We start from the raw sequence: 46,670 nt of genomic DNA, 5'->3' as shown, positions 1-46,670 counted from the left end.
TGAAGAATGAGTTCAAGCCGGCAATGTCCGGACGCAGCAACTTGCCCCGAAATGGGGTTTTTCTACAGCGTCGTTAGTCATACCGGGCCCTTGTGTGTGATGAACGCCTCCGCGCAGGCGCGCGGTGAGCTGCAGACAGGCCAGCATCAACATCATCGCAGCGGATTCTTGCGCCGTGATGGCAGACGATCCTCGTTCGGCAGGATCCCGTGAACGTCTGTTCCCGGGCGTTCTGTCCGACCAGCGGTGTTTTCTCCAACTGTCTCCTGCAGGCACGGAGCGGACGGCACGGCGTGATCTGCCGCGCCGGCACCAGTAGAATCCCTACTTCGCACTGTTCCCGTCTGGCTCTTCGTCCGCGGATCAGCGCCATCGCAACGATCCTGCTCACAACCTCCAAGACTGAAATCATGGCAACACGCGGCCTGCTTTTCATCGTCAGTGCGCCTTCGGGTGCCGGCAAGACCACCCTGGTGCGCGGTCTGCTTGAACGCGACCCCGGGATACAGCTGTCGATCTCGCACACGACGCGCGCCGCGCGCCCGGGAGAGGTCGACGGCGTGGCCTATCATTTCGTGTCGGCCGCTGTTTTCGACGCCATGCGCACGGCGGGCGACTTTCTCGAGTGGGCCCAGGTTCACGGCAATGGCTATGGAACGTCGCGCCGCTGGCTCGACGAACAGCTGTCGGCAGGCCGTGACGTACTGCTGGAAATCGACTGGCAGGGCGCGCAGCAGGTGCGCACGCTGTTTCCCGACGCGGTCGGCATCTTCATCCTGCCGCCTTCCCTTGACGCGCTGTCCGCGCGGCTGAACGGGCGTGGACAGGACGCCTCCGACGTCATCGAGCGGCGGCTGGCCGCGGCGCGCGACGAGATACGTCATCTTCACGAATTCGATTTCGTTATAATCAATGACATACTGAGTCAAGCTCAAGCTGAGTTGGTGCTTGTCGTGCAGGCCGCGCGCCTGCTGACGACCAGCCAGATGGCGCGGCATCCTGAAACATTCAAATCACTGGGCATCGACTGAACATGGCACGCATCACTGTTGAAGACTGTCTCAAGCGCATCCCCAACCGTTTCCAGCTGACGCTGGCGGCCACCGTACGTGCGCGTCAGCTTGCTGCCGGCAGCACGCCGCAGGTCGAAGCCGAGAACGACAAGCCCACCGTCGTTGCGCTGCGCGAGATCGCCGCCGGCAAGTTCGGCGTCGAAATCCTGAACCGGGGTCAGGTCTGATGCGACCGGGCCTCAGGCACTGAACTGAACCATGCGGCCGGTGGACGACATACTCATGCCCACCCCGGTCATACAGCCTTCGCCTGAAGCACCCGTTGTCGCCCTCGGTCTGGCCGACAACGATCCCCATGCGGGCAATCCCGCCGGTCCCCACGGCGGCGACTTCGATCGCCTGATCGGATCCATTTCCGCCTATCTGCGGGACGAGGACGTGCACCGCGTGCGCGATGCCTACGCGCTGTCCGCCAGTGCCCACGCAGGCCAGTTCCGGATGAGCGGCGAGCCTTACGTGTCGCATCCGGTCGCGGTGGCGGAAATCCTCGCCGGCTGGCAACTCGACAGCCAGGCGCTGTGCGCCGCGCTGCTGCACGACGTGATGGAAGATACCGACATCACGAAGGAGGAGATCGCCGAACGTTTCGGCAAGGTGGTCGCCGAACTGGTCGATGGCGTGTCGAAACTCGACAAGATCGAGTTCCAGTCGAAGGAAGACGCGCAGGCGGAAAACTTCCGCAAGATGTTGATGGCGATGGCGCGCGACGTGCGCGTCATCCTGATCAAGCTGGCGGACCGAACGCACAACATGCGCACGCTCGGCAGCGTGCGGCAGGACAAGCAGCGGCGCATTGCGCGCGAAACGCTCGAAATTCATGCACCGATCGCCAACCGCCTCGGCCTGCATGCGGTGTACCGCGAACTTCAGGATCTGGCCTTCCAGGCCATGTACCCGCTGCGCTACCGGGTGCTCGACCGCGCGATGAAGGCGGCGCGCGGCAACCGGCGCGAGGTGGTCGGCAAGATCACCGACGCCATCCGGACCCGCCTGCCCGAGCGCGGGCTGGAAGCCGACGTGTTCGGTCGCGAGAAGAGCCTGTATTCGATCTTCCGCAAGATGCGCGACAAGCACCTGACGTTTTCGCAGGTGCTCGACATCTACGGCTTTCGCGTGGTCGTGCCGGACGTGGCCGCCTGCTACCTGACGCTGGGTGCGCTGCACGCGCTGTACAAGCCGGTGCCGGGCAAGTTCAAGGATTACATCGCGATCCCCAAGGCCAACGGCTACCAGTCGCTGCACACGACGCTGATCGGCCCGTTCGGCACGCCGGTCGAAGTGCAGATCCGCACCTCCGAAATGCACCAGATCGCGCAGAACGGCGTCGCGTCGCACTGGCTGTACAAGGACAGCGAACAGTCGCTGGATGATCTGCAGGCCAATACGCACCGCTGGCTGCAGTCACTGCTCGAACTGCAGAGTTCGGCGCCGGATTCGGCCGAATTCCTCGAACACGTCAAGATCGACCTGTTTCCGGGCGAGGTCTACGTGTTCACGCCCAAGGGCAAGATCATGTCGCTGCCGCGCGGTGCGACGGCGGTCGACTTCGCGTACGCGGTGCACACCGATGTCGGCCACTGTTGCGTGGCCTGTCGCATCAATCACGAGCTGATGCCGCTGCGCAGCGAACTGAACAGCGGCGATCAGGTGGACATCATCACGGCAACGCACCCCAATCCGAATCCGGCCTGGCTGGGCTACGTGAAGACTGGCAAAGCGCGTGCGCAGATCCGCCACTTCCTGAAGAACATGCAGGTCGAGGAATCGGCCCAACTCGGCGAGCGGCTGCTGACCCAGGCGCTGCGCCAGTTCGGCGTCACGCCGGACGAAATCAGCGATGTGTCGTGGACACACTGGCTCGAAACGGCCGATATCCGCAACCGCAAGGACGCACTCGCCGACATCGGCCAGGGCAAGAGCTCGGCCACCTTCGTCGCCCGCAGCCTGCTCGAGCTGCAGACGGCGCGCGAGGCCGGCAGCGGGATCGAGGTACCGGAAAGCGCGCTGCTGATCCGCGGTTCGGAAGGCATGGCGGTGCAGATTGCGCGCTGCTGCCAGCCGATACCGGGCGACCCCATCGTCGGCCAGATGCGCAAGGGATCCGGCCTGATGATCCATGCGCACGACTGCCCGACGCTGCGACGCAACCGCAAGGAAGGCGACCAGTGGGTCGATGTCGAGTGGGAGCGCGACACCAGTCGGGTGTTCGAAGTCGGCATCCGCGTCGTGTCGGCGAATCGACCGGGCGTGCTGGCCAAGGTGGCGTTCGAGATCGCGGAATGCGGCGCCAACATCCAGAATGTCGGCATGGAAGAAGACGGCAGCCTGTACACGCAGATTCATTTCACGCTGCAGGTGAGTGATCGCGTGCATCTCGCGCGCATCATGAAGGGCTTGCGTCGCGTACCGGAAGTGGTACGCATCAACAGGGTGCGTGCCGGCAGCGAAAAGGCCGAAGAAGGCCGCAGGGGCACGCAGCAGTAGTCATCGAATTTTCTGTATGGAGTCTGAAGTGGCTGAATACGAATCGGATCACACGCGTTTCATGCGTGAGTACCTGGAAAAGAATCCGGAGCAGGTTGAAGAGCAGCGCAAGGGGCGCGCGCTGTGGTGGGACAAGCCGCAGGACCTCGAAAGCCAGCGCCGCTTCAACGAAGCCAAGGTGCCGCAGAAGGCCTACCCGTATCAGGCTGACCTGACGCCGGGCGAATCACACTGAATCCGCCGCCGGACCCGTCACTGCGCACGTTCGTGGTCGGCCGATGAGCCTGCTCGACACGCCGCTGGCCGTTGTCGATCTGGAAACGACCGGCGGCGACCCGGCGCTCGATCGCATCACCGAGGTCGGCATCGTGCTGGTGGATGGCGACCAGCGTGTCGAATGGTCCAGCCTGGTCAATCCGGGCATCCCGATTCCCGGCAACATCCAGCGTTTCACCGGCATCACCGACGAGATGGTGCGCCGGGCGCCAGGCTTTGCCGACATTGCGCAGCAGGTGTCCACGCTGCTGCATGACCGTCTGTTCGTCGCCCACAACGCGCGCTTCGACCACGGCTTCCTGCGCAACGAGTTCGCCCGTCTGTCGCTGTCCTTCGCGCCACGCGTGCTGTGTTCGGTCAAGTTGTCGCGCGCGCTCTACCCCGGGCATCCGCGCCACGGGCTGGATGCCGTGATGGAACGGCTGGGCCTGAACTGCGATGCGCGTCACCGCGCGCTGGGTGATGCTCGAGTGGTGTGCGATGTGCTCGACATCGTGAAGCGCGATTTTCCGGTCGCGCAGATCGATGCGGCCATCCGCAAGTCCGGGCTTACCGCGTCGCCGGTGCCCGGCTTCGCACCGGGCGCCGTGGGAGATCCGCCGGAGGCGCCCGGTGTCTATCTGTTCTACGGCGCACCTGCTGCGCCCGGCGTCGGCGCAGACCTGTTGCCGGCGCCGGTCGAAACCCCGCTTTTCGTCGGGCGCAGCCGCAATCTGCGTTCGCGTGTGCTGTCCCACTTCAACGGTCCGCAGAAGGCGGGTCAGGCGGCGCGTCTGGCGCGCGAAACGCGGCGCGTCGAATGGACCGAAACGGCCGGCGAACTCGGCGCCCTGCTGCTCGAAGCGAAGCTCGTGAAACAGTTGCAGCCGCCGTACAACAAGCCGGCACGCGCCCCCGGTCCGGCCGTGGCGCTGCACGTGCGCGGCGGGCCGGGCAATGAGGTTGCGGCTGGAGAAGCCGCATTGACGCTGGTCGAGGTGGATCGCGTCGCACCGCGCATGCTCAACGGTCTGTACGGGCCTTTCCGTTCGCGACGGGAGTGTCTTGCTGCCTTGCGCGAACTGGCCACTGCCTGGCAGCTGTGCCCGAAGCGCATCGGTCTGCAGGGCTACGAGCGGCGCACGGCCGCGTGCTGCAATGTTCAGATCAAGCGCTGTCGTGGCGTGTGCTGTGGCCGCGAAGAGGTGCGTCAGCACGATCTGCGGATGATGAGCGCGCTGGACGGCTTGCGCATGCCCGACTGGCCATGGCCGTCAAGCATTGCGGTGCGCGAGCGGCGACTGGATGCATCGCTGGGTGAACGGCACTGGTTGTCCCACTGGTGCTATCTGGGGAGCGAACCGGACGACGCGCCGACCGGTACCCTCGTCGGCCGCGAACTGCGCTTCGACTACGATCACTACCGCATCCTGCGTCGCCACCTGGACGGTCTGCCGCTGGACGCGGTCGAGGTCGCATAAAAAAGGCGACCGTCGGTCGCCTTTCTTTCGACTTGCTGCCCGAACGTTCAGGCGTCCGGGTCGTACATGCAGTGCTTGATCTTGTGGCGGTTGGCAATCAGCTCTTCCATCGTCGGCTTGCCGGTCATCGCGCGCTGGATGGCCAGCTTCATCGCTTCGTAGTTGGTGCGGTACAGGTCCTTCATGTCGAGATTGGTGTCCTTGACCGCATTCGGATCCAGCCACACCAGATCGATGATGACCAGTTCATCCACCAGCTCCTTCGGGATGACGCCTTCTGCAACGCTGTCGACGACGGCATCGGCCGTGGCCGACTGCACGACACCGCCCAGCAGTTCGACCGTGCGCGAATTCTTGATCGTCACCTTGGGCACCATCATGGTCGCCGGTTTGGCCATCTGGTTGCAGTCGCGCACGGCCAGCATGCGGGTGTGACCGGCGGTCTGGCCCATCATCTGGGCGAAGGCCTGTCCAACCGGGCCATCGATGGAACCGATGACGATTTCCGGCATGGCGTCAGTGAATTGGCCTTCCTTCGCGAAGACGGTGGCTTCACCGATCTTCATCACGATGCGTTCGGACATTTCGTTTCCCTTTCAACAGATTAAAAATTCGGTCGCTGCAAAGCCGGCGTCGGGCTGCAGCTCATTCGCCACGAATTCTAGCGCGCAGCCGGTCGATCTCGCGGCGCTGCGTCTTGGTCGGCCGGCCGTGCAGGCCGACCGAAGGCTCGGGCTGCAACCGGCGCTGCTCGCGGGCGGCCTCACGTGCGGCCATGCTTTCGGGCGTCTCTTCGTACAGCGTCCGTGCAACCTCGGCAGGGCCGCGCTTGCCCGACAGTGCCTGCACGATCACCGTGTAACGCACCTCGCCGGTCTGGATGTCCAGACGGTCGCCGATACGCACCTCACGTGACGGTTTGGCGCGCGCCTCATTGAGCTGGATGCGGCCGGCGTCGATCGCGTCGGCCGCCAGCGTGCGTGTCTTGAAGAAACGGGCCGCCCACAGCCACTTGTCCAGCCGCAGCCGCTCGCGCGTGTCGTCGTTCGGCCCGCTCATTGAATCAAGGCAGCAGGCGCTCGCCCGCGTACAGATCTTCGATGCGCTCGCGGGCGCGGATCAGGTGGCAGGTGTCGCCATCCACCATGACCTCGGCGGCGCGGGCGCGCGTGTTGTAGTTCGAGCTCATGGTCATGCCATAGGCGCCGGCGGAAAAGATCGCCACCAGGTCTTCCGGCTCGACCGCCAGTTGGCGCGCGCGGCCGAGGAAGTCACCGCTTTCGCACACCGGGCCCACCACGTCGTAGGTGTCGGGTATCCCGTGTGGCCTCACTGCGGCGATGCGGTGGAACGCGTCGTACAGCGCCGGGCGGGCGAGGTCATTCATCGCTGCGTCGATGATGGCGAAGTTGCGGTCCTCCCCGCGCTTCAGGTACTCGACCTTCGACAGCAGCACGCCGGCGTTGCCGACCAGCGAACGACCGGGTTCGAGCAGCAGCCTTTCCTTGCGACCGGCCAGCACGGACAGCAGGGGCGCGAGATAGTCGCGTGTCGCGGGAACCGCCTCGTCGTCGTAGCGGATGCCGAGACCGCCGCCCAGATCGAGATGACGCAGTTCGATGCCGTCGCGGTTCAGTGCTTCGGCCAGCGCGACCACCTTGGCGGCCGCTTCGGCGACCGGCGCCGGATCGAGCAACTGCGAGCCGATGTGACAGGCGATGCCGCGGATGTCCAGCTGCGGCAGCTTCGCCGCAGCCAGATAGAGCGCGTGCGCATCGGTGATCGGCACGCCGAACTTGTTGCACTTCAGGCCGGTGGAAATGTAGGGATGCGTCTTCGGATCGACGTCCGGATTCACGCGCAAGGCAATCGGGGCGCGCTTGCCGAGACTGCCGGCGACTTCGGCGAGTCGGTGCAGCTCGGGTTCGGATTCGACGTTGAAACAGTAGATGCCGTGTTCGAGCGCCGCGCGCATTTCGTCGCGCGTTTTGCCGACGCCGGAAAAGACGACCTTCGCCGGATCGCCGCCTGCCGCGACGACGCGTGCCAGTTCGCCGCCGGACACGATGTCGAAGCCGGTGCCAAGACGCGCAAACAGATTCAGGATGGCGAGGTTCGAATTCGACTTCACCGCATAGCACAGCATGGCGTCGCGCCCGGTCAGCGCCTCGGCGTAGGCCGCATGCGCATCGGTCAGCGCGGCGCGCGAGTACACGAAGGTCGGTGTGCCGAATTCGGCGGCGACGCGTTCGAGCGGAACACCTTCGGCGAACAGGGTGCCATTGCGGGTTTCGAAGTGCTTCATTGCGCAGGCACCTTGCTATCATCCTTCGATGGCGTTGCCGGTGCGGGCGCCGGCGTGGCAGGGACTGCGGCCGCAGGTGGCCGGATCTTGTCCTTCGGCGGCAGGGTCAGGGGCCCCTTGGTGCCGCAGCCTGCGAGTATCAGGGTCAGTGCGGCAATGCGCACGAGCGTGCTGGAAAACATGTCAGGTAGCCGGTAATGAACGAGAACGAATTTAACAAATTGGCCGATGCGACGCTGGCCGCGATCGAGCAGGCCGTCGAACGCAGCGGCGCCGACATCGACTATGAACTGCAGGCCGGTGGCGTACTTGAACTCGAATTCGCCAACGGCTCGAAAATGGTGATCAACCGGCACGGCGTCGCCCAGGAAATCTGGGTGGCAGCGCGTTCCGGCGGCTTTCACTTCCGGCCGGAAGACGGTCGCTGGATCGGTACGCGCGACGGCGCCGAGTTGATGCAGGCACTGGAAGCCCTGCTCAGCCAGCAGGCCGGCGAACCGGTACGCCTGATGCCCTGAAATCCGTGGCGCCCCCGAGCCCGGCAGACCCTGGAACGATGTGACCCGAGGGCGATGGGCCGGACGGCGGCGCCGCTGGCGGTGGCACATCCGGCAGTATCTCGCCTTCGGACGCCGGCCCCTCGGGCTCGTCCGGAATCGATTCCGGCTCGGGGGGCATGTGTTCCTCATACATCAGGTCTGTGCGCGGATTGCCCCGCGCGTCCTCGCCGGCATTGATGCTGATCAGACCGTCGGGCAGCGGCAGGCGCTCCTCCGGAACATCCTTCAGCGCGTGGCGCATGTAGTCCACCCACATCGGCAGCGCGGCAGAACCGCCCGTTTCGCCGCGGCCGAGCGATCGTGGCGTGTCGAAACCGATCCAGGCAACCGTGACATGCGATGGCTGGTAGCCGCAGAACCACGCGTCGAGGTATTCGTTCGTGGTGCCCGTCTTGCCGGCGAGGTCGCTGCGCTTGAGCTGCAACGCGCGCGTTGCGGTACCGCGGCGCACCACGTCCTGCATCAGGCTGTCCATCAGGTACGCGTTGCGTGCGTCGATCACGCGCTGTGATTCGTCGCGCGGCGCAGTCGGTGTGAAACGCGCGAGCACCTTGCCGCTGCCGTCCTGTATTTCGCGCACCACGTAGGGTTCCACCCGGAAGCCGCCGTTGGCGAACACCGCGTAGCCGGACGCCATCTGCCACGGCGTCACCGATCCGGCACCGAGCGCCATCGTCAGATACGGCGGATGGCGTGCCGCCTCGAAGCCGAAGCGGGTGATGTAGTCCTGCGCGTAGCGCGGCCCGATCGAACGCAGCACACGGATCGACACCATGTTCTTCGACTTGGCGAGCGCGGTGCGCAGCGAAATCGGTCCGTCGTACTTGCCGTCGTAGTTCTTGGGCTGCCAGCTCTGGCTGCCGGTTTCGCCTGCCGACACGACGAGCGGCGTGTCTTCTTCGACCGTCGAAGGCGAGTAGCCTTTTTCGAGGGCGGCCGAATAGATGAAAGGCTTGAAGCTCGACCCCGGCTGACGCCAGCCCTGGGTCACATGGTTGAACTTGCTGCGGTTGAAGTCGAAGCCGCCGACCAGCGCACGCACGGCGCCATCCGCACTGTCGATCGACACGAGCGCCGCCTCGACCTCCGGCATCTGGGCGATCACCCAGCCCAGCTTGTTATCAGGCATCACGCGCACCAGCGCGCCGCGACGCAGCCGCCGTGCCGGCGGCGCCTTGTCGTCGAGCATCGGGCGAGCGAACCGGATGGCGTCGGCGCCGAGCTTGAGCACCTCGCCGCCGCGTTTGTAGACCTTGATCGCCGTCGGGCTGGCTTCAAGCACGACGGCCGCGTGCAGGCCGGCGGCGTCCGGCACGTCCTGCAGCAGGTCATCGAGCATTTCATCGTCGTCGGCGACGATGTCCTTCAGGTCGATGAAGGCTTCGGCGCCGCGGTAGCCATGCCGGCGGTCGTAATCGAGCACGCCCTTGCGCACAGCCTCGATCGCCGCCGCCTGATCAGCGCGGCGTATGGTCGTGACGACACGCAGTCCGAGTCCATAGGCATTCTCGCCAAATTTCTCCACCGCGATCTGGCGCGCCATCTCGGCCACGAAGTCCGCGCGCTGTTCGGACTGGGCGCCGTCCCGGCGCACCGGCAACTGCTGTTCGACCGCCGCCGTCCGCGTTGCGTCGTCGATGTACCCGAGATCCTTCATGCGGCGCAGCACGTAGGCCTGGCGCAGCGCGGCGCGCTTCGGATTGACGACCGGGTTGTATTTCGAAGGCGCCTTCGGCAGCCCGGCCAGCATCGCCGATTCCGCCACGCTAAGGTCTGCGAGGTTTTTGCCGAAATAGGCTCTGGACGCGGCAGCGAAGCCATAGGCGCGTTGCCCCAGATAGATCTGATTGATGTAGAGCTCGAGTATCTGGTCTTTTGTCAGGCTGTTCTCGATTTTGAATGCGAGCAGGGCTTCATAGACTTTGCGGCGCAGGGTGCGTTCGCTGGACAGGAAGAAGTTGCGCGCCACCTGCATGGTGATGGTGCTCGCACCCTGGCTCCGTCCGGAGGTGGTCAGGTTGGACAGGGCCGCACGGGCGATGCCCACGTAGTCGATGCCGTAGTGCTGATAGAAGCGTTCGTCCTCGGCGGCGATGATGGCCTGCTTGAGCGACTCGGGAACCTGGTCGATCGGAACGACCGATCGACGCTCTTCGCCGAACTCGCCGATCAGATGCCCGTCGGCGCTATAGACGCGCAGCGGGATCTTGGGCCGGTAGTCGGTGAGGATGTCGAGCGACGGCAGTTGCGGGTAGGCAAGCAGCACGACGATCAACGCAAGCGCGGCGCCAATGAGCAGCAAGCCCGCAAGAGCAGCCAACGGGTAGATGAACCAGCGAAGGACGGGGGGCAAGAGGACGGATTTCCGGGCGAGCAACAAGCGCGAATTATAGCTGGCGGACCCGAAGAACCCCCGCCTCGCGCTTACCCAAAATTTGTTTACTTGTCGATACCTTGCTGCTAGCATCTTAATGTAAATTGTGAGTATTGGGTCTAATTCACTGTCTTAAAAGGAAAAAGCTTGGCCTTCGACCTGTCGATTTTTAACCCGGGAGCGCGCCCTTTACTGGGGTTGGACGTGTCGTCCTCGGCGGTCAAGCTGGTCGAGCTGTCGCGGACAGCGAAAGGCGAGCACCGCATCGAGCGCTATGCCACGGAAAACCTGCCGCGCGATTCGGTGGTGGATGGCAACATCGCCAAGCTCGATGACGTGGCCGACGCGGTCCGCCGCGCCTGGAAGCGCATGGGGACGTCGACGCGCAACGTCGCGCTGGCGCTGCCCGCAGCGGCGGTCATCACCAAGAAGATCATCGTTCCGGCCAATCAGCGCGAGCAGGAGCTCGAAGTGCTGGTCGAGTCGGAAGCCAATCAGTACATCCCTTTTCAGCTCGATGAAGTGAATCTCGACTTCCAGGTGGTCGGCCCGGCGCCGGGCAGCCCGGATGAGGTCGAAGTGCTGATCGCCGCGTCGCGCAAGGAAAAGGTGGAAGACCGCGTGGCCATCGCCGAAGCGGCCGGCCTGCGTGCCGTGGTCGTCGATGTCGAGTCCTACGCCGCACAGGCGGCATTCGAACTGGTCGAGAAGCAGCTGCCCGACGGCGGCAAGGACACCAACATCGTGCTGGTCGATGTCGGTGCCAACGTGATGAATGTGATCATCCTGCGCAACGACCAGCCGGTGTATTCCCGCGAACAGGCGTTCGGCGGTTATCAGCTGACGCAGGACATCATGCGCAACTACGGCATGAGCCCGGAAGAGGCCGAAGCAGCGAAACGCACCAACACGCTGCCGGAAAATTTCGAGAACGACCTGCTGCGCCCCTTCATGGACAACCTTGCGCTCGAAGTGTCGCGCGCGCTGCAGTTCTTCTTCACGTCGACGCAGTACAACAGTGTCGACCACATCGTGCTTGCGGGCGGCTGCGCCGTCATTCCGGGGCTCGATGAAGTCGTTGCCAACCGCACGCAGGTGGAAACCCGGATCGCCAATCCGTTTGTCGACATGCAGCTGTCGTCTGCGGTCACCGCAAAGCGGCTCAGTCAGGACGCCCCGTCGCTGCTCGTGGCCTGCGGCCTCGCCTTGAGGAGGTTCGACGCATGATACGGATCAACCTGCTTCCTCACCGCGAGGAAAAGCGCAAGGCGAGGCGCCAGCAATTCGTGGCGTTTTCCGGCGCGACACTGCTGTTCGGCGCACTCATCGTCGGTCTGGTGAATGGCGTGATCAGTGGCTACGTGTCGGCGCAGGACGAAAAGAATGCCTTCCTCAAGACCGAAATCGCGGTGCTCGACAAGTCGATCGACGAAATCAAGCGCCTGCGCGAACAGACCGATGCGCTGATCCAGCGCAAGCAGGTCATCGAATCGCTGCAGGGCAACCGGTCCGAGGCGGTGGGCCTGTTCAACGAGCTCGCCAAGAATGTGCCGGAAGGCGTGTACATCAGGAAGGTGTCGCAGCAGGGCGGAAAGATCAATCTGGTCGGTTACGCGCAATCGAACGCGCGCGTGTCCAGCCTGATGCGCAACCTCGAATCGTCGCCCCTGCTCGAGCGGCCGACGCTGGTGGAAATCAAGGGGTCGAACGTCGACAAGCGTCGCATGAACGAATTCAACCTCGATCTGTACATCACGCGGGCGGCGGAAGATCCCGCCGCCAAAGGCAGGAAGACATGAAGGACATCCAGCTTCCGAAGATCGATTTTTCGCGCATCGGGGATGATTTCCGGAACCTCGATCCGAAGGATGTCGGCAATTGGGCGATCCTGCCGAAACTGGCGGTGCTGCTCGGCCTGCTGATCGCCGCCGTCGCTGCCGGCTGGTGGTTCCTGTGGGAACCGCTGATGGTCGAACTCGAGCAGAAGCGCGCAGAAGAGGAAACGCTCAAGGCGCAATGGCTGCAGAAGAAGGGTGAAGCGGTCAATCTCGAACAGTATCAGCAGCAGTTGAGCGATATCGATCGCTCCTTCGGCGCCTTGCTGAAGCAGCTGCCGAACAAGGCGGAAATGGAATCGCTGCTGGTGGATATCAGTCAGGCCGGACTGAGTCGCGGCCTGCAGTTCGAAATCTGGCGTCCGGGCAGCGAGGCAGTCAAGGATTTCTACGCCGAACTTCCGATCACGCTGCGGGTGACCGGCGGCTATCACGATCTCGGCAGTTTCGCGGGCGACGTGGCCAAGCTGTCGCGGATCGTGACCATCGGCTCGATCGGCATCGAATCAGGCAAGGACGGCTTGCTGAAGATGGATGCGGTGGCGACCACTTACCGCTACCTCGACGAGGAAGAACTGGCCCGCGTGAAACGCGAAAAGGCAGAGCGCGAAAAGGGGAACAAGAAGTGAAGCGCGCATTGACCCTCGCCATGCTGTGCAGTGGGCTGGTGGCCTGCGGTTCGGAGGATCACCAGGACGTGCGGGCGTGGATGGAACAGAGCACCCAGGGGCTGAAGGGACAGGTCAAGCCCCTGCCTGAAATCAAGCCTTCGATCATCGTGGCCTACGAAACCGAGTCGCTGATCGATCCGTTCAGCGCGGCCAAGATCGAACCCGAGCGCAAGAAGGGCGGTGGCGGTGGCGGTGTGGGTCCGGATCTGGATCGCCGCAAGGAGCCGCTCGAACAGTACCCGCTGGATTCGCTCGCCATGGTGGGCGTGCTGCAGCAAGGCAAAGTCGCGTATGCGCTGATCAAGGCCGACACGACATTGCACCGGGTCAGGTCAGGGAACTACATGGGTCAGAATTTCGGTGTCATCACGGCGATTGCGGATGATGGCATCACCCTCAAGGAAATCGTTCAGGACGCGGACGGCGAATGGGTCGAACGTACCAGTACGCTCCAGTTGCTGGAGCAGGAGACAAACAAATGAATTTCGTCCGCAAGATCGCATGCCTGATCGTGGCCCTTGGCGCAGGCCTGATACCCCTCGCGGCGTCTGCTCAGAGCCAGCCCAACAGCATCGAATCCATTCTGGTGTCGCAGCAGGGCGGCGAGGTGCTGATCAAGGTCACCACCAAAACCGAACTGCCTGCGGTGCCGGCCAATTTCAGCGTCGCATCGCCCGCGCGCGTGGCGTTCGATTTCCCCGCCACAGGCAATGCCGTGGGTCGCAACTCGCAGACCGTCAATGAGGCACATCTGCGCAGCTACAACATCGTCGAAGTCGGCGATCGCACGCGTCTGGTGCTGAATCTGAACAAGCTGTCGCCGTTCAATACGCGCATCTCCGGGCGTGACCTCTACATCAGCCTCGCGATGCCGGCCAGTTCCGAGGCGGTTGCCCAGTCCGACAATGTGTCGCGCTTTGCCGAGCCGGGTGTGTCGCAGGACGCGCAGATGCTGCGCAATGTCGGCTTCCGTCGCGGCAAGGATGGCGAGGGCCGCGTGGTGGTCGAACTGTCCGATCCGAACACCGGTATCGACATCCGCCAGCAAGGCACCAAGTTGGTGGTCGAGTTCCTGCGCGCGTCGGTGGCGGACGAATTCCTGAAGCGCTATGACGTGACCGACTTCGGCACGCCGATCACGCAGATGGAAGTCGTGCGATCCGGTGCCAACACGCGCCTCACGGTGACGCCGACCGGCCTGTGGGAGCACAACGCCTACCAGAGCGAGAATCAGTTCATCCTCGAAGTGAAGCGTCTGGTCGAAGATCCGAACAAGCTGGTTCAGGGCAGCAAGCCGGGCTACCAGGGCGAGAAGCTGTCGCTGAACTTCCAGAACATCGACGTCCGTTCGGTGCTTCAGGTCATCGCCGACTTCACCGACAACAACATCATCACGTCCGACACGGTCGGCGGTTCGCTCACGCTGCGGCTGAAGGACGTGCCGTGGGACCAGGCGCTCGACATCATTCTCGACGCCAAGGGCCTGGACAAGCGCAAGACCGGCAACGTGATCTGGATCGCGCCGCGCGATGAACTGTCGGCCAAGGAAAAGCTTGCCCTGGAGAGCCAGCAGCAGGTCAGCGAACTCGAGCCGCTGCGCACCGAAACCTTCCAGCTGAACTATCACAAGGCCGATGTGCTGCACAAGGCGATCACCGACGACAAGGACAAGCGTTTCCTGTCCAAGCGCGGTTCGATCGTGATGGACGTGCGCACCAACAAGCTGATCGTGACCGACATTCCGGCCCGCCTCGAAGATATTCGCCGCATCCTCGGCGAACTCGACGTGGCGACGCGTCAGGTGCTCATCGAAGCACGCATCGTCGAAGCGAACGAAGACTTCGCCAAGAACCTGGGTGCGCGTCTGGGTCTGAACCAGTCGCAGTCGGGCTCGGTACAACTCGGCCGGGCGGGTTTGAACATCGGCGGTTCTTCACTGGCCACCGGCTTCCAGACAGGTCAGGTACAGACGCAACCCAACTTCGCCACGGATTCGCTCGGCGTCAATCTGCGCGCGTCGAACATCAGCGGCCGCTCGCCGGGTCAGCTGTCGTTCGTGCTGTTCAATTCGGCAGCAACCCGCTTCCTGAACCTCGAACTGTCCGCTCTTGAGCAGGACGGCAAGGGCAAGGTGATTTCAAGCCCGCGTGTCATGACCTCCGACCAGAACGAAGCGCTGATCGAGCAGGGCGTCGAGATTCCGTACCAGCAGGCCACCAGCTCCGGTGCGACCAGCATTTCCTTCCGCAAGGCCAACCTGATGTTGAAGGTGAAGCCGCAGATCACGCCGGACGGCCGCGTACAGATGGCGCTCGACATCAACAAGGACACGCCCAACACCCAGCTGGCCACCGGTGCCGGTGTGGCCATCGACACCAAGCACGTCAAGACCGATGTGCTGGTCGAGAACGGCGGCACGGTGGTGATCGGCGGTATCTACACGCAGGAAGAACGCCGCACCCAGTCGCGCGTGCCGTTCCTCGGCGACCTGCCGTATGTCGGTTTCCTGTTCCGCAACACGGAAACCCGCGACAACCGCGCCGAGCTGCTCATCTTCGTGACGCCGCGCATCGTCAGCGACAACCTCACGCTGCGCTGATCTCGAATCCACCGGACGGGCGGCCCTGAACTCGAGGCCGTCTGCCGGGGCGGGCGGGCACTGCTAGAATCCGGCCCGTGGAACACAGCGACAACATCATTCTCGTCGGCCTGATGGGCGCCGGCAAAACCACGGTCGGCCGGCAGCTTGCGCGACGCCTGCGCAAACGCTTCGTCGACTGCGATCACGAAATCGAAGCGCGCACCGGCGTCAGCATCCCGACCATCTTCGAAATCGAGGGCGAGGCGGGTTTCCGCCGGCGCGAAAGTGCAGTGATCGAATCACTCGCCCAGGACTCCGGCCTGGTGCTCGCGACCGGTGGCGGCGCAGTGCTCGACCCGATGAACCGCAAGCACCTGAAGGCCGGCGGCTGGGTCGTCTATCTGGATGTCCCCCCCGACGTGCTCTGGCACCGCACCCGCGGCGACCGAAACCGTCCGTTGCTGCAGGTCGATGACCCGCGCGCGCGGGTACGCGAACTGCACGGCATCCGCGATCCGCTGTACCGTGAAGTGGCGGATTTCATCGCCGAAAGCGGGCACGGCAGCCCGCTGACCATCGTCCGTCAACTTGAACGGGAATACCTGAGCCGATGCGCAGCCTGAACGTCGCCCTTGATGAACGCGCCTACGACATCCACATCGGTCGCGGCCTGATCGATCGCGGCGACCTGCTGGCGTCGGTGCTCAAACGCAAGCGCGCGGTCGTCATCAGCAATGAGGTGGTCGCACCGCTGTACGCCGCACGTGTGCTCGCCGCGCTCGATTCGGTCGATGTCGCCCACCAGCTGGTGGTGCTGCCTGACGGCGAGGCGCACAAGGACTGGCCGACGTTGAACCTCATTTTCGACGCGCTGCTCGGCGCCCGGGTCGAACGTTCGACGACGCTGATCGCGCTGGGCGGTGGCGTCATCGGCGACATGGTCGGCTTTGCCGCCGCCACCTATCAGCGCGGCGTGCCCTTAATCCAGGTGCCGACCACGCTGCTGTCGCAGGTGGATTCCAGCGTCGGCGGCAAGACCGCCATCAATCACCCGCTCGGCAAGAACATGATCGGCGCCTTCCATCAGCCGAAGCTGGTGCTGGCCGACATCGATACGCTCGATACCCTGCCGGCGCGCGAATTGAAGGCCGGCCTGGCCGAAGTGATCAAGTACGGCCTGATCCGTGACCGCGAATTCTTCGACTGGCTCGAAATCAACATGCCGCGCCTGCTCGCGCGCGACGCCGACGCGCTGGCGTTTGCCATCGAACGCTCCTGCCGCAACAAGGCCGAGGTGGTGATCGAGGACGAAACCGAAACCGGTGTCCGGGCGCTGCTCAATCTCGGCCATACCTTCGGCCACGCGATCGAAACCGGTCTGGGCTACGGCGAATGGCTGCACGGCGAAGCCGTCGCCGCCGGCACGCTGATGGCGGCTGAACTGTCGCGCCGGCTGGGCTGGCTGGGCGACGCCGACATCGCGCGCATCCGCGCCATTCACGAAGCGGCCGGCCTGGCGCTGCGCGGCCCGCGCCTGGGTGTCGACCGTTATCTCGAACTGATGTCGCACGACAAGAAGGTCGAAGCCGGCAAGCTGCGGCTGGTGCTGCTGCGCGCCATCGGCGACGCCGTGGTGTGGGGCGAGGCGACGCGGCCTGACGTCGCATCGGCGATTGAACAGTGTTGCGCCGATGTCTGAACTGGCCGCGTACGCCGCACGTGAAGACAACTCGCTGGGCCGTGTGCACGCCGAAGAGGCGCCGTCGGAGCGCAGCCAGTTCCAGCGCGACCGCGACCGCATCATCCACAGCACCGCGTTCCGCCGCCTCGAATACAAGACGCAGGTATTCGTCAATCACGAGGGCGACCTCTTTCGCACGCGGCTGACCCACAGCATCGAAGTGGCGCAGATCGCCCGCTCGATCGCGCGCGCGCTGCGGGTGAATGAGGATCTGGTCGAGGCGATTTCGCTGTCGCACGACCTTGGCCATACGCCGTTCGGGCATGCCGGCCAGGACGCACTGAACGAGTGCATGCGTGAACACGGCGGCTTCGAGCACAACCTGCAGAGCCTGCGCACGGTGGATCTGCTGGAAGAGCGCTACGGCGCCTTCGATGGACTGAACCTCACGTTCGAGACGCGCGAAGGCATTCTGAAGCACTGTTCGCCGGCCCGCGCGCGCGACCTCGGCGACCTGGGCCGGCGCTTCATCGAGCGCACCCAGCCGACCATCGAGGCGCAGATCTGCAATCTGGCGGACGAAATCGCCTATAACAATCACGACGTCGACGACGGTCTGCGCTCCGGCCTGATCACGCTTGAACAGCTGGAAGAGGTGCCGGTGTTCGCGCGCTACCGGCGCGAAGTGCTCGAACGTTACCCGCAGATCACCGGCCGGCGCCTGATCCACGAAACGATCCGGCGCATGATCAACGCGCAAGTCGTTGATCTGGTGGCCGAAACCCGTTCGCGCATCGCGGCGGCCGCGCCGAAGTCGATCGAAGACGTGCGCGGCGGGCCGGAGCTCGTCGCCTACAGTGACGCCATGCGGGCGGAGCAGCGCGCCCTGAAGCAATTCCTGCGCGACGAGCTGTACCGCCATTATCAGGTGCTGCGCATGACGGCCAAGGCGCGGCGCATCGTGGCCGAGCTGTTCGGCGCCTTCCACGGCGATCCGAAGTTGCTGCCGCCGCAGTACCAGTCCATGGCGAAGGACGACCGCGCACGCGCCATCGCCGATTACATCGCCGGCATGACCGACCGTTACGCCATGCGCGAACACCGCCGGCTGTTTGCCGTGGGCGACATCTGAAGCGACCGCCGCACGCCGCGCCTTACGCCATATTCCGTCACGTTTTGATGCACCGCGGAACGAGTATTGTCTGCGGCCGTGCATGTCCGTATACTCCTTCGTCCACCCCAAAAGTGCCCGGAGCGGCTTCAGCGTTGAAGCGGCCAGGCCACCCGAGCCGGTGCCCACATCGTCCCGCCGTCAGGCGATGATCGTGGAAGCCGGCTTTTTCACGGGCTTGGAGGTGCGAATTCCCGCAGTGCGACAGGCCGCAGGGCCGGTTCCGTGCGCGGTTGGCAAACGAGTTCCGAGGACGAATGCAATGGGTCTTCCCCATACTCAAGGTCTGTACGACCCCGAAAACGAGCACGATGCATGTGGTGTGGGTTTCGTTGCGAACATCAAGAATCGCACGTCGCACGACATCATCGAAAAGGGTCTGCTGATCCTGAAGAATCTCGACCATCGGGGTGCCACCGGTTACGACCCGATGCTCGGCGACGGTGCCGGCATCCTGATCCAGCTTCCCGACGCGCTGCTGCGCGACGAGGCCGGCAAACTCGGCATCACGCTGCCCGCCGCCGGCGACTACGCTTGCGGAACCGTTTTCCTGCCGCAATCCGCCAATGGCGCCGCCGCCTGTGAATCGGTTGTCGCGCGCATCATCCACGAAGAAGGCCTGACCTTCCTCGGCTGGCGCGATCTGCCGCGCGACAGCAGCGTGCTGGCCGAAGCCGCCCGCGCCATGGAGCCGCAGATGCGCCAGGTGCTGATCGGCCGCCCGGACACCGTGGTTGACCAGACCGCCTTCGAGCGCAAGCTGTTCGTCGTGCGCAAGCGCGTCGAACATGCGGTGCGCGCGCTCAAGCTGTCCGACGTCGGTCAGTTCTATATTCCGTCGCTGTCGTCGCGCACCCTTGTTTACAAGGGCATGCTGCTGGCCAACCAGGTGGGCGAGTACTTCCTCGACCTGCAGGACAGCCGCGCGATGTCGGCGCTGGCCCTGGTGCATCAGCGCTTCTCGACCAACACCTTCCCGACCTGGGATCTGGCCCACCCCTTCCGCATGATTGCCCACAACGGTGAAATCAACACCGTGCGCGGCAACATCAACTGGATGAAGGCGCGCCAGAAGTCGATGAAGTCGGCTGCGCTCGGCCAGGATCTCGACAAGCTGTGGCCGCTGATCGTCGAAGGCGGCTCCGATTCCGCATCGTTCGACAACGCGCTCGAACTGCTGGTGATGGGCGGCTACTCGCTCGCTCACGCCATGATGATGCTGATCCCGGAAGCCTGGGCCGGCAATCCGCTGATGGACGAAGAGCGCCGTGCGTTCTACGAATTCCACGCCGCAATCATGGAGCCGTGGGACGGCCCGGCCGCCGTGGCCTTCACCGACGGTCGCCAGATCGGTGCCACGCTCGACCGCAACGGCCTGCGCCCGGCACGTTTCCTGGTGACCGATGACGACATGGTCGTCATGGCGTCCGAGATGGGCGTGCTGCCGATTCCGGACGAACGCATCATCCAGAAATGGCGCCTGCAGCCGGGCAAGATGTTCATGATCGACCTCGAAAAGGGCGCGATCATCGAAGACGGCGCGCTCAAGCACGAGCTGTCGACCGAATACCCGTACGACAAGTGGATCACCGATTCGCGCTTCTTCCTGACCGAACTGGAAGAGGTCGGGTACGCGAACAGCCGCACGGAAACCCTGCTCGACACGCAGCAGGCCTTCGGCTACACCCAGGAAGACATCAAGTTCATCCTCGCGCCGATGGCCTCGGCCGGCGAAGAAGCCGTCGGTTCGATGGGCAATGATTCGACGCTGCCGGTGCTGTCCGACCGCAACAAGCCGCTGTACAGCTATTTCAAGCAGCTGTTCGCGCAGGTGACCAATCCGCCGATCGACCCGATCCGCGAAGAGATCGTCATGTCGCTCGCGTCCTTCATCGGCCCGCGTCCGAACCTGATGGGCGTGGCCGACAACGAAGACGGCCTGACACCGCGCCTCGAACTGACCCAGCCGGTGCTGACCAACCAGGATCTGATGCGCCTGCGCGACATCGAGCGCCTGACCGGCGGCAAGTACCGTTCGCTGGTGCTCGACATGACCTATCCGGCCGCCGATGGCGCAGCCGGTTGCGAAGCCACCCTCCAGCGTCTGCAGAACGCAGCCGAAAAGTCGGTCGCCGACGGCTTCAACATCGTGCTGCTGTCGGACCGCGCCGTGTCGCGCGAGCGCGTCGCCGTCCCCGCGCTGCTCGCCACGTCGGCCGTGCATCACCATCTGGTGCGCAAGGGCCTGCGCACGCTGACCGGTCTGGTGATCGACACCGGTTCGGCACGAGAAACGCATCACTTCGCACTGCTCGCCGGTTACGGCGCCGAGGCGATCTGTCCGTGGCTGGCCTTCGACACCATCGCCGAGATTTCCAACGAGCTGCCGTCCGGGCTGTCGACCAAGGAAGCGTCCAAGCGCTTCATCAAGGCGGTCGGCAAGGGTCTGAACAAGGTCATGTCCAAGATGGGCATTTCGACCTATCAGTCGTACAGCGGCGCGCAGATCTTCGAAGCGATCGGCCTCAACTCGGCCTTCGTGAAGCGCTACTTCACCGGCACGGCCACCCAGGTCGAAGGCATCGGCCTGGCGGAAGTCGCCGAAGAAGCGCTGCGCACGCACACCCAGGCCTTCGGCAACGACCCGGTGCTGGCCAATGCGCTGGATGCCGGCGGCGAGTACGCCTTCCGCATCCGCGGCGAAGAGCACATGTGGACGCCGGACGCGATCGCCAAGCTGCAGCACTCGACGCGTGCCAACAAGTACGACACGTACAAGGAATACGCGAAGATCATCAACGACCAGACGAAGCGTCACATGACGCTGCGCGGCCTGTTCGACATCAAGCCGGCCGGCCCGCCGGTGCCGCTGTCCGAAGTCGAACCGGCGGCGGAAATCGTCCGTCGTTTCGCCACCGGCGCCATGTCGCTCGGTTCGATTTCGACCGAAGCGCACACCACGCTGGCCATCGCGATGAACCGCATCGGCGGCAAGTCGAACACCGGTGAGGGCGGCGAAGATCCGATCCGTTTCAAGCCGGTGACCGAAGACACCACGCTCGACAAGCTGATCGGTTCGTCGCGCGTCGAAGTGAGCCTGCCGCTGAAGAAGGGCGATTCGCTGCGCTCGAAGATCAAGCAGGTCGCCTCCGGCCGTTTCGGCGTCACCGCCGAATACCTGGCCAGCGCCGACCAGCTGCAGATCAAGATGGCACAGGGTGCCAAGCCGGGCGAGGGTGGTCAGCTGCCCGGTCACAAGGTGTCGGAGTACATCGGCTTCCTGCGTCACTCGGTGCCGGGTGTCGGCCTGATTTCGCCGCCGCCGCACCATGACATCTACTCGATCGAAGATCTGGCGCAGCTGATCCACGATCTGAAGAACTCGAATCCGCAGGCGTCGGTGTCGGTCAAGCTGGTGTCCGAAATCGGTGTCGGCACCGTGGCGGCCGGCGTGTCCAAGGCCAAGGCGGACCACGTCGTGATCGCCGGTCACGACGGCGGCACCGGTGCCAGCCCGATTTCGTCGATCAAGCACTGCGGTACGCCGTGGGAACTCGGTCTCGCCGAAACCCAGCAGACGCTGGTGCTGAATCGCCTGCGCGGACGTATCCGCGTACAGGCCGACGGCCAGATGAAGACCGGTCGGGATGTGCTGATCGGTGCGCTGCTCGGCGCCGACGAATTCGGCTTCGCCACCGCGCCGCTGGTGGTCGAAGGCTGCATCATGATGCGCAAGTGCCACCTCAACACCTGTCCGGTCGGCGTCGCGACCCAGGATCCGGTGCTGCGCAAGAAATTCACCGGCCAGCCTGAACACGTCGTCAATTTCTTCTTCTTCGTCGCCGAAGAAGTGCGCGAATTGATGGCGTCGATGGGCATCCGCAGGTTCGAAGACCTGATCGGCCGCGCCGACCTGCTCGACACGCGTGCCGGCATCGAACACTGGAAGGCGCGCGGGCTCGACTTTTCGCGCATCTTCTTCATGCCGCCGGTACCGGCCGAGGTGTCGCGCTGCCATTCGGAAACGCAGGACCACGGCATCGACCGCGCGCTCGACCATGCGCTGATCGCCAAGGCGAAGGACGCCATCGAAACCGGCCAGCCGGTGGTCATCCAATCGCCGATCACCAATGTGAACCGCACCGCCGGCACCATGCTGTCGCACGCCGTGGCCAGCCGGTACGGCCACGCCGGCCTGCCCGACGGCACCATCACGGTGAAGCTGTCCGGTACCGCCGGGCAGAGCTTCGGCGCCTTCATCGCGCGCGGCATCACGCTGGAACTGACCGGTCAGGGCAATGACTACGTCGCCAAGGGCCTGTCGGGCGGTCGCATCATCATCAAGCCGAGCGATGCGTTCCGCGGCAAGGCCGAACAGAACATCATCGTCGGCAACACCGTGCTGTACGGCGCGATCGAAGGCGAGTGCTACTTCCGCGGCGTGGCCGGCGAGCGCTTCGCGGTGCGCAATTCGGGCGCCATCGCGGTGGTCGAAGGCACCGGTGACCACGGCTGCGAATACATGACCGGCGGTACCGTGGTCGTGCTCGGCCAGACCGGTCGCAACTTCGCCGCCGGCATGTCGGGCGGCGTGGCCTACGTGCTCGACGAGGACGGCAGCTTCGCCAAACGCTGCAACATGTCCATGGTCGAAATCGACGCCCTCAGCGGTGATTTGGCGGACGACGCCGACATCGACGTGATCGGTCGCGCGGTGGTAAACCATGTCGACATGTGCGACGAAGAGATCATCCGTCGCCTGGTCACCCGTCACCTGCACTTCACCGGGTCGGCGCGCGCGCGCGACGTGCTCGACAACTGGGCGCAGTGGCGCGCGAAGTTCGTCAAGGTGATGCCGATCGAATACCGTCGCGCGCTGCGCGAAATGGCTGCCAAGGCGGAAGCGCCGAGCGCAGCCCTGGCCAAGTAACAGGAACACGAGTCATGGGAAAGTCCACCGGTTTTCTTGAATTCCAGCGTCTGTCCGAGGCGTCGCTGCCGGTCGCCGAGCGCGTCCACAACTACCGTGAGTTCGTGCTGCACCTGAGCGACGAAGAAGCCAAGGTTCAGGGGGCACGTTGCATGGATTGCGGCATCCCGTTCTGCAACAGCGGCTGCCCGGTCAACAACATCATTCCCGACTTCAACGACCTGGTGTATCGCCAGGACTGGAAGCAGGCGATCGATGTGCTGCATTCGACCAACAACTTCCCGGAATTCACCGGCCGCATCTGCCCGGCGCCGTGCGAAGCCGCCTGTACGCTGACCATCAACAGCGACGCGGTGGGCATCAAGTCGATCGAGCACGCCATCATCGACAAAGCCTGGGAAATGGGCTGGGTCGTGCCGCAGCCGCCGGCCGTCAAGACCGGCAAGAAGGTGGCTGTCGTCGGCTCCGGCCCGGCGGGTCTGGCGGTGGCGCAGCAACTGGCCCGCGTCGGCCACGATGTCACCGTGTTCGAGAAGAACAACCGCGTCGGCGGCCTGCTGCGTTACGGCATCCCCGACTTCAAGATGGAAAAGTCGCACATCGACCGTCGCGTCGCGCAGATGGAAGCCGAAGGCGTCACCTTCCGCACCGGCGTGCGCATCGGTGATCTGCCGGAAGGTTCGCCGGTGCACAGCGACGCCGCAACCGTCATCAGCCCGGCGCAGTTGAACGCCGACTTCGACGCCGTCGTGCTGGCCGGTGGCGCCGAACAGCCGCGCGATCTGCCGGTGCCCGGCCGCGACCTCGATGGCGTGCATTTCGCGATGGACTTTCTGCCGCTGCAGAATCGCGTGGTCGCCGGCGATACCGTGCCGAACCAGATCATGGCAACCGGCAAGCACGTCGTCGTGATCGGCGGCGGCGACACCGGTTCGGACTGCGTCGGCACGTCGAACCGCCACGGTGCAGCCAGCGTGAGCCAGTTCGAGCTGCTGCCGCAGCCGCCGGAAGCCGAGAACAAGCCGCTGGTGTGGCCGTACTGGCCGGTCAAGCTGCGCACCTCGTCCAGCCACGAAGAAGGCTGCGAGCGTGACTGGGCGGTCGCGACCAAGGAATTCATCGGTGAGAACGGCAAGGTCAAGCAGCTCAAGGCCGTGCGCGTCGAGTGGAAAGACGGCCGCATGCAGGAAGTGCCCGGCTCGGAAACCCTGATGGACGCCGACCTCGTGCTGCTCGCCATGGGTTTCGTCAGCCCGGCCGCCAGCATCCTCGACAGCTTCGGCGTCGAGAAGGACACCCGCGGCAACGCCCGGGCCACGACCGACGGTGACGGCTGCTACGCCACCAGCGTGCCCAAGGTATTCGCCGCCGGCGACATGCGCCGCGGTCAGTCGCTCGTCGTGTGGGCGATCCGTGAAGGTCGTCAGTGCGCCCGCGAAGTTGATCAGTTCCTGATGGGTTCATCGACCCTGCCGCGCTGATCGCCCGCCCCTTTCTGATCGCCCTGCGGGCGAAAAGGGGAACTGAAGCGGCCCTTGTGGGAGCGGCGCCCCTCCGGTGACCACGGCGCGGCTTGAAGCGCAGGGACTTGTGGGAGCGGCGTCCCCGCCGCGATCCGTCTCGTGACCATCACGGCGCGAAGTGCGCATCGCGGCGAGGGCGCCGCTCCCACAGGGGCGGCGCGCCTCCGGTGACCACGGCGAGACTCAAACGTAGGGACTTGTGGGAGCGGCGTCCCCGCCGCGATCGGCGCATTGATCAACGGTCATCGCTGTACGATCGCGGCGAGGGCGCTGCTCCTATACAAATGTCGCTCCCAAACGAGCGTCGCTCCCAAACGTACGCCGTGCTCCCTCAGCTGCTGTTGTCTGCGGGAATCCCGCAGACACCGCCGCCCACGAAGAGCCGGTAGCCCGGGCATTCAGCCTTGGCAGACGCCTGCAAATGGCCGAACGACGTGTGTCGCTACGGCAACTTCCGCATCAACATGGGCCGCTCGGCCGGCTGTGCGGGGGGGCGGATCGGCGGGTACAGCGGCTGGGACGGGAAATGCCGCCGCACGATGCGCGGCGGCACACCATACAGGCTGTCGTCGAGCACGGCCGGGTCGTCGCAATCCACCCGGCGCTGCGCCTCACATCGCTTTCTCGCCGCGAGCCGGGCGTTTTCTTCCTGCTCGCGGGCTTCCGCGGCCTGATTGGCCGACTGCTGGCGCAGCGCCTGCTCGACTTCATCGCGCACGGCATTGCGATCCAGATTCGCCGGTGCGCCTGGCGCAGCCTGTGCATCGGCCGTCGCGCCCGGCGGCCGCGTCACCTTCAGCGGATCCACCGTCGGTACCGGCGTCGAGCGCACGCCGGCCGGCGGCGTGTGACCGTAGTTGATCACCCCGTTCTCGTCCTTCCAGCGATGCACCGTGTCGGCAGTCGCGATCGTGCTGAAAGAAATCAGTGCGGCGATGTAAAGCGATCCGTATCTCATGTCGTAAGTACTCGAAGCCATAGCCTTCATTGGTCCGCATGCGCGGGCGCAGGTTGCATTGCCGAAGCACTTTCCCGGCTGTGCGAGAACTGCTGCGCAGCAGGCCAATGTCCCCCAATGCTAGAGTTGATGCGGTTTTCCGCTACAGGGTGTCCGATGCAGATTGTTATCCTCGCCGCCGGTCAGGGCAAGCGCATGCGTTCCGCGCTGCCCAAGGTGTTGCAACCGCTTTCCGACCGCCCGCTGCTCGGGCATGTGCTGCGAACCGCGGCCTCGTTGCAGCCCTCGCGCACCTGTGTGGTGTATGGCCACGGCGGTGACGCCGTGCGGGCCGCCTTCTCCGATCTGCAGGTCGACTGGGCGCTGCAGGCCGAACAACTGGGTACCGGCCATGCGGTGATGCAGGCGCTGCCGGCGCTGTCGCGCGAAGAACCGGTACTCATTCTTTATGGCGACGTGCCATTGCTGCGCGCCGACACGCTGGTCAAGCTGGCCGAAGCGGCCGGCGACGACAAACTGGGCATCCTGACCGTCACGCTCGACGACCCCACCGGCTATGGTCGCATCGTGCGCGACGCCGCCGGGCGTATCGTGCGCATCGTCGAACAGAAGGACGCGACCGAGGGCGAGCGCAAGATCCATGAAGTGAACACCGGCATCATGGTGGTGCCCGGCGCACGGCTGGCAGGATGGCTGACGCACCTGTCGAACGACAACGCGCAGCGCGAGTACTACCTGACCGACGTGGTCGCCGCCGCCGTGCGCGACGGCGTGCCGGTGGTGAGCACGCAACCGGCGCGCATTTCGGAGACGCTGGGCGTGAACGACAAGGCGCAACTGGCCGACCTTGAACGCACTCATCAACGCGAAAACGCCGAGCGCCTGCTGAATGAGGGCGTCACGCTGCGCGACCCGGCACGCATCGATGTGCGCGGCGAGCTCATCTGCGGGCGCGACGTCGAGATCGACATCGGCTGCATCTTCGAAGGCCGCGTCGAGCTGGGTGACGGCGTCGTCGTCGGCGCCCACTCGGTGCTGCGCAACGTCACCATCGCCGCCGGCACGCGCATCGCGCCGTTCTGCCACTTCGACGACGCCACCGTCGGCGCCGGCTGCCAGCTCGGCCCGTACGCCCGCCTGCGCCCCGGCGCCAGACTGGCCGAAGACGTGCACATCGGCAATTTCGTCGAGGTGAAAAACAGCGACATCGCCGCCCACAGCAAGGCCAACCACCTGGCCTACGTCGGCGACGCCACCGTCGGCAGCCGCGTGAACATCGGTGCCGGCACCATCTGCTGCAATTACGATGGCGCGAACAAATTCCGTACCGTGATCGAAGACGATGTGTTCATCGGCTCCGACACCCAGCTCGTGGCGCCGGTCACCGTCGGCCGCGGTGCCACGCTGGGCGCAGGGACCACGCTGACCCAGGACGCGCCGCCAGGTCAGCTCACGATGGCCCGCGCCCGCCAGATCACGATCACCGGCTGGACCCGGCCGGTGAAGAAGAAGTAAGGCTTTTCCCTACCCGAATCTTGCGCAGCTCTGCTTAAAGGATTGACCCATGTGCGGCATCGTCGCGGCCATTTCCGGCCAGAATATCGTCCCCGTCCTGCTCGAAGGACTGCGCAAACTCGAATACCGCGGCTATGACTCGGCCGGGCTGGCCGTGCTCAACGGCGCCCAGGGCACCGCGCTGCGCCGCCTGCGCTCGGTCGGCCGCGTCGCCGAACTGGCCGCCCAGGCCGACGAACAGAAGCTCGAAGCATCGATCGGCATCGCCCACACGCGTTGGGCCACGCATGGCGTGCCGTCGGAGCGCAACGCCCACCCGCACATCAGTGAGGGTCTGGCCGTGGTGCACAACGGCATCATCGAAAACTTCGAGCCGCTGCGCGCCCGCCTGACTGGGCTGGGTTACACCTTCACGTCGGAAACCGATACCGAAGTGATCGCCCACCTGGTGCGCCACCACCTGAAAACCACGCCTGATCTGATCGACGCCGTGCGCGCCACCTGCAACGAGCTGATCGGCGCCTACGCCATCGCCATCGTCACCGAGGGCGAAGATTCGCGCATCGTCGTGTCGCGCCACGGCTCGCCGCTGGTGCTCGGCCTGTCGGACAACGGCAACTACGCTGCGTCCGACACCTCGGCGCTGCTGCAGGTGACGCGCAACATGGTCTATCTGGAAGACGGCGACATGGCCGAACTCACGCGCACCTCGATGCGCGTGTTCCGGCTCGACGGCACACCGGTCGAGCGCGCGGTGCAGGTGAGCCAGCTGTCGGCCGACGCGGTCGAACTGGGCACCTACCGCCACTACATGCAGAAAGAGATCTTCGAGCAGCCGGCTGCGCTGTCGAACACGCTGGAAATGCTCGCCCAGGCGCGCTCGATCACCCCCAATCTGTTCGGCGCCGAAGCCGACAACGTGTTCCGCTCGGTGCGCCGCGTGCTCGTGCTCGCCTGCGGCACCAGCTACCACGCCGGTCTGGTCGCCCGCTACTGGCTCGAAGACGTCGCCGGCATCGAATGCAGCGTCGAAATCGCCAGCGAATACCGCTACCGCAAGCCGGTCGCCGACCCGGATACGCTGGTCGTCACCATTTCGCAGTCCGGCGAAACGGCCGACACGCTGGCCGCGCTGAAGTACGCCAAGTCGCTCGGCATGATGCACACGCTGTCGATCTGCAACGTGCCCGAATCGGCCATCGTGCGCGAGTCGTCGCTCCGCTTCATCACCCGCGCCGGCCCGGAAATCGGCGTCGCCTCAACCAAGGCCTACACCACCCAGCTCGCCGCCCTGGCGCTGCTCACGCTCGCCGTCGCCAAGACGCGCGGCACGCTCAGCAACGCGCAGGAAGAGAAATACCTGAAGGCGCTGCGCCATCTGCCCAGCGCCGTCACCCGCGTGCTCGAGCTCGAGCCGCAGATCCAGGCCTGGGCCGAACGCTTCGCGATGAAGCAGCACGCGCTGTTCCTCGGTCGCGGCCAGCACTACCCGATCGCACTCGAAGGCGCGCTCAAGCTGAAGGAAATTTCCTACATCCACGCCGAGGCCTATCCGGCCGGCGAACTCAAGCACGGCCCGCTGGCGCTGGTCGACCGCGACATGCCGGTCATCGCCATCGCCCCGAACGACGCGCTGATCGAGAAACTCAAAAGCAATATCCAGGAAGTGCGCGCGCGCGGCGGCGAGCTGTACGTCATCGCCGACGCCGGCACCGAAATGGTCGAAGGCGAAGGCCTGCACATCCTGAACATGCCGGAGAACTACGGCCTGCTGTCACCCGTGCTGCACGTCATCCCGCTGCAGCTGCTGGCGTACCACGCGGCGCTGGTGAAGGGAACGGATGTGGACAAGCCGCGCAATCTGGCGAAGAGCGTGACGGTGGAGTGAAGCCGTACTGCCGCACCCGCCACGCCATGTGTCGGGTGCGGTCGGATGATCAGGCTGCCTGCCAGCCGCCAGCCCTCAGCCGACCTCCCGGGCTGAACATTCGACCCCTTCAGTCATCGACGTCCGGCCGCGCCGGCAGGCCTGGTGTGTGTAGTCCCCTGCTGTTCATGCCAAGCCGATTTCCCTGTGCTAGTTTTGACGAGATGAAATCGTCTCGCGCGCATCCGCTTCCAGGGCGCACGCCGCGGCTTCATATCACTCGCACCTGACTCTGCAGGGGAATGCCATGGCACACCGGTTCGTCGCGTTGCGCAAGGACGGCAAGAAGACCTTTCTCCATGACGAGGCCGGGCGCCGGGTGCGCGAAGTCATCTGGGGCGACTACCTGACGGTGAAGCGCGCGCTGGATGACGGCCGGCTCGAGATCGACTGGGCGGCACGCTCGCCCGACAAGCGCCGCACGCTGTACATCGCGGCCGAAGACACCGTCGAGCGGCGCCCGCTCGAAATCGTCTTCGTCGACGTGGGGCAGGGCGACGGCGCGGTGCTCATTTCGCCCGAAACCGGCAAGGACGAACGCATCATCGTCATCGACGCCGGCAAGGAGGGCAATATGCGCGCCTTCCTGAACGCACGGTTCAAGAGCTACCGCGGCTTCAACTTCCACGCGGCGGTCGTGACGCATCCCGACAACGACCACTACCTCGGCTTCCAGGCGCTGTTCAGCGACCACAAGATCGGCTTCAAGACGGTCTATCACAACGGTCTGGTCGAACGTGCCGTCACCGGCACCTGGGCCAAGCTCGGCGGCGAGCCAGTGTCCGATCCTGCAAGCGGCCTGTCGTACGTGACCGCGCTGGCAGTCGACAAGGCCGACCTGACGCGCCTGTTCGGCGCGCTGCCGGCCAACACCCGCTACGAATTTCCGAAGCTGATGCGGGCGGCGCTGCAGAACCCGAAAATCAAAACCCTGCGCATGCTGTCGACCGAACACGCAAAACTGGAAGGCGGTGTGGCGTGGATGCCCGACTTCGCGCCGTCGAACCGGCGCGGCTACACCATCCGAGTGCTCGGGCCGGTGGTCGAAAAAGGGCCCGGCGGCAAGCCCGCCCTGCGCCGGCTGAAGAGCTACGGCGAAACGAAGAATGGTCATTCGGTGCTGCTCAGGCTGCAGTACGGACAGTTTTCCGTGCTGTTCGGCGGCGACCTGAACGAGCCGGCCGAGAAGTTCCTGCTGCAGCACTACACCGGCCGCGCAACCTTCCCGAAGCCGGGCACGCCCGACTACGACGCCATGGTGGCCGAGGCGCAGAAAACCTTCCGCGCCGAAGTGATGAAATCCTGTCACCACGGCTCCGAAAAAGTGACCGACGCCTTTCTCGCCGCCGTCAATCCGGCCGCCTTCATCATTTCATCGGGCGATCAGGAAGGGCACGTCCACCCCCGCCCCGACCTGCTGGGCCGCCTCGGCCGCTACGGTCGCGGCGACGCGCCGGTCATCCTGTCCACCGAACTGCAGCGCTCGTCGCGCCCGCTCGAAGACGGCGCGCAGGTGCAGAAGCTGCTCGACCGCATCGACGCCCTGGCGACCGCACTGTCACCCGAAGCGCTCGACGCCATCAAGCTGGACGTGAAGGAACTGGCGCGCAGCAATGTGGAGGTGTACGGCGCGATCTACCTGAAGACCGACGGCGAGCGGCTGATGACGGCCTTCCGCATCGAAACCGGATCGGAGCTGGAAAAGTGGTTTTCGTTTCGGTATGCGTTCAATGCGAAGGGGGAACTGGTGCGGACGGATTGAACGCGCGTCCCGTTGCCGGTCGCGGGACGCGACACCTACGGCACCGCCAGCAGCACTTGTCAGGTCACGCGCCGTGGAAGCGCGCAGTTCGACCTCACCGCGGTGATGAATGTCCCGCCTCGCAGCATCCGACCTGGTGAGATAGGCTGCACAGAATTCTGTCACCTACCGACCCTCCCGGGAGCGAGCCATGGGGTTTTCTGCCAGTGACGTAGTGCCCTTCACCCAGGCACGCGCCAATCTTTCCGAACTCGCCGACCAGGCCAAGGCCGGCGCCGAAAAGATCATCACCAAGAACGGTGAAAGCTACGTGGCCCTGATCGGCGCCGACCGGCTGGCCTATTACCACCGGCCGGAACGCGAGCGCATCCACTTGTTGCTGATCGACGACGCCAAGCGCGGTCTGGCCGACATCGTGGCCGGGCGTACCCAGCTCGCCGATGCCGCAATCGCCGGGCTCCAGCAGCGTCGGGCGGAGGGTGCCGTGGCAGACGCCGGCGAAGCCGTTCCGCCCTCCGGCAAAGCCCGAAAGCCATGTGGCTGAGACTCTTTATCGGGTTGAGCTGACTGACAGCTTCCTGGCGCGCCTCTAAGCCATCGAAGCCTTTCTGATCGAGGCCGATGCAGGCGCGGCCTTCGACGATCCGCTCGATCAGTTGCACAGCACGGTCATCACGAATCTGGCCCGCTTTCGGCGCATCGGTCGGCGCTACCTCGACCACCCGCCCCAATCCGCCGAGGCACTCAGCCGGCTTTCCGCCATGCCGACAGGGGCCGCCGATTCCCTACGCGAGTATCTGCACGGCGACTACCTCACGCTCTACACCGCGTCGGATGACGTGGCGACGGTCTACATGCTGACCATCCGCCACCATCGGCCGTTGTCGTTCGATTTCGCGGGACTGTGGCCGGTAGGGAACTGAGCGAATAGTGCTGTTGCTGTCCGGTTGCGGCATTGATAGTGCAGAAGCTCGTCCTCATGCGCCGCTTACCAGATGGGGCAATTCCGTACGCGCACAAAAGAGATGATCGTGTGGAGGGAACACCAAGCGCGAACTTCAAAGCTTGCTCAGTTCTGCCTCCAGTCTCGTGGCTTCAGGTACGCCGAGTGCAACCAAAGTCGCGACGGTCGTGTCGATGGCTGACCGGAGCGGCACGCTGCTGCTGAGGCTAGAAGGGCTGCTTGCCCGAATAGTCTCCACCAACAAGCACCATCTGCGGCCCACACCGTGGTCGATCCATAGCTGTCGGAAGTCTGGATAGGCCTTGAGCAATGCGCTTCCGGCCCCGACGAGTAGTTCTAATTGCTCGGCTCGCGGCGCAACCTCCAGCAGATTGAGCAGTACTAGGGCGACGAAGGGTGACGGCCCTTGACCAACCAGTTTGCGCAGAATAGGGAGGAACGGACCGACTCGCTCCACACCCTTCCCAAACAGATAGCACTTCGATCCCTGCCCGAACATGTGGTCGTTGAAGAACAAGACGGCGATTGCCGGGCCAATGTGCATTTCGATGGATAAGTCCCTGCTTCGGCTGAGACGTTCCCATCCACGCGTGGTCAGCATGTGGTCGGCGAGTGCGCTCCGAATGTCTACGGCCACCTGCGTCGGAATGTTGTCGTCCTCGAAGTACACCGCGTCGATGTTGCGCAAGAAGTCGACGAGCACGTCGTAGAAATTCCGGTCTGGAAGCGCAACGATGTACCGCACGGCTAGTTCAGTCGCCTCAGGCGTTGACAGACCGACAACGCAGCGGGCAACCGCCTCAAAGAACGTATTGTTCCATTCAGATGGCGGATGGTCCGTTTCGTCTCCGTCGTCTAGGTTCGCTCCATTCGCGAGGGCCGTCCAAGGCATGTAGGCTTTCACGATCTCGCTGAGCCAAGGGCGCGTGTCATCGCGGGAAAGAGCGCGCAGTTGGCGCAACCAGAGAGCCGCAGCCTGATGATTTAAATGCTCAGTTGGCGAAGGCGCCGGCGCTTCTGTTGGTTCTGGTGTAGCAATTCCGGGTTCCAGGTAAGCGGAGTCGCCTTCTCGGCCGAGCTTGTTTACCGGAAATGTCGGCCACGTTGGCTCCGGGGCTTCGCCGCCAAGCCATGCCATCTCAACGGCAACGGCTGCCCGTGACCGTTCATGACAACGCGCTTTGCGAGCGTCGACTTCCTCCTGTGACGCATCCCAAGCTCGGTTCTCCACCACACACCCGCTGAATGCACATCGGAGCACAGCTCTCGGTAGGCGACTATCGACGTCCGCTAGGACTTCGGCGGAAGTCCCGAAGCCGTGCGCGACAGCGTGCTTTCCTGTCGCCGCTGCCTCAAGTAGCGACCGCACATCTTCCGGCGTTGACCGATGTCGCAAGGCGTGGATCAACCCGGCATAGGCGATTGCGGTCGGATTGAAGCGCAGGCCCCCTCGCATCCGACGCGCAGGATCGTCGTCGAGAGCTGCAAGCGTCTTCTCGAGTTGAGATCGCGCCCATGCTCCGTGCTCGGCGCGCAAGGCGTCATCACCGTCCCGCATGACGATCATCGCGGCCGTCACAACCGCTTCCTCTTGCATGCGCCGCTCCCCGCTGTCGTCGTCGGATTCGACTTCTGCCGTAGCTGTCGCAGAACGCCGCGCCCAAGCCACCGCTGCCGACCGACCTTCTGGTAGCAACCGGGCGGGATCATCGACCGCAAGGGTCAGCGCAGACTGCGTGGCGAAGTCTGACTCTCGCTCAGTCGCGGCGTCTCGCAAAGCTTGTAGATGATTCTGCTCCGCCGTTGGCGATAGATACTTGCGCGCAGTCGCGGATGATCCGTCCTTGAGCGTCACTTCCACTTCTGGCCAATTTGCGGCATCCGAAAGGTTCAGTGCGTACCGAACCATGAATTCCGGGTTGCCTAGATGCGCGCTCGCGGAAGGTTCGCCCAGGCGTGCTGCCGCGGTTGCCAACAGCGTCCTAAGTGCCGCAAGTTGATCCGGGGATGCCAGGAACGTGAAGTTGCCAATCAGTTCGTCAAGCGTTGTCCGGCGGGATGGCCGGCGCTTCAGGTCAGCGGCGGTTACGCTGCCGCGCGGTTCGCTACGCCAAGCGCCAAGCCCGAAGAAGTCCGGCATTTCGACACGCTCATGCACCTGACGCGTGTGATCGATACACAGCAGTTCGGGACAGCCGAGAAATGCCTGCGCCACGTCAAGCGATTTGGGCCAGTGCGAGATTATGAGATCAACTGCCACCAGCAAGTACGCAGCGCACGAGCCCTGCGGCCCGAGCACGTCTGTCAGCACACCTTCGAATGATTCGCCCGCCTCAACGCGGCGGTGCGCCCATGCTTCAAGCGCCATCAGCGCGGACGTGACGGCGTAGAAGTTGCTGCTGCGAGACCAGAAGTAGGTCTGCGTCCACGGGAAAGTGCGCGCACTTCCCGGCAATGCCAAGGCGACCCCATCCTTTCCGGGGTCAGCGCCTCGGTTTCCGTGGGCGACTGCATGCGTGACTAAGCGATGAACCAATGCCAAGCCATCTTTGGGCGAATTGGTCAGCAATTCAAAAAATGGGCCTTGGGTCGGCGATGCCTGAATGAACTCGTTATCGAGATAGGTAAAAGCCTCTTCACCTTCCCAAGAGAAGTGTCGCTCGTGCGGCCGGGGCTTAGCGATAAGCGCCCGCGCGGTCAATTCAGCGAGCTCCGCTGGCGCCGCTTGGGCCAAAGTGCCTCGCATCTTCAGGATGCTGCGCACGATTTCTTCGTTGTACTCGCTCTGCCCCACAGCCTTCAGATACTCGGCAGCAAGTTCTGGCGTTGTCCGTGCGAACATGACGAACGCGTCACGGAGGTCTGACTTCAGGGAATGAACCTCTTCGCGATCAAGGTGCGCCCAGAGCACTGGGCCTTTGCGTGGCGCTGGCTTTACATCCCTAGGCTCCATAAGCCTCAGCCAACGATAGATCTGCCGTGTTGTAAAGGGCGTGATATCGGTGGCGCCAAGCGTGCCAATCGAGAATGTAGTGTATAGCTGAACGATTTCTGGAATGGCATCGCTCGGAACGCTATCCGCAGTACCCAAGAGCCAGATAATCAGCCACATCCATGCCGGGCCGCGCGGGACGTTGATCGATTCGGGTATGAGCGCGGGGTCGACTCCCGCAGCCGCAAAGACCTCTGCGGCCGGAAGCACATCGACAGCCATGATCGTTCGGATGAGTTCGCGCAGCAGTGCGGCGCCATTGGCGAGAAGCTCGGGCGATGCGCGTTGGAGGAGTGCTTCCGCAGCTTCGGATCGAGCTAGGGCGAGCAACGCGGCGCGGCGCCAAGAACGATGAACTCCCGCTTGGCTCAGGCGATCGACGAGCGCGTGCCACCTCACGCCATCAGTCGCCCGCTCGATTGCCATGCGCGCTGCCAGTTCAACGCCACGTGCAAACATCGCCGTTGCTGGCCGATCTAGTTGCAGCCTGTCGACAAGTTCGGGTTCGGCGTGAAGGGCGCTCGCAATCGCCCATTCGCGCAGTACGTCATGACGAAACGCGACCCGGTCAATGCCCAAGTCCCGCAGAGTGCCGCGAGACACAAGCGCATCGATCGGCGCCGCAGCTTGGCCTGTAACGTCGAGGAAGTCAGCGCCAGACAAGGACTGCGCTGCGGCGCCTTGCAGCACCCGAGTCCGATCACGCCACCCAGCGTCGCGAGCGCCGTCCGCAGTGGTCCACCACTGCTCAGCCATATCGACTTCAGTGCGCGGTACGGGATCAGATGCTGGCTGACTCGCCAGCCGTGCCAGGCGAAACAGGTTTCTGGCGACCTGGCGCGCGGGATGGCCGTCCGTTAGAAGCGGCGCAAGCGAAGGATCAGTCACCTTCAGCTGCTCAATCTCCGCCTCGCTCAGCTCACCTATTGTGATCGGGTCGCTTTGGCCCAGGCGTGCCAGTGCGTCGGTCGGCAGCCAGCTGGGCTCATCAACACCAAATTCGCGCCGAGCCGTCGCGACCACTGCTACTCCCGGAATGAGAGAGGCTTCCCCGACGAGATCGACGACCGTGAGCCTCTCTTCTGTGCTGAAAGAGTCAAGGTTGTCGACGAAGATCGTGGCGCCCCCGTCATTAGCCAGTTCGACGAGCAACTCGCGAAGCGTTCCGTCGAAGCCGAGCTGTGCGCGCAACGCTGTCCATCCGCGCGGAACACATCGTCCTGGGCTGAGAACGATGACCTGACTTTCGGCTTGCATGGCCTCGGCCATCTGGCGCAAGACCCCCGATTTGCCAACGCCTGCATCACCACGGATCTCCACATAGCGTCCGCAGTCCAATGCTTCGCGCGTTGCGGCAACACGCTCCTGTCGTGCAAGTACGACGCTGCCCACGCGGTTACGAATGTCAGCAAGGGCCAAGCGGGACGACTCGGCTAGCGCGGCTCGGGCCGTAGCGTGCCGACGTTCGCCTAGGAACCGATAGCCCAGCTGCGCGAGAGCTTGCAGTGCTGTCTCGCGGGTTCTGTCGCCGCCGCGTGTCGCCACGTCGATTGCTAGTTCAATGAGGCTGACCCAGAAGACCCCGGCGCGCGATCCATCGTCGGTATGCAGCACACGTACAGAGCGTTCCAGCGCTAAGTCTTGCGATGCAGAGCCTGGGGCCGTGAAGTCGAAGGTCAGAATCTGCAGCCGGCGAAGCAACAGCCAGACGGTCTCGTTGTCGTCTGAAGAGCCTTCGTCTCGCAGGTGGCTCTTGAACGTCTTGACGAAAGCGCGCATGTCGTCGTTTGCCACACCCGCCAGATCAATTTGGGCGGCGAACGTAGCTGCGTCGCCAATCTGTCGCGCGAGAGTGAGTACATCCTGATATGCCCCGTCGATCTTGCGCGATCCCTTCGTCGTCGCAATCGCCAGCTCGTACCGCTGCGTCAGGAAGTCAGGCCGTTGCGACGCTTTGACGATTTGGCCTACGACTTTGCGAAAGACGGGATCGGCGGCGGCGAAGGTGATGGTTCGCTTGACCTGAACCTCAAGAACCGCCGGCTTACCGGACATGTTGTCATGGGAGTGAATGATTACGTCATCGAGCGGACGCCCAGCATTGGCTTGTTGTAGAGCCACCCGATCTATCGTGGCGCCGGGAAGACCTCGTGGCGGCGCCCCGCTGAGCATGGCTAGTAAGTATGACGCACCGACTTGGGCCTCGAAATGGGTACCTGCTGGCCCACTGGCCAACGTGCTTGTCCCAGCATTGGTGTCCGATGCTGGCATTTCCCGTTCGCTCACACTTCTCCCTTTCGATGCTGTCGATCTTCGCGCTCGATGAGTCGCTTAATCTGAATCGTCAAGTGCTTTGCCGACACCTCCATCGCTAAAGATATCGTCATTTGACCCTTATCGGGAGGCGTCCGCGGCGGCGCTTCTATTCAAGAAGAATCTCAATTAAGTCGAACAAGCTTGAGTCAGTGCATCTGGCCACAATTCGGAGATTGCTTTCCGCGGCGCCTGATCAATGATGGAATGCTCTCATGACCGAATCGACTCCCGCTCAACCTCACGCGAATATCACCCTCCCCACCGCCGCCCGCGACCTCTACCGCGCCCTCTGGCTCCACGCCAGTGGAGCCCGCGCGCAGATGCTCGGCGCCGCAGCGCTCCTGTCCGGTGCGCAACTGATGCGGCTCACCATGCCCTGGCTCGCCGCGCAGGCGATCAATGCGCTGCAGGCGGGCGACATGGCGACGGCGGGGCGGTGGATTGCCTATCTGATCGGCATCTATCTGTTGTCGTGGTTGCTGCACGGCCCGGGTCGGGTGCTGGAGCGCAATGTGGGGGTGCGGGTGCGCGTGCGGCTGGCGGATCAGCTTTATGCGCGCATCTCCGCTGCGCCGCTGGCCTGGCGGGACGGGCGGCATTCGGGCGAGCTGCAGCATCGCGTGATGCAGGCCAGCCGGGCGCTGTCGGATTTCGCGCAGAACCAGTTCGGCTATCTGCAGAACGCCTTCAACTTCGTGGGTCCCCTGGTGGCGCTGGCGCTGTTGTCGCGCACGAGCGGGACGATCGCGATCACCGGCTATGTCGTCATCTCTTTCATCATCCTGCGCTTCGACCGCACCTTGATGCAGCTCGCCCGCGCCGAAAACGACGCCGAGCGCCGCTATGCCGCAGCGCTGCTCGACTTCGTCGGCAATGCCGGCACGGTGATCGGCCTGCGCCTGCAGGCCGCGTCACGCACGCTGCTCGGCCGGCGCATGGACGCGGTGATGGCGCCGCTGCGCCGCGCTGTCATGGTCAATGAGGGCAAGTGGTTCACGGTGGATCTGCTCGGGATGGGGCTCACCTGGATCCTGGTGGTGGTCTATGTCGTGCAGACGCGCCAGCCGGGGCAGGCGGTGCTGCTGGGCACCGTGTTCATGATCTATCAGTACGCGCAGCAGGCGGCCGGCGTGGTCGGTTCGATGGCGTCGAACTTCCAGAGCTTCGCGCGCATGCACACCGACTATGGCAGCGCCGAGCCGATCTGGGCGGCGCCGGCCGACCCCGACGCGACCGTACCGGCCGTGCTGCCCGATGCGCCCTGGCACACGCTGGCATTGCGCGGCGCGACCTGGCGCTATGGCGACGACGCGCGCGGTGGACTGCACGGCGTGGATCTGGAATTGCGCCGCGGAGCGCGCGTGGCGCTGATCGGGCCGAGCGGTGGCGGCAAGAGCACGCTGCTGCGCACGCTGGCCGGCCTCTACCCGCCGCAGCACGGCGAATTGCTGCGCGACGGTGTCGCGGTGCCGTGGGCCGAACTGCGCACGCTGGCCACGCTGATTCCGCAGGAAGCCGAAGTGTTCGAAGCCAGCGTGGAAGAAAACCTCACGTTCGGCCAGCCGGCCGAGGCCGCGGCGCTCACGTCCGCCATGCACACCGGCGTGTTCGACGAAGTGCTTGAACGTCTGCCCGACGGGTTGCACAGCGGTTTGAGCGAGCGCGGCGGCAATCTGTCGGGCGGTCAGCGGCAGCGACTGGCGCTGTCGCGCGGCGCGCTGGCCGCGCAGGGCAGTTCGCTGCTGCTGCTCGACGAACCCACCAGCGCGCTCGACCCGCTGGCCGAGGGCCGCGTGTTCGACCGCATCGTCGCCGCGTTCCCGTCGGCCTGCATCGTCGCGTCAGTGCATCGCCCCAGCCTGCTCGCGCGCTTCGACACCGTGGTCGTGGTGGAAGGCGGGCGCGTGGTCGACGCGGGGCCGCGCGACGAGGTGCTGGCGCGGCGTGGGCACTGAAGCGTCGTTGCATGCTTCAAGGCCGTCTTGCGGGCAGGGGCGGCGCCGGACTTCGGTGATCACGGCTCAGCGCCTGCTGATCCATCGACGGCACCTGTTCGAAGTGCGGAATCGCGAGCAGGGCTCGCTCCCACAAAAACCGCGATGCGCCGAAGGTCAGCCCAGCAGCGTCTTCGCGACCAGCCCCACCACCGCGCATCCCGCGATCACGTGCATCACGTTGCGCTTGTAGCGGAAAAGCGCCACCGCGGCGCCGGCGGCGATCAGCGCCGATATCGCGTCGAAGCGGCCGTCGAAGCCGTCCGGCCACAGCACGTGGTAGCCGAAGAACAGCGCCAGATTGACGATGACGCCGACCACCGCGGCGGTGATGGCGGTCAGCGGCGCGGTGAATTTCAGGTCGTCGTGCGTCGATTCGACCAGCGGGCCGCCGGCCAGGATGAACAGGAAGGACGGCAGGAAGGTGAACCAGGTGACCAGCATGGCGGCCACCGCGCCAGCGAGGAACAGGCCGTCCGGCCCGAACAGCGCGCGCATTTCGGCACTGAGGTAGCCGCCGACGAAGGCCACGAAAGCCACCACCATGATGAGCGGTCCGGGCGTGGTTTCGCCAAGCGCCAGGCCGTCGATCATCTGCGTCGGCGTGAGCCAGCCGTAGTGACCGACCGCGCCCTGATACACATAGGGCAGCACCGCGTAGGCGCCGCCGAAGGTGAGCAGTGCGGCCTTGGTGAAGAACCACGCCATCTGCGTCAGCGTGTGGCTCCAGCCGAAATGCAGCGTCAGCAGCGCCATCGGAATCACCCACAGCAGTGCACCGATGGCCGCCACGCGCGCAAGCCGCGACCAGCGGAAACGTGCGTGCTCCGGCGTCGGGGTGTCGTCGTCGATCAGCGCCGGGCCGAAAGACTTGACCGCCTTGCCGTGGCCGCCGCTGGCACTGAACAGCGCCGGGGCGAGGCGACCACCGACATAACCGATCAGCGCCGCCGCAGCGACGATGGCGGGGAAGGGCACGTTGAGCGCAAAGATGGCGACGAAGGACGCGCCGGCGATCGCCCACATCCAGTGGTTCTTCAGCGCGCGCGAGCCGATGCGGTGTGCGGCCTGCAGCACGATGGCGGTGACCGCCGGCTTGATGCCGTAGAACAGCCCGGCCACCAGCGGCACGTCGCCGAACGCGATGTACACCCACGACAGCGCGATCAGGATGAACAGCGACGGCAGCACGAACAGCACGCCGGCAATGATGCCGCCCCAGGTCCGGTGCATCAGCCAGCCGATATAGGTCGCCAGCTGCTGCGCCTCCGGGCCGGGCAGCAGCATGCAGTAGTTGAGCGCGTGCAGAAAGCGGCGCTCGGAAATCCAGCGCCGGTTCTCGACCAGCTCCTGATGCATGATGGAAATCTGCCCGGCCGGCCCGCCGAAGCTGATGAAGCCGAGCTTGAGCCAGAACAGGAAGGCGTCGCCGAACGGTACGGTCGGGGCGGGGCGGGAGGCGTCGGCAGTGTCGGGCAGCGGCATGGTGAGCTTGATCTGTGCGGTGGTGCGGGCGGCAGCGTCGGGTGCAGAGTGTGAACGGAGATCGCCCGGGTTTTCGTGGGACGGCTCCCACACTAGAACCGCGACCGGGCGCTGAGCGCAGGGCTGTGGGAGCGGCGTCCCCGCCGCGATCAGTGCCGCGATGGTCGCATTGCAGCGTGCGTATCGCGGCGAGGGCGCCGCTCCCACGAGGACTGCTCCCGCAGCGGCCGCACCCCGAGCGTACCGCAGCTTCATGACGGTGCGCCTCTGCGATGCTGCAGCATCCGCGCAACACCCGCCCCCTGACGGACGCGGTGCAAAGCGCTATCCTGCCGCCAGTTTTTGCTGCCAGGCGATAGAACATGTCCCAGCCTTCCCTGTCCGTTCCGGTCGACGCCGCCCAGAACGACCCGGCGCCCGACACCACGATGCTGCGTGCCGTGAAGGCGAGCGCGCTGCAGACGTCGCCGTTCGAGCATATATATATGCAGAACGTGTTCTCGCCCGGCTTCTACGAGCGGCTGCTCAAGCTGATTCCGGCGCGCGAGCGCTTCCACGATCTGCGCCACAAGGACGCGATGCGCGCCGACGGCAGCAGCGCCCGGCGGCGCATGTACCTGTATCCGGAACACCTGTGGCGGCTGCCGGCCGAACAGCGCGCGCTGTGGGGTTCGATCTCGCGCGTGCTGCGCTCGCGCGACATGCAGGACGCATTCAAGCTCAAGTTCAGACAGTCGCTCGAAACCCGCTTCGGCCGCAGCATCGACCAGATCGATCTGTACCCCATCCCCATCCTGGTGTGCGACCTGCCCGGCTATCAGATCGGCATCCACGCCGACGTGATGGCCAAGGCCATCACCGTGCAGTTCTATCTGCCGAAGGATGCGTCGCAGCGCCACATCGGCACGGTGTTCCATTACGGCCGCACCGGCCCCGAGGCGGAAAGAACCATCGCGATGGATTTCATGCCGGCCAGCGGCTACGCCTTCGCCGTGATGGAGCGCGAAAGCTGGCACAGCGCGCGCCGCACCACCGAAGCCGACGGCGAGCGCTGGACCCTCATGCTGACCTACTACGTGCAGGACACGCCCAAGGCCTGGTTCAAGCGCCGCTGGGACCGCTTCCGCACCTTCTTCGGCCTCGGTCCGAAGGGCTGACCAAGGGGCTGACCGAAGGGGCTGACCAAAGGGCGCGCCCGCGCCTGCCCTCCTGAGACACCTGTAGCCTCTGCGCGCTGAGACGTCCGTCTCATCCTTCCGCGCGCCCGCCTGTTTCAGGAATGACCCCTTGTCGTCTGGGGAAATTTCCCCGCCTTGATCGCAAAGGACTTTTTCCCCTGCGCTGACGTCATGCCCGGCCTGCGCCGTTTTGGCATGGATGATGCAGTTCTTCTTCCGCGCGTTGTCGCCGGGTGCCGCTGTGCGCATCCGAAAAAAACGGAGGAGAACCCATGAACAAGCAAACCGGTCGCCTTGCCGGACCTGTCCTGACCTGCCTGGTCGCGATGTTCGGCCTGAATGCCGCCGTGCAGGCCGAAGATCCGGAACCGCCGCTTGGCGTGAACGTGCTCGAAGCCACCTTCAAGTGGCGTCCGAACTACGTCAGCGACGACATGCTCATCCACGCCGACAAGGACGCCAACAACTGGCTGCACTACGGCAAGGACTATCAGGGCTGGCGCTATTCGCAGCTCGGCCAGGTGACGCGTGACAACGTGAAGAAGCTGGTGCCGAAGTGGAATCTGTCATTCGGCGTCAATGACGCACAGGTCAGCCAGACCACGGTGGTGAATGGCCGCATCTACGTGACCGCCAGCCAGAACAAGGTGTTCTCGCTCGATGGCTCGACCGGCCGCATGATCTGGAAGTACGAGCGCTCGCTGCCGGGCGACCTCGGCCCGCGCCTGTGCTGCGAAGCGGTGAACCGCGGCGTCGCGGTGTACAAGGACATGGTCTACATGGCCACGCTGGACACCCACATCGTCGCGCTGAACAACACCACCGGCCGCGTCGTGTGGGAAAAGAAGATGGGCGACTACACCAGCGGCGAAATCTACACGTCGATGCCGCTGGTGGCCGACGGCAAGATCGTGGTCGGCAATTCGGGCGGTGACGTCGGCGGCAACGTGGGCAAGATCACCGCACTCGATCCGGATACCGGCGAAATCGTGTGGCAGACGCTGACCCGGCCGAACAGTGCGAGCGATCCGCACGCCGCCACCTGGGCCAACGACTCGTGGCGCACCGGCGGCGCATCGGCCTGGCTGACCGGCAACTACGAAGCCAAGACCAACACGATCTACTGGGGTGTCGGCAATCCGTCGCCCGACTTCGATCCGTCGGTGCGCAAGGGTGACAACCTGTACAGCAACTCGACGCTGGCGATGGACGCGAAGACCGGCAAGATCAAGTTCCACTTCCAGTACACGCCGAACGACGCCTGGGACTACGACGGCAACAACGAAACCATCCTGGTCGACGACGAAAAGGGCCGCAAGGTGTGGCTGCACGGTGACCGCAACGGCCACCTGTATTCGATCGACCGCACCAATGGCAAGTGCAATTGGGTGGTGCCGATCGCGCGCGTGAACTGGGTGACCGGCTTCAAGGACAACTGCCGCCCGATCGTCAATCCGGACAAGGTGCCCGGCTACGACAAGATCGCCACCGACATCGCGCCGATTCTCGACGGCGGCAAGGAATGGCACCCGGCGGCCTACAGCCCGCAGACCAGGCTGCTCTACGTGCCCTACATCGACAGCTCGATGGACGTCCAGGCCAAGAAGATGGAATGGAAACGCGGCGAGTGGTTCCTGTCGTCCAAGGTGCTGAAGGCCAACCCCTATACCGGCGGCATCAAGGCGTTCAACGCCACCACCGGCGAACAGGTGTGGTCGCGTCCGCAGAGCACGCCGGCCACCAGCGGCCTGCTGGCGACCGCCGGCGGTCTGGTGTTCTCGGGTGATGCCGAAGGCTTCTTCTCGGCCATGCGCGACGACTCGGGTGAAACGTTGTGGCGCTTCAACGTCGGCACCGGCATCCACGGCAACCCGACCACCTTCACGGTCGACGGCAAGCAGTACGTCGCCATCGTGTATGGCCCGGGCGGCGGCAGCCTGTGGCCGCTGGTCTACGGCGAGCTGTTCAAGCAGCAGAACCGTGGCGGCGGAATGATGGTGTTCGGTCTTGCGGACTGAACGCATGACGCGCAGCGCGGCACGTTCATTGCGATGCCTGTTCGGGTTGCTGGCGTGTGCTGCGCTGCCGGTGTCGGCCGGCGGCGCTCCCGCCGCGCTCGGTGTGTGCGTGGTCGAACAGAACCCGCCGTTTTCTTCGCGCACCGTTGCTCCGGCAGGGGTCGATGTGGAGGTCGCGCAGGCCATCGCGGCGCGGCTCGGCCGCGCGGTGCAGTGGCAATGGATCACGCTGCAGGAACGGGGCGGTCTGGGTCGCGCACTGAAGGAGTCGGTGCAGGCCGGCAGTTGCGCGCTGTTCGCCGGTCTGCCGGTGACCGACGGCAGCGACGACGACCTGTCGGCACGCGGACTGGTGGCGTCGCAGCCCTATGTGTCGGTCGGCTATGTGCTGCTGACGCCAGCGGCCAGCGCGATCGGATCGATGGCCGGGGTGGGTGCGCAGAAGATCGGCGCGGTCACCGCCACGCCGGCTGATCTGTACCTGCTGGCCGGCGGCTTCAACCGCTCGCCGTTCGCCGGCAGCGCAGCGCTGCTGGATGCACTGGCGAAGGGCCAGGTGGGTGCCGGCCTGCTGTGGGCCGGCCGGGTGGCGGGTGAAGCACTGCCTGCAGGTGTGGTCGTGCGCGAGGCGCTTCAGGCGCCCGCGCTGCAGACCCGCTTCGTCATGGTCAGCCGGCGCAGCGACACGGCGCTGACGGGCGCGGTCGACGCGGCACTCGGCGCGCTGCAGGCCGATGGCGCGCTCGACGCGATCGCCGCGCGGAACGGACTGCCGACCGGCAAGCAGCAGGGCGGCAGATGATGGAGATGTACCGGCCATGCAGGCGCTGTCTGCCCGCGGGCTGCAACAGGAAGGAGTGGCAGATGATTCGATACACAACACGGTGTGTGCTGCTGATGGCGCTGGCGGGCAGCGTGCAGGCGTTCGGCCCGGGCCAGGCGCCGGCCAACAATCCGATGGCGGGCGATCGCAGTGCGGCCGGCAAGGGCGAAGAACTGTTCGGCCGCAACTGCCAGCAGTGCCACAACTCGCGCGGCAAGGGCGGCAAGGGGCCGCAGCTGGTCAAGGGTGCCTGGGGCCCGGGTGGCGCGAACAGCGATGGCCAGATGTTCGAACTGATCGCCCACGGCCGCGCCGGTACCCAGATGGGTGGCTTCGCCAACTCGCTGAAGGAAGAGGAAATCTGGCAGATCATCGCCTTCCTGCGCGAGGAAGCGCTGCGCGTGCAGGCGGCCGACAAGATCGCCAAGGATGACGACGAAATTCCGTTTTACTGAACAGCTCCAGCACGACTCACCGGAAAGAACCTGATGAACAACGAACGAATCAAGGCTGCATCACGCGGCCTGCTTGCCGCCTTCGCCTGCGCAGGCACACTGATGACCGCACCCGCGCTGGCACAGTCGGCACGCCCGACGCTCGACCTTGCCACTGCGCGTCTGATGGCCGACGCATGCGAACGCCATGCGAAGGAAAAGGGCTGGCGCATGATCATCGCGATCAACGACGAAGCCGGCAATCCGAAGCATTTCAGCCGGATGGATGGCAGCATCCTGATCAGCATCCGCGTGGCGCAGCTGAAGGCTGACACGTCGGCCGGCGCGCCGTTTTCGACGCGCCAGTTCCGCGACCTGTCGAAGACGGTGATCGGCGCCGAACGGATTCCGCACACCACCACCATAATAGGCGGTCTGCCGATCGTGACCTCGAAGGGCGCGCACATCGGCAGCATCGGTGTCAGCGGCGGCTCGGAAGAAGAAGATGAGGTGTGCGCACAGAAGGCGCTGGACGCAGTCAAGCACCTGATGTGAGGGATTGGGCCGGCACCTCTCTGGCCTTTTTCTTGCTAAGAAGATGGATGCACGCTGGCGCCGAGCCGCGGCACAACACATACCAAGAATTCAAAAGGAGCCCGCATGAAATCCCTGCCGATATCCGTCGCGCTTGCCACCGTGGTCCTGTCCGGCTGTGCCGGTCTCGGGACGAAAAGTGCCGGCCGTGATGAAGCGCCGGACAGCCACAAGCAGTATTGGGCGAAGTACGACCATTCACTGAAGCCGGTGACACCGGCGGTCACGCTGAGCGAAAAGCTCGGGATGCCCGAACCCGCGCGTCCGGCGGCGGGTGGTGCCGCAGCCACCGCTGCCGCTGCTGTCCCGGCGGCTGCCCCTGCACCTGCTGTCCGCAGTTGCGCGGAAGCCGCGCCGGACGCCACCCTCAAACTCATCGCACGGCTGGAAGCCACGCAGGGCAAGTCGCAAGGCGGATCGGCGGAGCTCGACGCGTCGGTCGTCAGGCTGGCCGAACGCACGCAGATGCTGTCCTTCCTGCGCGAATCGCTCTACCGGACCTGCGAGCGTGCCGCTGCCGGCCAGATCAGCAAGGACGAAGCGGCTGCCGCCTACGACAAGGTGATGAACTCGGTGCACGCCATCATCGAAACCGACCGCGACCGCGCCCGCGAATCGGCGGCGAAGGCCGTCAAGGGCCTGTCACCGGAACAGATCAAGGCGCTGCAATAGGCGCCCCCGGAACCACTGCCCGTCCTTGAGCGCAGGGACTGTGGGAGCGGCGGCCTCGCCGCGATCGGTGCAGCGATGGTCGATGATCAGCGCGCGCATCGCGGCGAGGCCGCC

36 protein-coding genes are annotated in these 46,670 nt (G+C 64.7%); 28 read left to right on the top strand and 8 right to left on the bottom strand.

Annotation, left to right across the window (positions count from 1 at the left end; all coding sequences use genetic code 11):
• The first annotated feature begins 410 nt into the window (after positions 1-410).
• From gmk to ACTIFF_RS17200, 5 genes are read left to right on the top strand one after another with little or no spacing between them, the layout of a single operon-like run.
• Positions 411-1,031, top strand: a complete 621-nt coding sequence (gmk, locus tag ACTIFF_RS17220; RefSeq protein WP_439537947.1) for a guanylate kinase — start codon at positions 411-413, stop codon at positions 1,029-1,031.
• A gap of 2 nt (positions 1,032-1,033) precedes the next feature.
• The gene (rpoZ, locus tag ACTIFF_RS17215) at positions 1,034-1,240 is read left to right on the top strand and encodes a DNA-directed RNA polymerase subunit omega (RefSeq protein ID WP_069038465.1); all 207 of its coding nucleotides are present in this window, start codon (positions 1,034-1,036) and stop codon (positions 1,238-1,240) included.
• Positions 1,241-1,295: 55 nt separating this feature from the next.
• Positions 1,296-3,557 carry a RelA/SpoT family protein gene (locus tag ACTIFF_RS17210; RefSeq protein WP_439537946.1) on the top strand — a complete coding sequence of 754 codons (2,262 nt, stop codon included), beginning with the start codon at positions 1,296-1,298 and terminating at the stop codon, positions 3,555-3,557.
• 28 nt (positions 3,558-3,585) lie between these two features.
• Positions 3,586-3,792, top strand: a complete 207-nt coding sequence (locus ACTIFF_RS17205) for a DUF3460 family protein (protein ID WP_439537945.1) — start codon at positions 3,586-3,588, stop codon at positions 3,790-3,792.
• A gap of 43 nt (positions 3,793-3,835) precedes the next feature.
• Positions 3,836-5,293: an exonuclease domain-containing protein gene (locus tag ACTIFF_RS17200; protein WP_439537944.1), complete on the top strand. Its 1,458-nt coding sequence runs from the start codon at positions 3,836-3,838 to the stop codon at positions 5,291-5,293.
• 47 nt (positions 5,294-5,340) lie between these two features.
• Here the strand turns inward: ACTIFF_RS17200 and fae are convergent, their stop codons facing one another.
• The 4 genes from fae to lptM form a co-directional block, all read right to left on the bottom strand.
• Complete coding sequence (gene fae, locus ACTIFF_RS17195) at positions 5,341-5,877, bottom strand: formaldehyde-activating enzyme (protein ID WP_439537943.1); 537 nt, start codon at positions 5,875-5,877, stop codon at positions 5,341-5,343.
• A gap of 61 nt (positions 5,878-5,938) precedes the next feature.
• Entirely contained in the window at positions 5,939-6,352 is a 414-nt protein-coding gene (locus ACTIFF_RS17190; protein ID WP_439537942.1) for an RNA-binding S4 domain-containing protein, read from the bottom strand.
• Positions 6,353-6,356: 4 nt separating this feature from the next.
• Positions 6,357-7,598 carry a diaminopimelate decarboxylase gene (lysA, locus tag ACTIFF_RS17185; RefSeq protein ID WP_439537941.1) on the bottom strand — a complete coding sequence of 414 codons (1,242 nt, stop codon included), beginning with the start codon at positions 7,596-7,598 and terminating at the stop codon, positions 6,357-6,359.
• Positions 7,595-7,780, bottom strand: a complete 186-nt coding sequence (lptM, locus tag ACTIFF_RS17180; protein WP_439537940.1) for an LPS translocon maturation chaperone LptM — start codon at positions 7,778-7,780, stop codon at positions 7,595-7,597. The genes lysA and lptM overlap by 4 nt, the downstream gene beginning before the upstream one ends.
• A gap of 15 nt (positions 7,781-7,795) precedes the next feature.
• On the opposite strand from lptM, the gene cyaY reads away from it, so the two are divergent.
• A complete protein-coding gene (gene cyaY, locus ACTIFF_RS17175; RefSeq protein ID WP_305632692.1) occupies positions 7,796-8,116 on the top strand; it encodes an iron donor protein CyaY in 321 nt (106 codons plus the stop codon).
• Here cyaY and ACTIFF_RS17170 read toward each other — a convergent pair.
• Positions 8,076-10,511, bottom strand: coding sequence for a penicillin-binding protein 1A (locus ACTIFF_RS17170; RefSeq protein ID WP_439537939.1), 2,436 nt, complete (start codon positions 10,509-10,511; stop codon positions 8,076-8,078). The two genes, cyaY and ACTIFF_RS17170, sit on opposite strands and share 41 nt — an antisense overlap.
• Positions 10,512-10,679: 168 nt before the next feature.
• Between ACTIFF_RS17170 and ACTIFF_RS17165 the strand changes: the two genes are divergently transcribed.
• The 10 genes from ACTIFF_RS17165 (at position 10,680) to ACTIFF_RS17120 (ending at position 24,882) form a co-directional block, all read left to right on the top strand.
• On the top strand, positions 10,680-11,759 hold the full coding sequence (locus ACTIFF_RS17165; protein WP_223300301.1) for a pilus assembly protein PilM: 1,080 nt from the start codon (positions 10,680-10,682) through the stop codon (positions 11,757-11,759).
• Positions 11,756-12,331 (top strand): PilN domain-containing protein, encoded by a 576-nt coding sequence (locus ACTIFF_RS17160; RefSeq protein WP_439537938.1) that lies wholly within the window; start codon positions 11,756-11,758, stop codon positions 12,329-12,331. The genes ACTIFF_RS17165 and ACTIFF_RS17160 overlap by 4 nt, the downstream gene beginning before the upstream one ends.
• Entirely contained in the window at positions 12,328-12,996 is a 669-nt protein-coding gene (locus tag ACTIFF_RS17155; RefSeq protein ID WP_439537937.1) for a type 4a pilus biogenesis protein PilO, read from the top strand. Before ACTIFF_RS17160 ends, ACTIFF_RS17155 begins: the two co-directional genes overlap by 4 nt.
• Entirely contained in the window at positions 12,993-13,520 is a 528-nt protein-coding gene (locus ACTIFF_RS17150) for a pilus assembly protein PilP (RefSeq protein WP_439537936.1), read from the top strand. Before ACTIFF_RS17155 ends, ACTIFF_RS17150 begins: the two co-directional genes overlap by 4 nt.
• Positions 13,517-15,637, top strand: coding sequence for a type IV pilus secretin PilQ (locus ACTIFF_RS17145; protein ID WP_439537935.1), 2,121 nt, complete (start codon positions 13,517-13,519; stop codon positions 15,635-15,637). Before ACTIFF_RS17150 ends, ACTIFF_RS17145 begins: the two co-directional genes overlap by 4 nt.
• Before the next feature lie 77 nt (positions 15,638-15,714).
• Complete coding sequence (locus tag ACTIFF_RS17140) at positions 15,715-16,242, top strand: shikimate kinase (RefSeq protein ID WP_257082040.1); 528 nt, start codon at positions 15,715-15,717, stop codon at positions 16,240-16,242.
• Positions 16,230-17,318, top strand: coding sequence for a 3-dehydroquinate synthase (gene aroB, locus ACTIFF_RS17135; protein WP_439537934.1), 1,089 nt, complete (start codon positions 16,230-16,232; stop codon positions 17,316-17,318). Before ACTIFF_RS17140 ends, aroB begins: the two co-directional genes overlap by 13 nt.
• The gene (locus tag ACTIFF_RS17130; RefSeq protein ID WP_439537933.1) at positions 17,311-18,432 is read left to right on the top strand and encodes a deoxyguanosinetriphosphate triphosphohydrolase; all 1,122 of its coding nucleotides are present in this window, start codon (positions 17,311-17,313) and stop codon (positions 18,430-18,432) included. The genes aroB and ACTIFF_RS17130 overlap by 8 nt, the downstream gene beginning before the upstream one ends.
• 301 nt (positions 18,433-18,733) lie before the next feature.
• Positions 18,734-23,401 (top strand): glutamate synthase large subunit, encoded by a 4,668-nt coding sequence (gene gltB, locus ACTIFF_RS17125; protein ID WP_439537932.1) that lies wholly within the window; start codon positions 18,734-18,736, stop codon positions 23,399-23,401.
• A gap of 14 nt (positions 23,402-23,415) precedes the next feature.
• Complete coding sequence (locus ACTIFF_RS17120) at positions 23,416-24,882, top strand: glutamate synthase subunit beta (RefSeq protein WP_439537931.1); 1,467 nt, start codon at positions 23,416-23,418, stop codon at positions 24,880-24,882.
• A 484-nt stretch (positions 24,883-25,366) separates the two neighbouring features.
• Here the strand turns inward: ACTIFF_RS17120 and ACTIFF_RS17115 are convergent, their stop codons facing one another.
• A complete protein-coding gene (locus tag ACTIFF_RS17115) occupies positions 25,367-25,903 on the bottom strand; it encodes a DUF4124 domain-containing protein (protein WP_439537930.1) in 537 nt (178 codons plus the stop codon).
• 135 nt (positions 25,904-26,038) lie between these two features.
• Here ACTIFF_RS17115 and glmU point away from each other — a divergent pair, with 135 nt between their 5' ends.
• The 5 genes from glmU to ACTIFF_RS17090 all read left to right on the top strand — a co-directional run bounded on the left by glmU (position 26,039) and on the right by ACTIFF_RS17090 (position 32,009).
• Positions 26,039-27,397, top strand: coding sequence for a bifunctional UDP-N-acetylglucosamine diphosphorylase/glucosamine-1-phosphate N-acetyltransferase GlmU (gene glmU, locus ACTIFF_RS17110; protein WP_439537929.1), 1,359 nt, complete (start codon positions 26,039-26,041; stop codon positions 27,395-27,397).
• Positions 27,398-27,446: 49 nt separating this feature from the next.
• The gene (gene glmS / locus ACTIFF_RS17105) at positions 27,447-29,285 is read left to right on the top strand and encodes a glutamine--fructose-6-phosphate transaminase (isomerizing) (protein WP_439537928.1); all 1,839 of its coding nucleotides are present in this window, start codon (positions 27,447-27,449) and stop codon (positions 29,283-29,285) included.
• 286 nt (positions 29,286-29,571) lie between these two features.
• Entirely contained in the window at positions 29,572-31,086 is a 1,515-nt protein-coding gene (locus ACTIFF_RS17100) for a ComEC/Rec2 family competence protein (protein WP_439537927.1), read from the top strand.
• A 190-nt stretch (positions 31,087-31,276) separates the two neighbouring features.
• Complete coding sequence (locus ACTIFF_RS17095; RefSeq protein WP_439537926.1) at positions 31,277-31,630, top strand: type II toxin-antitoxin system Phd/YefM family antitoxin; 354 nt, start codon at positions 31,277-31,279, stop codon at positions 31,628-31,630.
• A gap of 217 nt (positions 31,631-31,847) precedes the next feature.
• Positions 31,848-32,009: a hypothetical protein gene (locus ACTIFF_RS17090; RefSeq protein WP_439537925.1), complete on the top strand. Its 162-nt coding sequence runs from the start codon at positions 31,848-31,850 to the stop codon at positions 32,007-32,009.
• A 135-nt stretch (positions 32,010-32,144) separates the two neighbouring features.
• Here the strand turns inward: ACTIFF_RS17090 and ACTIFF_RS17085 are convergent, their stop codons facing one another.
• Positions 32,145-37,163 (bottom strand): hypothetical protein, encoded by a 5,019-nt coding sequence (locus tag ACTIFF_RS17085; protein WP_439537924.1) that lies wholly within the window; start codon positions 37,161-37,163, stop codon positions 32,145-32,147.
• Positions 37,164-37,570: 407 nt separating this feature from the next.
• On the opposite strand from ACTIFF_RS17085, the gene ACTIFF_RS17080 reads away from it, so the two are divergent.
• Positions 37,571-39,313, top strand: coding sequence for an ATP-binding cassette domain-containing protein (locus ACTIFF_RS17080; protein ID WP_439537923.1), 1,743 nt, complete (start codon positions 37,571-37,573; stop codon positions 39,311-39,313).
• A 156-nt stretch (positions 39,314-39,469) separates the two neighbouring features.
• Here ACTIFF_RS17080 and chrA read toward each other — a convergent pair whose 3' ends face one another.
• On the bottom strand, positions 39,470-40,837 hold the full coding sequence (gene chrA, locus ACTIFF_RS17075; RefSeq protein WP_439537922.1) for a chromate efflux transporter: 1,368 nt from the start codon (positions 40,835-40,837) through the stop codon (positions 39,470-39,472).
• A 362-nt stretch (positions 40,838-41,199) separates the two neighbouring features.
• Between chrA and ACTIFF_RS17070 the strand changes: the two genes are divergently transcribed.
• The 6 genes from ACTIFF_RS17070 to ACTIFF_RS17045 all read left to right on the top strand — a co-directional run bounded on the left by ACTIFF_RS17070 (position 41,200) and on the right by ACTIFF_RS17045 (position 46,556).
• On the top strand, positions 41,200-41,994 hold the full coding sequence (locus tag ACTIFF_RS17070) for a hypothetical protein (RefSeq protein ID WP_439537921.1): 795 nt from the start codon (positions 41,200-41,202) through the stop codon (positions 41,992-41,994).
• A gap of 293 nt (positions 41,995-42,287) precedes the next feature.
• A complete protein-coding gene (locus tag ACTIFF_RS17065) occupies positions 42,288-44,033 on the top strand; it encodes a PQQ-dependent dehydrogenase, methanol/ethanol family (RefSeq protein WP_439537920.1) in 1,746 nt (581 codons plus the stop codon).
• Between the two features lie 4 nt (positions 44,034-44,037).
• Positions 44,038-44,835, top strand: coding sequence for a substrate-binding periplasmic protein (locus tag ACTIFF_RS17060; protein ID WP_439537919.1), 798 nt, complete (start codon positions 44,038-44,040; stop codon positions 44,833-44,835).
• A gap of 62 nt (positions 44,836-44,897) precedes the next feature.
• Positions 44,898-45,311 carry a c-type cytochrome gene (locus tag ACTIFF_RS17055; protein WP_439537918.1) on the top strand — a complete coding sequence of 138 codons (414 nt, stop codon included), beginning with the start codon at positions 44,898-44,900 and terminating at the stop codon, positions 45,309-45,311.
• Positions 45,312-45,344: 33 nt separating this feature from the next.
• Positions 45,345-45,845, top strand: coding sequence for a GlcG/HbpS family heme-binding protein (locus tag ACTIFF_RS17050; RefSeq protein WP_439537917.1), 501 nt, complete (start codon positions 45,345-45,347; stop codon positions 45,843-45,845).
• Between the two features lie 105 nt (positions 45,846-45,950).
• Positions 45,951-46,556, top strand: a complete 606-nt coding sequence (locus ACTIFF_RS17045; RefSeq protein WP_439537916.1) for a hypothetical protein — start codon at positions 45,951-45,953, stop codon at positions 46,554-46,556.
• The last annotated feature ends 114 nt before the right edge of the window (positions 46,557-46,670 follow it).

It is taken from the genome of Methyloversatilis sp. (assembly GCF_051861465.1).
In the GTDB taxonomy this organism is placed as follows: Bacteria; Pseudomonadota; Gammaproteobacteria; order Burkholderiales; family Rhodocyclaceae; genus Methyloversatilis.
This window is presented reverse-complemented; position numbering and strand designations above follow the sequence as displayed.

What these genes read in the sequence shown, in the direction of transcription:
- gmk (WP_439537947.1), top strand. Translation starts at nt 411, where the DNA reads ATGGCAACACGCGGCCTGCTTTTCATCGTCAGTGCGCCTTCGGGTGCC.
- rpoZ (WP_069038465.1), top strand. Translation starts at nt 1,034, where the DNA reads ATGGCACGCATCACTGTTGAAGACTGTCTCAAGCGCATCCCCAACCGT.
- ACTIFF_RS17210 (WP_439537946.1), top strand. Translation starts at nt 1,296, where the DNA reads ATGCCCACCCCGGTCATACAGCCTTCGCCTGAAGCACCCGTTGTCGCC.
- ACTIFF_RS17200 (WP_439537944.1), top strand. Translation starts at nt 3,836, where the DNA reads ATGAGCCTGCTCGACACGCCGCTGGCCGTTGTCGATCTGGAAACGACC.
- fae (WP_439537943.1), bottom strand. Translation starts at nt 5,877, where the DNA reads ATGTCCGAACGCATCGTGATGAAGATCGGTGAAGCCACCGTCTTCGCG.
- ACTIFF_RS17190 (WP_439537942.1), bottom strand. Translation starts at nt 6,352, where the DNA reads ATGAGCGGGCCGAACGACGACACGCGCGAGCGGCTGCGGCTGGACAAG.
- lysA (WP_439537941.1), bottom strand. Translation starts at nt 7,598, where the DNA reads ATGAAGCACTTCGAAACCCGCAATGGCACCCTGTTCGCCGAAGGTGTT.
- lptM (WP_439537940.1), bottom strand. Translation starts at nt 7,780, where the DNA reads ATGTTTTCCAGCACGCTCGTGCGCATTGCCGCACTGACCCTGATACTC.
- cyaY (WP_305632692.1), top strand. Translation starts at nt 7,796, where the DNA reads ATGAACGAGAACGAATTTAACAAATTGGCCGATGCGACGCTGGCCGCG.
- ACTIFF_RS17160 (WP_439537938.1), top strand. Translation starts at nt 11,756, where the DNA reads ATGATACGGATCAACCTGCTTCCTCACCGCGAGGAAAAGCGCAAGGCG.
- ACTIFF_RS17155 (WP_439537937.1), top strand. Translation starts at nt 12,328, where the DNA reads ATGAAGGACATCCAGCTTCCGAAGATCGATTTTTCGCGCATCGGGGAT.
- ACTIFF_RS17145 (WP_439537935.1), top strand. Translation starts at nt 13,517, where the DNA reads ATGAATTTCGTCCGCAAGATCGCATGCCTGATCGTGGCCCTTGGCGCA.
- aroB (WP_439537934.1), top strand. Translation starts at nt 16,230, where the DNA reads ATGCGCAGCCTGAACGTCGCCCTTGATGAACGCGCCTACGACATCCAC.
- ACTIFF_RS17130 (WP_439537933.1), top strand. Translation starts at nt 17,311, where the DNA reads ATGTCTGAACTGGCCGCGTACGCCGCACGTGAAGACAACTCGCTGGGC.
- gltB (WP_439537932.1), top strand. Translation starts at nt 18,734, where the DNA reads ATGGGTCTTCCCCATACTCAAGGTCTGTACGACCCCGAAAACGAGCAC.
- ACTIFF_RS17120 (WP_439537931.1), top strand. Translation starts at nt 23,416, where the DNA reads ATGGGAAAGTCCACCGGTTTTCTTGAATTCCAGCGTCTGTCCGAGGCG.
- ACTIFF_RS17115 (WP_439537930.1), bottom strand. Translation starts at nt 25,903, where the DNA reads ATGGCTTCGAGTACTTACGACATGAGATACGGATCGCTTTACATCGCC.
- glmU (WP_439537929.1), top strand. Translation starts at nt 26,039, where the DNA reads ATGCAGATTGTTATCCTCGCCGCCGGTCAGGGCAAGCGCATGCGTTCC.
- glmS (WP_439537928.1), top strand. Translation starts at nt 27,447, where the DNA reads ATGTGCGGCATCGTCGCGGCCATTTCCGGCCAGAATATCGTCCCCGTC.
- ACTIFF_RS17100 (WP_439537927.1), top strand. Translation starts at nt 29,572, where the DNA reads ATGGCACACCGGTTCGTCGCGTTGCGCAAGGACGGCAAGAAGACCTTT.
- ACTIFF_RS17095 (WP_439537926.1), top strand. Translation starts at nt 31,277, where the DNA reads ATGGGGTTTTCTGCCAGTGACGTAGTGCCCTTCACCCAGGCACGCGCC.
- ACTIFF_RS17090 (WP_439537925.1), top strand. Translation starts at nt 31,848, where the DNA reads ATGCCGACAGGGGCCGCCGATTCCCTACGCGAGTATCTGCACGGCGAC.
- ACTIFF_RS17080 (WP_439537923.1), top strand. Translation starts at nt 37,571, where the DNA reads ATGACCGAATCGACTCCCGCTCAACCTCACGCGAATATCACCCTCCCC.
- chrA (WP_439537922.1), bottom strand. Translation starts at nt 40,837, where the DNA reads ATGCCGCTGCCCGACACTGCCGACGCCTCCCGCCCCGCCCCGACCGTA.
- ACTIFF_RS17070 (WP_439537921.1), top strand. Translation starts at nt 41,200, where the DNA reads ATGTCCCAGCCTTCCCTGTCCGTTCCGGTCGACGCCGCCCAGAACGAC.
- ACTIFF_RS17065 (WP_439537920.1), top strand. Translation starts at nt 42,288, where the DNA reads ATGAACAAGCAAACCGGTCGCCTTGCCGGACCTGTCCTGACCTGCCTG.
- ACTIFF_RS17060 (WP_439537919.1), top strand. Translation starts at nt 44,038, where the DNA reads ATGACGCGCAGCGCGGCACGTTCATTGCGATGCCTGTTCGGGTTGCTG.
- ACTIFF_RS17055 (WP_439537918.1), top strand. Translation starts at nt 44,898, where the DNA reads ATGATTCGATACACAACACGGTGTGTGCTGCTGATGGCGCTGGCGGGC.
- ACTIFF_RS17050 (WP_439537917.1), top strand. Translation starts at nt 45,345, where the DNA reads ATGAACAACGAACGAATCAAGGCTGCATCACGCGGCCTGCTTGCCGCC.
- ACTIFF_RS17045 (WP_439537916.1), top strand. Translation starts at nt 45,951, where the DNA reads ATGAAATCCCTGCCGATATCCGTCGCGCTTGCCACCGTGGTCCTGTCC.